Here is a 57671-nt window from a genome sequence, read left to right as displayed (position 1 = left end):
CGTGGTGGCCGTGCTGGTGGGGACCGCCATCGGTCTGCTGTTCGGTGGGCTGATTCCGGAGCGCATGCGGGAGACGACCTTCCGAGCCATCGGGCTTGCGGTCATCGTCATCGGCTTGGGCATGAGCATCGGCGGTCTCACCCAGATGGGCCAAGCCTCGGGCATGCTCGGCCGATACTCGGCACTCGTCTTCGTGGGGTCGCTCGTGATCGGCGCTCTGATCGGCGAAGCATTGCGCATCGAGTACTGGCTGGAGCGCTTCGGCCACCGCCTCCAAGACCTCTCGTATCGCATGCCGTGGCTGGCGCCGACAGCGAAATCCGCCTCAGACGAGCCCGGCGAAAAGGGCCACACGCTGGTCGAGGGCTTTGTCACGGCGTCGCTGCTGTTCTGTGTCGGGGCGATGACGGTGCTCGGTTCCATCCAAGACGGACTGGGCGACCCCTCCACGCTCTACCTGAAGGCGATGCTCGACGGCCTCGCCTCGATCGCGCTCGCATCCACGTTGGGGGCTGGCGTGGGGCTTTCGGTGATCCCCATCCTCATCATCCAGGGCGGAATCGCACTGACCGCTTCGCAGCTGTCCGGAGTGACACCCGAGACCGTAGCCGCAATCGAGGCGGTCGGCGGAGCGCTCATCGCCGCAATCGGACTCGATCTGACGGGCATCAAGCGACTCCCCGTGGGCAACCTTCTTCCGGCGGTATTCGTGGCTATGGCGCTCGCCGTGATCCTATCGTGACCGACCTACCGCCCGCCGACGGCACCCTTCACCTGCGAACAGCGGGGTACTGCGTGCTGTGTGATCGCATCGTCGAGCGGCTTGCGAACGGGACCTGCGCCGCCGGACATCCCGCGGAGGCCATCTCGGGACGTATCGTGCTGACGGGCGAGGAGCCCGTTCCCCAGCTACCGCGATTCAATCTCGCGGCCTTCCTGCTGCCCCCCGTCTGGGGACCCGCCCATGGTCTGTGGGCCGGAGCGATCTTTCTGCCGCTGCTGCTGTTTGCCGACAGCATCCTGCGCTCCACCGGCAGGGGAGCGTTCGCCGTGGGTGGTGCGCTGTTCGTCATCGTGGCGACTCTGGCCATGATGGCGTGGTTCGCCAAGCGGGCAAACGGGCTGGCGTGGCGTCGCGTGAGCGATCGGGTGAGCGTCGCCGAGTACGTTCGTCGTGAGCGCCTCTGGGCCGCGGTCGCCGTGCCGACGGCAGCAGTGCTCCTGGGCGCTGCACTCTACTTCGATCTGGTGATACTTCCGGCACGCACGGGCTGACAGAGCAGGTCTCACGTCGCTCTTGGCCTGCGGCGGCCGCAACTAACTGAACGTGTTGCGACGCGGCTCTCAATTCACCCTTGCGTAGCGTAACAATGTGATGTTATATTCCCATCAAAGGGGGTATGAACCCCTTGACCGGTTCCACCCGCGGCGTAGTCGCCGATGACGGGCAGCCGATTCTCGTTCAAGGAGGTGTGATTCGTGGATTCCGACCTGATCTCGAAGAAGGACCTGCTGGCGCAGACCGGCATCAGCTACGGCCAGCTCTACCGCTGGAAGCGCAAAGGGCTCATCCCCGAGGAATGGTTCGTGAAGAAGTCCACGTTCACCGGTCAGGAGACGTTCTTCCCGCGCGACAAGATGGTGGCTCGCGTCGAGAGGATCCTGTCGATGAAAGACGAGGACATCTCGCTTGACGACATCGCCGACGTGGTGACGCCGGATCTTTCGGGGGTGAGCCTGTCGGCTGAAGAGGCGGTGCAGCACGGCGTGGTCTCTGAGCCAGCGGCGCGCATCTTCGCCGCCGCCCATCCGGACGTGACCGCGCTGCGTTACGGCGAGCTGCTCTCTGCCTTCGTGGTGGACGGGCTGCTCAAGACCGGAGACGTGAGCATCGACGAGGGAGCCATGGTCCTCGCCGCGCTGGAGGAGGGGTTGCCCAGCTTCGAGGGGCGTGAGGCCGATGTGATCGTGGCGCGCAAGATGGGCGTGGCCTTCGTGCTGCTCGTCTCGAGCTCGGCCGAGATGTGCCTTGAGTCGGCGACCAAGGTCGTGGTGAGGATGAATCTACAGGAGAGGACCGAGGCGCTCGGCGCCCGGTTGAAGTGATGAAGGGCCAGGCGAGAGACAATGGCTGAGAACATGGCGGACGCACGAATCAACGGAGACGGTACGGTCGGGGCGGGCACCTACGGCTCGATCGTCCTCAACGGCGCTGGGACCGTGACGGGGGACGTCGCGTGCAACGAGCTGACGGTGAACGGGGTGGGCAAGTGCCAGGGCTCGGTGAAGGCCGACACGATCACGGTCAACGGGGCTGGCACGTTCGACGGGCCGGTTCAGGCCGGTGAGTTCCGGGCGAATGGCTCGGCCGATGTGCACGCAGGTATGGGCGTCCGGCTCCTCAAGGTGGCAGGGACGCTCGCGGTGGACGGCGGCGTGGCCGCCCATGCGGTCGAGTTGAAGGGAGACATGCGCGTGGGCGGCGACCTGGAGAGCGACACGCTCACCGGAGAAGGCCGCTTCGCGATCAACGGCATGCTCAACGCCGGTTCCATCGAACTACGGCTGCACGGGCGTAGTTCGGTCAATGAGATCGGCTGCGAGCGAATGGTCCTGCGCCCACCCGACGGTATCACCGCGATCTTCTCCGCATTCGCGGACCGGCGCCTTGTTGCCACCACGATCGAGGGCGACGAGCTCGAGCTGATCGCGACGACGGCCAAGGTCGTACGCGGAGGGCGCGTCACGCTGGGCGAGGGCTGTGAGGTGGACCTCGTCGAGTACACCGGCTCGCTCACGAAGCTCGCGGGCGCGCAGGTGCGCGAGGAGCGCAAGGTGGAGGCCGCCGGGTAGCCATCGAGTCGCGCTTGCCAATGATAACAGTAGAGTACACACTGTTATCATGATACGGACTCAGATCAGTCTGTCGCGCGAGGACTATGACGCGGCGAAGCGCGAGGCGGCCCGGTTGGGCATCTCGCTCGCCGAGTATTTTCGACGTGCGCTCAAAGCGGTCCTCCCCGTTTCTGACCTGCAGCCGTGGATGGCGTTCGCAGGCATGGTGGACTCGGGCGACCCTGCTGCAAGCGACAGCGTCGACGACGTGGTTTACGCGCATGAGGACTGAGGCCTACGTCGACACCTCCGCGCTGATCGCGTTCGCCGACGCGTCTGACCGCCATCACCGTCGGTTCAAGGACCTGTTCGCCGATCCGCCGGCGCTGCTTACATCGGAGCTGGTCGTGGCCGAAGGACACGGCTGGTTCTTGCGTCGCTTCGACAGAAGTCATGCGATGAGGTTTCTCTCCATGGTCGATGCGATGCCTTTCACCGTCGCAGCGGTGGGGCACGACGAGCGCACGGCGGCTATCACGGTGCTGAGTCGGTTCGGGGACCAGAAGCTGACCCTGGCGGATGCACTCGGCCTGCACCTCATGGAGACACACCGTGTGGGCGAGTGTTGGTCGACCGATTTCCACCTGGGTCTGACTGGTGTGCCGCTGGTTGGCGAAGCCCGCTGAGTGGCCAGCGAACCTAAGCCGTCTCTCGCCAGCCCGCGGGTTTGAATGCGGTCGGGCACACGTCGTTGAGGAAGCACGCGCCGCAGGTGGGGCGCTTCGCGGTGCAGATCGCACGGCCGTGGTTGATGAGGTCGTAGTTGACCCGGTGCCAGTGATCCGGCGGAAACAGCTCCATAAGGTCCCGTTCGACCTTGTCGGTGTCTTTCTCTGTCGACAGGCCGAAGCGGTGGGCAAGCCTGAACACGTGCGTGTCGACGGCGATGCCCTCGACTTTCCCGAACGCCTCTCCCAGCACGATATTGGCGGTCTTTCGCGCGACGCCCGGTAGGGAGGTCAGCCCCTCCATCGTGTCGGGTACTTTGCCGTCGAACTCGGCGACGATGCGTTGGCACGTGGCGATGATGTTCTTCGCCTTCTGGTGGTAGAAGCCGAGTGTCTTCACGTAGCCCTCGACGTCGACCTGGTCGGCGCCAGCGAGGTCGGCCGGGGACGGGTAGCGTTCGAACAGCGCAGGCGTCGCCTTGTTGACGCCAACATCGGTCGTCTGTGCCGACAGAATCACAGCGATGAGCAGCTGATACGGGTTCGCGAACTCGAGCGCGGCGTGGGGGTCTCCGTACTCGGCCTCGAGGCGCTCGGCATACATCGGCGCCAGCCGCTCGCGCTCCAGGCGCGGCAGGTCGGGGATGGGTTCAGCAGTCTGCTTGACGGCGCTCACAGGGCGCTCCTCGGCGTCGGCGACGGGTTTCGCCAAAGAGGATACCCGTCGGCCGGGTCGCTCAGCCTGCCAGCGCGGTCCACGGCACGGCGAAGAGCTTCTCGCCCAGCTGCTGCGTCTCCGTCCCGCCGTACACGACGACTCCGGCAACAGCGTTCGGCGTGTCACGCAGGAACGCGCGCAGACCTGCGGTGTCGCCGAATCCGACGCGCGACGAAACCCTGATCTCGATTCCTAGGCAAGCTCGCCCGCGCTCGACCACGACATCGACCTCGGCGCCCACCACCGTGCGCCAGTAGTACAGCCGAGGCGGTGGTGTCATGAGCTGACAGAGGGCGGCGAGGTGCTGCAGGACGAGTCCTTCGAACACAACGCCCGCTTCACGTGAGCCGCGCAGTGATTCCAGCGTGTAATGGCCGGCGAGAAATGAGGTCAGACCGCTGTCGAACAGGTAGGGCTTCGGCGACTTCACCAGTCGGGTCGTCCGGTTGCCGGAGAATGCGGCGAGTAGGCGTACGGCGCCGGTGGTCTTCATCAGGTCGATGTAGCGGTACGTCGTGGGCTGGGTGACGCCGACGTCTCGAGCCAACTCCGACCGGTTGAGCACGGCCCCTTGGCGCAGGGCGAGCGCCTCCATCACCCGGCGGTAGTCCGGCAGCGAACTGACTTGTGCAATCGCCCGCACGTCCCGCTCGAGGTACGTCGCGACGTAGCCGTCCCACCACGCCGGGACTGATCGCTCGGGAAGTGTCAGGAAGCGCGGCATCATGCCGCGATACGCGAGCGCGTAGAGGTCTGCCGGCTGCCGCATATCGTGGTCGACGGTAGGCGCGTCGCCATCCAGCAGGCGCTCAAGCAGCGTCGGCGCAGGCCGGCCTTCCCATTCGCCCAGGGTCAGAGGGCCGAGTTCGAGGTAGCTTGCGCGTCCCGCGAGGCTCTCGCTCACGTGCTGCATCAGCAACAGGTTCGCCGACCCTGTGAGCACGAAGCGACGACTGGAGTCGCGGTCGACGGCGGCCTTGACTGCGCTCAAGACGCCGGGCGCTTTCTGGACCTCGTCTAAGACGATGGCATCGTGCCCCTCCCACAACGCGTGCGGATCCTCGCGGGCAGCCGCCAGCGCATCGAAATCATCGAGCGTGACCTGATGCCAGTCGCAGAAGGGGGGCTCGCGGCGCAGCAGGGTGGACTTGCCCACCTGGCGCGGTCCGGTGAGGACGACCACAGGGAAATCCTCGGCGCGTGCGCGCACGACGTCGGCTGACCATCGACGGCGATAGCCGACAGGGAACTCTTCTTCAGCGTATGAATGAAAATCATTCATAGCGTGAATAATATTGCACCCCGATTTGCTACGCAAGCGCCTCGATCACCGAAGCGATGAACCGCGCGGTGGCCACGATGATCTCAGGGTTGGCCAGTTCGGGCGTATCGGCAGCGGTATGCGCGACCGTGGCCTCGATGTCGAAGAGCCCCGTCGAGGTGATCGCCATCGCCGGGACACCTCGCATCGCCAGCACCATGTGGTCACTCATCGGCCACTCGGGCCCCTCAACGATGTGCTCCGCGTCTGCCGCGACGGCACGCACCGTAGCTGCCAGCTGGTCGGGGCAACCGTAGAACGAGATCGCGCTCTCGTCGCCGATCCGTGCTGCCGCGTCGATGTTGATCGCAAGGACGACGTCGCCCAGCGAGTCCTCGTGCTTGGCCAGATAGGCCATCTCTCCGTAGGCCGCGAAGTTGTCCTCGCCGTTGAAGGGGACCAGTTCGATGGTGAGCGCCGATCCGCTCTCAGAGAGCAGGTCGGCCAAGGCGAGCAGCACGCAAACCCCCGTCGCGTTGTCCAAGGCACCCGGAGTCCCGTGCCGACTGTCGATGTGAGCGCTCACCAAGACCCGTCCGCCGCCGGTGCCGGCCCTGCTGCACACCAGTTGCTCGCCGGTGGCCGCCACCTGACGGGAGTCGATTTCAAGTGAGACCACCTCGCCATCGTGTGCCACAAGCGGCGCGCCATCGACGTCGGTGAGATACGCCGAGGGCCAGCCGAGATCGGCGTCCTCGAACAGGGGGAACGGGTAGAGCGCGCCGGCCATGGGCGTCCGGTCGGTGGCGGCGATGACGGCGCCGGGACGCGCTCGGTCGATGGCGGCCAGGATCCGGACGTGCGAGTCCATCTGGTAGAAGGGGTAGTGGCGAGGAGTGAGCTGCTCCTCGGCGATGGCGCCATGAAGCAGCAGGATCGAGCCCGGTGCGTCGAGTGCCTCAAGCTCCTCGACACGGGAGCACGTCACGAGCGGCGCTTCGCCGCGGTACGGAGGTGAGTACGGGCCGACGTGGAGCGCCAGGTCTCGCCCGTCCGCCAACCGCAGCGATGCGGAGCCGGACTCCCAGTCGACGCAGTCGAAGGGGAGGCGTTCGACCCCGAACCCTGCTGCCTGTGCTTCGCGCGCGAACAGCTCGTTCGCGGCTGCGACGCCGGGTCCGCCCACGTGGCGGTCGGGATGTGTGCTGCACAGCGCTTCGAGGCGTTCGGCCGCGCGGGCTGAGAGGTCGTGAGCGGTCATTGCGCCTCCAAGATGTCGGTTATCGGGCCGGGGTCGCGATTGCCGATCTTGAGCCGGCTCGTGTCGATGACGCCACCTGCCGTCTCGAGCGCAGAGTAGACGTCGACTCGCCCGCTGGCGGTCAACGTCGAGCCCGCCTGGAAGTTGCCCGCGAGCAACTTCAGGTCGAGGCCCTCGAGCCGCGCGTCGCCGGCGATGCCATATATGACGAGCCGCTCCGCCTCGTACCCGTCTGTCACGAGCGTCCCGCCGGCCACGGTCACTGACTCGAGCGTGTCGGACTCCAGCGTCCACGTGACGCCGCTCATCGCCGCCGGCAGCGCGTCGGACGGGAGCAGACCCGCGAGCAACACGCGGGGGTCGGCATCATCGAATCCACCGAGCTCGGCGAAGTGACCGTCCGTCACGCGGATCATCATCAGGGGCCACCTCGTGAGCGGGACGTCAGCCGTCAGGCGATTGGCGGGACCCGACTTGAGCGTCAGCGTGCCGCCGTTGAGCTGCAGCTCATCGACGCCCGCGAAGTCGCGACTCACCGGAATCGCCGCCGTGTTCGCGAATGCACTCAATGCGAGCGTCGCCAGCACCGATGCGACGATCACGATCAGAAGCCTGCGGAACCCCCCTGCTGCACGCATGGCACCGTCCCCTTTCGGCGGGTCGCACCGCGCTCAACTGTACCAGCGCCGGACCCTGCGAGCCACCTGCGCCGCTCGTCGGATGGCAGTCGGCCGCCCGGCGCCCGGCACCTTGCCGCTCATCAGGATTCCGTCACGATGCCCCCAGATGTTGTGGTAATGTTTCACGCACCACAATATATGGGGGTTCACAGAAGCATCGAGAGGGGCAGTAGTGGCGGAGGAAGTCATCCGTTCGGCACCGTCAGGCGTCATCAAGCGCGAGGGCGAACGCGTTGACTTCGACGCGGAGAAGATTCGCTCGGCGGTCGAGCGGGCCGGCATTGCCTCGGGCGAGTACGACGCAACTGAGGCGCTGCTGCTCACTGCCCAGGCGATCAAGGTCATGAAGCACCGATTCGGCGACCGTGAGCCTGACATCGAGCAGATCCAGGATGTCGTCGAGCAGGTGCTCATCAGCGCGAACCACTTCGCCACCGCGCGTGCCTACATCGTCTATCGCGAGCAGCGCGCTCGTTTCCGCGAGGACAAGAAGACCGTCGTCAACGTCGAGACGAGCGTCAACGAGTATCTCGATCGCGCCGACTGGCGCGTGAACGCCAACGCGAACCAGGGCTACTCGCTGGGCGGGCTGATCTTGAATGTCTCGGGCAAGGTCATCGCCAACTACTGGCTGTCGCACGTGTATCCGTCCGAAGTCGGTCGCGCACATCGCGACGGTGACCTGCACATCCACGATCTGGACATGCTCGCGGGCTACTGCGCCGGCTGGTCGCTGCGCACGCTCATCACCGAGGGCCTCAACGGTGTGCCCGGCAAGGTCGAGTCGGCGCCGCCGAAGCACCTGTCGAGCGCGGTCGGCCAGATCGTGAACTTCCTCGGCACGCTGCAGAACGAATGGGCGGGCGCGCAGGCGTTCAGCTCGTTCGATACCTACCTCGCGCCGTTCATCCGCTTGGACGACCTCAGCTACGACAACGTGCGCCAGTCGATCCAGGAGCTCGTTTACAACCTCAACGTGCCGTCGCGCTGGGGCACCCAGACCCCGTTCACGAACCTGACGTTTGACTGGACGTGCCCCGACGACCTCAAGGACGAGTACCCGGTCATTGGGGGTACGGTCTGCGACTTCACCTACGGCGAGTTGCAGCGCGAGATGGACATGATCAACCGCGCTTACATCGAGGTCATGACCGAAGGCGACGCCAAGGGGCGCGTCTTCACCTTTCCGATTCCCACCTACAACATCACGCCCGACTTTCCCTGGGAGAGCGAGAACGCCGACCTTCTCTTCGAGATGACGGCGAAGTACGGCCTGCCGTACTTCCAGAACTTCCTGAACTCGGAGCTGTCGCCCAACATGGTGCGCTCCATGTGTTGCCGTCTCCAGCTCGATCTGTCAGAGCTGCTCAAGCGCGGCAACGGCCTGTTCGGCAGCGCCGAGCAGACCGGCTCGCTCGGGGTGGTCACGATCAACTGCGCGCGTCTCGGGCACCTCTACGAGGGCGATGCGGCGGCGCTCTACGGAGCGCTCGACCGGCTTCTCGAGCACAGCCGCACCTCGCTCGAGCTCAAGCGCAAGGTCATCCAGCAGCACATCGACAACGGGCTCTTCCCGTACACGAAGCGCTACCTGGGCACCCTGCGCAACCACTTCTCGACCATCGGCGTGAATGGCATCAACGAGATGATCCGCAACTTCACGGGCGACACCGATGACATCACGACCGAAGCCGGCGAGCAGTTCGCGGTGGCTTTCCTCGATCATGTCCGGGAGCGCATCATCGCCTTCCAGGAGGAGACCGGACATCTCTACAACCTCGAGGCCACTCCCGCGGAGGGCACGACCTACCGATTCGCGCGCGAGGACAAGAAGCGGTTCGGGGACGCGATTCTGCAGGCGGGAACGCCCGAGAACCCCTACTACACCAACTCGAGCCAGCTGCCCGCCGGCTTCACGAGCGATCCGTTCGAGGCGCTCAGGCGCCAGGAGCCGCTCCAGCGCAAGTACACCGGCGGCACCGTGCTCCACCTGTACCTCGGCGAGCGCGTGAGCTCGGTCGAGGCATGCAAGAAGCTCGTTCGCCGCTCGCTCGAGGGCTTCCGTCTGCCCTACATCACGGTCTCGCCGACGTTCTCGATCTGCCCGACTCATGGGTATCTCGACGGCGAGCACCGGTTCTGCCCGAAGTGCGACGCCGAGGCGATCGCCAAGAAGCAGGCCGAAGCCTGCTGCGCCTAGTCGAAGGAGACCATCATGGCTGCAGAGAAGACCACACTGACCGAGATCGAGATGCTCAAGATCGCGCTGTCCGACGAGGAGCGCCAGCCCTGCGAGGTCTGGACGCGCGTGATGGGCTATCACCGCCCGGTCGTCTCGTTCAATCAGGGCAAGCAGGGCGAGTACGCGGAGCGCGTCTGCTTCGTCGAGTCTGGTGAGCTCGCCAACTAGCGGGCGCGTGGGCGGCTTCGTGCCGCTGTCCACCGTCGATTGGCCCGGTCAACTCGCGGCAACCGTGTTTCTGCGCGGATGCCCGTGGGCCTGTTCGTACTGCCACAACGCCCACCTGCAGAGCACGGTGGGTGCAGGGGACGATGTGGTGTGGAGCGAGTTTGTGGCCTTCCTCGAGACGCGCGCGGGCCTGCTTGACGCCGTGGTGTTCAGTGGTGGGGAGCCCACGATGACCCACGCGTTGCCCGGGTGGATGACGCAGGTCAAGACGATGGGTTTCGCCGTCGGGCTGCACTCCGGTGGGGCAGACCCGGAGCGTTTCGCCGCGGCGCTCACCCGTGCGGATTGGGTCGGCTTTGACGTGAAGGCCCCCTTCGACGAGTACGCGTTGGTCACCGGCGTCGCCGACTCGGGCACGGGCGCGCTGGCATCGCTGCGGCGACTGGTGGCCAGTGGCACGACCTTTGAAGCTCGCACGACCGTCGCGACGCAGCTTCTGGCTGAGGGCGTGCTCGAGCGGATGGCGGCCGAACTCGAACGCGAGGGCGTGCGCCGCTGGGTACTCCAGACGTGTCGTACTCCGGAAGGGGGAGGGTCGCCCGCTGCGCTGACAACGGTGTTGGATTCCGTCTCGCTCGCAGCCACCTTCGGGAGCCGTTTCGATCTCGTGGTCCGCTGATTCCCGCGCGCCGGCGACGGCGAGGTGTTGGCGATGTGTTGACCGCCGCTCGCCACGGGCATACTCTGACCGTCCCCCGCTGCGGTCGGCGGTGCACTTCGCACCCCGGGCGTTTCGCGGGCTTTCGTGCTGTTCGGCTCAAGCTGGGAGCGCCCGCCTGATGCTCATCGACCACCTCTCGGACGCGTTCTCCTCAGCGGAGTCCGTCGCCAAGATCGCCACCCTTCTGGACGCAGGGGCCGACGCGACACTCGCCGTGCCCGGACTGGTGCGCCCAGCCGTCGTCGCCTCGATGTTCACGCGTCACCCGCGTCCGATGCTCGTGGTTCTGGCCGGCAGCGAGTCGGCGGAGCGCTTCGCGCGTCACACGGCGGCGTTTCTGGGGCGCGAGCACGTGTTGCTCTTCCCCGACCGCTCGGACACGCCGTGGTCGGGTGCGACTCCTGACCACGAAGAGGTGGGCCAGCGTGCCCGTGTACTGCACGCGCTGGACAAGGGACGCGCGGTCGTCGTGGTTGCGGCAGCGCGTTCGCTTCTGCGAGCGGTTGCGCCCCATGGGAGCTGCGTGTATGACCCCCTGACGCTCGTCGCTGGAGGGCAGCTGGACCTCACCGAGACCGCTGAGTCGCTCGCGCGCATGGGCTATGAACGTGTCGAGTCCGCCGACGAGCCGGGTCTGTTCGCGGTCAGGGGGGGCACGCTCGATGTGTTCCCGGCAGGCAGCCAGCATCCGGTGCGCGCCGAGCTCTACGGCGACGAGGTGGATTCACTGAGGCGCTACGTGCCGGGTACCGGCCAGGCAATCGGCGATAGCATCTCGAGCGAGATCTTCCCGTGCCGCGAACTCGTGCTGTCCAAGCGGGGGGCGGAGGCCGCCGAGAATGCCCTGCGCGAGCGAGCTCTCAAGGACCCGCTGATAGCTCATGAGCTCGAGTTGCTGGCCCAGGGCGTGTTCTTCACCGGCGTCGAGCGGTACTTGCCCCTGCTCTACAAGCGCGCTGCGAGTCCCACCGAGTACCTTGGCGTGGATACGTTGGTCGTCGTCGCGGAACCCCGTGCGCTGTTCGACGATACCGTCCGTCGGCGCGAGGAGCTCGAAGTCGCGGCGAAGAGCGTCGGCTATCGCTCGATGGCCCCCAATGTCACGGCGCTCGAGGGTCTCTACCTCGCGCCCGCACAGCTCGATTTCGGCGACAGGCAGAGACTGACGCTGCTCTCGCTCATGCGTGCAGGCAGCGGTGTGGACGGCGATCTCGTCGCCCGAAGGCCGGAGGTCTCCGGCGGGGAGGAGCGCTTCGTCGGCGGCGTCCGCTCGCTGCTTGCTGCAGGCAACCGGGTGTCGGTGGCGATACCGGACCGTCGCACACGCCGTCGGGTGGGCGACCTGCTGGTTGAGTCAGGCGTCGCAGTGGCCGAGCTTCGCGATCGTGCCGCCGATGCTGATGAGGACGGGCAGGCCAAGTCGTGGGTTCCGGGCACGGTGCTGCTGTCGGATGTCGATGTGCCTGCCGGTTTCGTGGTTCCCGACGCCCGCGTGGCAGTCGTGAGTATCGATGATGTCTATCCGCGTTCGATGGCGCGCAGGCGGCGCCGCGAGATCGACCCGACCAAAGTCACCTTCGCCTTCGCCCCGGGTGACTATGTCGTTCACGCCACGCACGGCATCGCGCTCTTCCGCGAGGTGATCCGCCAAGAGGTCCTCGGTGCCGAGCGCGACTACCTGCTGCTGGAGTACGCCAAGGGCGACCGGCTCTTCGTGCCGGTGGACCAGATCGACCGCGTGACCAAGTACGTCGGCCCCGACGGCGCGGCCCCGCGCGTGACGCGACTCAACACCGCCGACTGGAGCCGCGCGACGGGCAAGGCACGCAAAGCGGTTCGCCAGCTTGCCTTTGACCTCGTCGACCTCTATGCCCGCCGCTCCACGGTCACCGGGCACGCCTACGGCGCGGATACGCCGTGGCAGTTCGAGATGGAGGCGATGTTCCCCTACGTGGAGACGCCGGACCAGCTTGCGGCCATCGCTGATGTGAAATCGGACATGGAGTCCGACAAGCCGATGGACCGGTTGATCTGCGGAGATGTCGGCTACGGCAAGACGGAGGTGGCCATTCGCGCTGCCTTCAAGTCGGCCCAGGACGGCAAGCAGGTCATGGTGCTGTGCCCCACCACGATCCTCGCCCAGCAGCACTTCACGAACTTCAGTGAGCGGTTCGCCCCCTTCGGTCTGACGGTTGAAGTCCTGAGCCGCTTTCGCAGTGACGTTCAGCAGAAAGCCGCGCTTGAAGGCTTCGCGGACGGTCGGGTTGACGTGCTCGTGGGAACGCATCGCCTGCTGTCCCGCGACGTCGCGCCCAAGGACCTGGGGCTGATCGTCATCGACGAGGAGCAGCGCTTCGGCGTCGAGCACAAGGAGCACCTCACCAACCTGCGCGAGCAGGTCGACGTGCTCGCGATGAGTGCCACGCCGATTCCGCGCACGCTGCAGATGTCGCTGTCGGGTGTGCGCGACATGAGCGTCATCGACACGCCGCCGCCCAATCGATTCCCGGTGACCGTTCACGTGGGCGAGTGGGACGAGGATGTTGTCTCAGGCGCGATCCGTCGCGAGCTCGAGCGCGGCGGGCAGGTCTACTACGTGTCCAACCGGGTGCGGACCATCGATGACGCCGTCGAGCGCGTGCGCAGGGCTGCCCCGGAGGCACGCATCGCCGTGGCCCACGGACAGCTGTCCGAGAAACAGCTTGAGTCGGTCATGGAGCAGTTTGCGGCCAACGAGGCCGATGTGCTCGTGGCCACCACCATCATCGAGTCGGGCATCGACAACCCGCACTCCAACACGCTCATCATCGAAGACTCGCAGCGGCTTGGTCTTGCGCAGCTCTACCAGCTCAAAGGACGCGTAGGACGTAGTCACGTCAAGGCCTACGCGTTCTTTCTCTTCCCGCGCGAGGGTGGACTCACCGAGCAGGCCGTCGAGCGGCTCATGGCGATCAAGGAGCACGACGATCTGGGTAGCGGCATCAAGATCGCCATGCGCGACTTGGAGATTCGCGGAGCCGGCTCACTCATTGGCGCCGAGCAGCACGGCAACCTTTCAGCCGTCGGCTTCGACCTCTTCGCACAGATGCTCATGGAGGCGGTGTCGGAGGCGCGCGGCGAGCCGATGGTGGCGTTCCCCGACATCCGGGTCGACCTGCCGGTGCCCGCTTTCATCCCCGAGGTGTACCTCGCCGACGTCGACGAGCGCGTCCGCGCCTATCGCCGACTGGCAGGCGCACCCGCGATCGAGGCTGTCGACGCGGTGGCGGCCGAACTCATCGAGGTCCATGGAGCCCTCCCCGAGGTGACGCGCAACCTCGTGGACATCGCTCGGATGAAGGCGATCGCGTCAGACGTCGGTATCACCAGCATCTCTCTTGTGCGCAACCGCATCGTGCTCGCGCCGATCGACCTTGATGACGAGCAGCGTGGTCGGCTGGCGGCCCTGGGAGCGGTCTTCCTCGACCACAAGCATGAGGTCGCGCTTCCGGTTGGCTATGGAGAGTCTGTGACGAGTGCCGCCCTCGGCGCGCTCGGTGCTATATACTCGGCAGCGTCCGAACCCAGTTCTCGGGAGGAATAGACCAGCATGAAGCCGCTTCGAATCGCACTCATACTTGCCTTGGCCGTTGCGCTCATGACCGGCGCCGGATGCTCGGACAAGGAAACCGCCGCCAAGGTCAACGGCGAGAAGATCACCATCGTTGAGCTTGACAAGCAGGTGGAGCAGCTCAAGACCCAGTACCCGGACATGTTCACCGGCGCTGATGGGGAGGGCCGGCTGATCGACTTCAAGCAGCGGCTTCTTGACAACCTGATCAACCAGAAGCTGATCGAGCAGGCCGCCAAGGATAAGAAGATCTCCATCTCCGAGGACGAGATCGCCAAGCAGATCGAGCAGCTCAAGTCCGGTTTCCAGGACGACAAGCAGTTCCAGGACGCCCTCAAGAGCGCCGGGATGACCGAGGAGTCGCTCACGACCCAGATCCGCGAGCAGCTGCTCACCCAGAAGCTCATCGAGTCGCTGTCCAAGGACGCCAAGGTCAGCGAAGTCGACATCAAGTCCTATTACGACAAGAACAAGTCGCAGTTCGAGCAGCAGGCCGCCAAGCGTGCGTCGCACATCCTCTTCAAGCCGGAGGACAAGCAGGAAGCCGAGAGGGTTCTCTCTCAGGTCAGGAGCGGGGGCAACTTCTCGGCGCTTGCCAAGGAGTACTCGGTCGATACCGCGACCGCGACCAATGGCGGCGACCTCGGCTGGCCGACGACTCCGTACGTCCCTGAGTTCGAGGCCGCGCTCAAGAAGCTCGACAAGGGTCAGACGTCGGCACTCGTCAAGACGCCCTACGGATGGCACATCATCCGCGTGACCGAGGAGCGCAGCGCCAGCCAGCAGAAGCTTGAGGACGTGAAGGACCAGATCGAGCAGATCCTCGTCCAGCAGAACCGCGCCGATGCCTACCAGAAGTTCCTGGACGCTCTACGCAAGAAGGCGAAGATCGAGATTCTGCTCGAGGAGCTCAGGACCGTTTCGCCCGCGTCGCAGGAAACCACTGCGAAGTAGCGTGGAGCGGTCGAGCGAGGAGCGCACGGACCGAAGCCGGTTCGAGGAGTTCGTAGAGATCATCGCCAGACTGCGGGCGCCCGACGGGTGTCCGTGGGACCGCGAGCAGACGCACCGTTCGATCGCAAAGAACATGGTGGAAGAGGCCTACGAGGCGGTTCACACCATCGAGAGCGATGACATCGCCGGGCTCCGCGAGGAGCTCGGCGATGTGCTTCTTCAGGTTGTCTTGCAGTCGCAGATCGCCGCCGACGGTGGTGAGTTCACCGTCGCAGACGTGATCGACGGAATCATCGACAAGATCGTCCGGAGACACCCCCACGTATTCGGTGAAGCTCAGGCCACTGCGACTGCTGACGAGGTTCACCGGCGTTGGGATGAGATCAAGCGCGACGAGAAGTCTGTGAAGGGTGCCGGTCTGCTCGACGATGTCCCCACATCGATGCCGGCACTCATGCTCGCCCAGACCATCTCGCGCAAGGCCGTTGCGGCGGGGTTCGAATGGGAGTCCCTCGACGGTGTTATCGACAAACTACACGAAGAGGTTGCCGAGCTCGCCGAGACCACTCCCGGCAGCCCCGAGGCGGCCGATGAGATAGGTGACATACTGTTCACCGTCGTGAACCTGGCGCGCAAGCAGGGAATCGACTCTGAGACCGCGCTGCGTGGAACGTGCGAGAAGTTCCGTCGGCGCTGGGGTGGGATGGAGGGGGCGGCGGCTGCCGAGGGGCGCGAGCTTGCCGATCTGTCCCTTGATGAGCAGGAAGACCTGTGGCGTCAGGCCAAAGAGAGGGAGAGGGACACATGAGCAACATCGTCGACGTGTACGCGCGAGAGATTCTCGATTCGCGCGGCAATCCCACCGTCGAGGTCGAAATCGTGCTCGACGACGGCAGTTTCGGTCGTGCTGCGGTTCCGTCCGGAGCGTCCACGGGTGCGTTCGAGGCGGTCGAACTGCGTGATGGAGACGCCACGCGCTATCTGGGCAAGGGCGTGCGTAACGCGGTCGACAACGTTAACGGGCCCATCGCCGAAGAGATCATCGGGATGGACGCCACCGACCAGCGCGGAATCGACATGCTCATGCTCGAGCTCGACGGTTCAGCGAATAAGGGCACTCTGGGTGCGAACGCGATCCTCGGGGCATCTCTCGCATGCGCGCGCGCTGCGGCTGAGTCGACCGAGCTCACCTTGTACTCCTACATCGGGGGCGCCAACGCTCACGTCTTGCCGGTTCCGATGATGAACATCCTCAACGGCGGAGCGCATGCAGACAACAATGTCGACCTGCAGGAGTTCATGGTCATGCCCGTGGGAGCTCCCACCTTCGCCGAGGGACTGCGTTGGTGTGCCGAGATCTATCACACGCTCAAGGGGGTTCTCAAGGCGCGCGGCCTGAGTACGAGCGTCGGTGACGAGGGCGGCTTCGCGCCGAACCTTGAGAGCAACGAGGCCGCGCTTGCCGTGGTCGTTGAAGCTGTTGAGAAGGCAGGTTACGTTCCCGGCGAGCAGATCATGATCGCGCTCGATCCGGCCATGACGGAGATCTATGACGCGGCGCGCGGCATCTACACGCTTGCCGGTGAGGGTCGCGAGCTCACGAGCGCCGAGATGGTCGACTTCTGGGATGACCTCGTGTCGCGCTACCCCATCATCAGTCTTGAGGACGGCATGGCCGAGGAGGACTGGGACGGGTGGAAGCTGCTGACCGAGCGGCTCGGCAACAAGATCCAGCTTGTCGGCGATGACCTGTTCGTCACCAACACCGAGCGCCTCAAGAAGGGCATCGAGATGGGCGTGGCCAACTCCATTCTCATCAAGGTGAACCAGATCGGCTCGCTCACCGAGACGCTCGACTGTATCGAGATGGCTAAGCAGGCCGGGTACACCTGCGTGATATCGCACCGCTCCGGCGAGACTGAGGACACGACCATCGCCGATCTGGCGGTGGCCACAAACGCGGGACAGATCAAGACCGGTGCTCCGGCGCGCTCTGATCGGGTCGCCAAGTACAATCGGCTCATCCGGATCGAAGAGGAGTTGGCCGAGTCGGGCACGTACCCGGGCCGGGATGCCTTCTACAACGTCAGATAGGGTCGTTCGCGCCGCCAGATGATGCAAGGGTGGGACGAGAAGTGAAGCGTTCGGTCATCGATGAGGAGAACACGCAGTTCGGCGTGCCCATCGAGTCGGCTCTTGCACGCAGGGACCGACTGGCGAACAGCTACGACTTCGTCTTCGGCCACGAGCGGGTCTTCCCCGAGCTCGTCAAGGCGTTGCTCGAGGAGGTTCCGTACTCAGAGACGCTGCTTGAAGTCGGTGCCGCCACCGGCTTGCTGACGCAACCGCTGCTCTCCCGCGCCGATTCGCTCATCGCACTTGAGCCGTCGCCGGGCATGCTGCGCAGGATCCTCATGTCGGAGGTGGCCAACGACCCCCGACTGGGAACCATGCTCGGCATGGTCGAGGACCTCACGGAGCTCGCGGTGTTTGACAACGCGGTAGTGACGTTCACGCCCCGGCGCGGCGTCGGTCTGCTCACGCTGCTCAATCTGCTCGCGAAGCACGTGCGCAAGAGCATCGTGATGCTGCTTGATGACGACGGCTCCATGGACTGGGCTTTCGTGGCGCGATCCGCATCCATCCAGTGTTTCGACGTACGGATTCGCATCGTGACCGACGGCGCGTGCGGGGAGGGCGACCAGAAGCGGGCCGTCATCCTTGTCGCGGGTGTCGAGAAGTGGTGCGAACAATGCGAGATCGACGACGCCTGGGACCTAGAGGCTCGCGTCGTAGAAGTGCCGTACCCGGCGCCGCGAGGTGCTGCGACGAGGCTCGTCAGATACTTCCTCGCCGGCGGAGATCGCGCGATCCAGGTCAAGACCGAGCGCGATGGCGTCGAGCGGCTGTACGGCAATCTGCGCACCGCAACGCACCGAATCGCCCGCGATGAGATCACCGTGCGGCGCACCGACGACGGAGTTCAACTCGTGCGATTGCCCAAGGCGAGCGAGTAGCCCGTCGCTTTGAGGGTAAGGACTTCTGGCAAGGCCCCACCCTCAAGGAGGCGCTGTGCGACGCACGAGGATCGTTGCCACCATCGGTCCGGCCACTGAGTCGCCTGAGCGTCTGCGCGGCCTCATAGTGGCGGGGGTCGATGTGGTTCGGCTCAACGCTGCTCACGCGGGGCCCGGGGAGTTGGCGGCTCATCTGGGCGGCATCAGGGCGGCTGCCGCCGGCGAGGGGCGCGAGGTCGGCGTCCTGCTCGACCTCCCCGGTCCCAAAGTGCGTCTGGGCGCGGTGGCCGCTGGTGTTGAGCTCGAACCCGGCAAGCCGTTTCGTCTGGTCACCGAGGAGTGCGTCGGGGATGCGGCACACGCCTCGGTCAGTCACCGCGGGCTTGCTGATGACGTGGTCGAGGGGGATCGCATACTCATGGATGACGGGCGCCTCGAGCTCGTCGTCAGAAGTACCGGACCGGGGGATGTGCGCACCGAAGTCGTCGTCGGCGGTCCGCTGCTCAGTCACAAGGGCGTGAACGTTCCGAAGGTGACACTGTCCGTCGATGCGCTCACCCGCTACGACACGACGCTGCTGGCGTGGGCGCTCGCCAACGAGATCGACTGGGTGGGACAGTCGTTCGTTCGCGCGGCCGAGGATGTGCTCGCACTGCGTGCGCTCATGACGACCCGGCAGATTCCGATCGTCGCCAAGATCGAGAAGCACGAGGCGACGGAGCGGATCGATTCGATCGTTGAGGTGGCGGATGCCGTGATGGTGGCGAGGGGGGACCTTGGAGTCGAGACGTCTCCCGAGCGCGTTCCCGTGCTCCAGCGTCGGATCGTGAACGCTGCCCGTGCTGCCGGCAAGCCGGTCATCATAGCGACCGAGATGCTCGACTCGATGCGGGAGAGGCCTCGGCCGACACGTGCGGAGGCCAGCGACGTCGCCAACGCGATCTTCGGGCGCGCGGATGCGGTGATGCTCTCCGGTGAGACCGCCGTGGGGGAGTATCCCATCGAGGCGGTGGAGACGATGGCGCGCATCGTGGTGGCGGCGGAAGAGGCGGCCTCGCCACCGCGCCCGCCGCGCTCGACGCGCGTGCGCGACGACGTACAGGCAGCGGTCAGCTCGGCGGTGAGCGATCTGGCGAGCGAGCTGCGCTTGGCGGCGATCGTCACCATCACGCAGTCGGGCGCCACGACGCTTGCCGTGTCCCGGTACCGTCCGGTGACGCCGATCATCGCCGCGGTCCCCTCGGTCGAAGCGGCGCGCCGCCTTGGGTTGGTCTGGGGCGTGAGGACCGTGATCGTTCCGTTCGAGGAGAAGACGGACCCGCTCCTCGACCAGGTGACGGTTGCGGTGTGCGACGCCGGGCTGGTTGAAGCGGGCCAGCGGGTGGCGCTGACCGCAGGGCTCGCGACGAGGTTCCCCGGTGGGACTGACTTCATCCACGTACGAACCGTGTAGTGGCTCCAAGGCCGGGAGACCACGCGTTCGCCGTGCAGGTCGAACGCCTGTTCGCATCCCTTAACCTCAGGTAGACGTAGAGGCGACAGGCTACCCGTGTGGTGCTACCATTCGGTGTGAGCGGTCCAGACCGGGACCGTTCGCACGCTGGCCTTCACACAGGACTTCTCAGGCCTATGGCACCGAGAAACACGCAGCACGGGGCATCAGCGACATCGCGGCGCGCGTCCGGATCGGGCGAACGCGCGCGGGCGTCGGCGCATTCGCGCGCACCCAAGACCTCATTGAAGAAGCACTCGGCCAAGGCTGCCACGTGCGATGCTCCGTCCTCGACCAGGTGGTGGGCTGTCCCGCTCGCCGTCATCGTCATCGTCACCGCCTTCGTCCTCGCGTACTATCCCGTGGCCCAAGTGCAGTACCGCGAGGCTCGTGAGAGGGCGCGGCTGTCGTCGGAGCTGGAGGCGCTGACCGCCCGCAATGAGCGTCTGTCCGGGCAGGTCGCGCGCTTGCAGACCCCCGAGGGGGTGGAGGATTACGCGCGCACTCAGCTCGGCCTTGTGAAACGTGGAGAGCGCGTCGTGGTCGTGCGGGATGCCTCCGGAGTCCCCTTGGTGCCGGCTGAACCCGGTGTCCCTGATGTGGACTCGGGCAACATCGCAAAGCAGCCGGTCGGCCCTTGGACCGATCTGCTCGATCTTGTCTTCGGCTTGAGGTGAGGGCGCTGTGAGCAGGCCGGGTGACGAGGTGACTGTCGCCCTTCAGACAGGACGCGAACCTCGCGATCCGTGGCGCGTCGGCAACCGCTGTGACCACGGGTACCCAAGCGTCATTCTCTCTCCGTCGATGCTGGGCGACGGCACGCGCTTCCCCACGTGGGCATGGCTCACGTGCCCCCACCTCGTGGAGCACGCCCGGGCGGCCGAGTCGGCGGGGGATATCGCCGGCTGGAACGCCCGGCTGTCGTCTGATGCGGCTCTCGCTGCGCGCCTGGCGCTCGTCGAGGACGAGCTCAGAGCGGCGCGCTCCCGTGAGTCCGCGCACGGCGACTGCTGTGGGCAAGACGGCATCGCCGGTCAGCGAGTGTTCGGCCACGTGAAGTGCCTACACGCTCACGCCGCGCTCTATCTCGCGGGTCTTGCAGACCCCGTGGGCGAGGCTGTGGTGGTCGCGGCGGGCGCAACGTGCGCCGACAACCGTTGCGCGAAGCTGCTGGCTGACGCTGGCCGGGACTCAGCATGAGCGCCACGCGCCGTCTGGCCGCCATCGATATCGGTACGGTGACGACGCGACTTCTTGTCGCCGAAGTGACAGGTTGTCACATCGCACAGATCGAGCGCAGCACCGACATCACCCATCTGGGCGAGGGCCTGTTGACGACCGGGTCTTTGTCACCTGAGGCTATGGCGCGTGTCGCTGCGGTGATCGGGCGCTACGCACAGCGTCTCCAGGCCCTCGGGGTCGAGGCGTACCGAGCGGTTGCGACGAGCGCCAGCCGAGATGCGACCAATGCGGCGCACTTTACTCGCATGCTTGCGGAGCACGGGATCGACATCAGTGTCATCTCCGGGCAACGTGAAGCCGACCTCTCGTTCGCCGGCGCCGTGACGGGCCGGCGCGGTGACGGGCTGCTCGTGGTCGACTGCGGCGGCGGCTCGACCGAGCTGGTGCTCGGGTCCTCAAGTGATAGCGGGCCCAGAATCGTCGCCGCTCGATCGGTCGACGTGGGTTCGCGCCGCATGACCGAGAGGTTTTTCCGCGCCGACCCGCCGGACGGGGCGGATCTCGATGCCGCACGGGCGTGGGCGACGCACGAGATGCGCGGTTACTTCGACCGGCTGGACGAGCGGCCACGCTCGATGATCGCGCTGGCGGGCACGGCGACGACGTTGGCCGCGGTGCGCCTCGGTCTGAAGCAGTACGACTCCGCGCTCGTGCACGGGTTCGAGATCACCGGCTCTGACGCCGCCGACCTGCTGGAGCTGTTCGTGGACGTGCCCATTGAAGAGCGACGACTCATTCCGGGGCTCCATCCTGAGCGCGCAGGCGTGATCGTGGCGGGTACGCTCATCCTTGAGACGGTGCTCGCGTTGTCCGGATTGGACCGGTTCATCGTGAGCGAGCAAGACATTCTGTATGGGATACTGTTGGACACCTATCGCGACCTGCAGGAATCGAGTCCGTGAGGCGGCGTATCCGAACTGGCACAGGAGGCGGACTTAAAATCCGCTGACCTCTAGGGGTTTGTGGGTTCGAATCCCACCGCCGCCACCACGAACGTAGAGGCGGCAGACCGAGTACAGAGCAGGCGCGTCCGGGCACGGCGACTCGACAGACAAGACGGCCCTGCACACGGGCCCGCGAACGGGAGGGGGTCTGGATCAGATGGCAGATGATGCTGCAGCACGCCTGTACCAGGCCTTCGTGAACCAAGACCCGGCGGCCGCGATTTCGGTCATCGAGAAGGTGAAGCAGTCGGGCGTGGCCCAGGCCCAGCTGTTCGATCACCTCTTCGCGCCCGCCATGTCGCTCTTGGGCGGTGCGTGGGCCAGTGGTGCGATCGACGAGTACGGCTTCACGCAGGCCGCGGTGATCGCCGAACAGATCACGAGCTTCGTCACGCCGCCGACCACGGCACAGGACACCGGCATCACCATCTTGCTGGGCACGATGCACCGCGATCTTCACGCGATAGATAAGGACGTCACCGGCGCCGCTCTCAAAGAGGCGGGTCACCGGGTCATCGACCTGGGAGAGGACGTCCGACCGGCTGAGTTTCTCGAGCGTGCTGAGGAGACCGGCGCACGAATCGTCATCGTGTTCGCTCAGATGAATGGCACCGCGCTCAGCATCTCTCGGGTGCGCGAGATGTTCACGGCCGGCGGACGCGACGATCTGGTTCTGTTCGTGTCCGGAGGGCCGTTCGCGGCAGACGTCTCGCTTGCCAAGCACGTGGGCGCCAATGGCGTGGTCCGCGGTGCCGAGAGCGCGCTGAAGCTCGTAGCCAAAGTCACGAGTGTGCCGGCGACCGGAGGCGGCCGATGAGTCCCCGGGGACGCCAGGTGCTTCTTGCCGAGGGTCTTGCACGCCAGGGGCACGTCGCTCCGGCGGTCGAGGCGTGTTACGAGGCACTGCGGCTTGACGATGCCGACCCGCTGGTTCACGCACTTCTCTCGGACCTCTTCTTAGCCGGGGACTTCCATGACGAAGCGATCGCGGCGGCGACCAAGGCCATCGAGCTCGATCCGGAGTGTGCTCCTGCGTACCTGTCGCTGGGGCTGGCCTATGACCGGCGCGGTGGCATGTGGGACCAGTCGATCCTCGTGTGGCACGAACTGGCCGAGGTGGCTCCGGAGCTCGTGACCGCCCACGTGCAGCTCGGGGAGGCCTTCGCCGCTGCGGCGTTCGAAGCGGAGGCCATCGAGGCGTGGAAGCAGGCGCTCGAACTCGACGTGCACGAGGCGCGGGCGATGTACAACCTCGCCGTGGCAGCGCTCAAGAAGGAAGGCATGGCGACCGCTCTGCCGGGATTTCGCAAGGCCGGCGAGCTCGACCCGAGCCAGGATGACTTCTTCTTCGCGCTGGCCGGCGTGTACGACGACGGCGCGGCCGCACCGGACCCGATCGACGTACCGCCCGATCGGGACAGTCGGCTCGCGGCAGCGTTCGCACTGGCCTTCGAGGAGGACTTCTTCAGCTCGGTGGACCTGATCCGGCTGATCTTGGATGAGAACGCCGACGACCCCGAGGCCCTCGCACTTGCGGGTTACCTGTATCTGAAGCAGGAGGCGGTGAACGAGGCGATGGCGGTGGCGCTCCGTGCCTTGGCGGTCTCGACGAAGACACCGACCGCGGTCTACGTGCTCGGGGCCGCTTTCGCCAAGCGTCCGGGACTCAACCGAAACGCCGCACGGGTCTTCGGCGCACTGGCCAAGGCGGTGCCGAACCAGCCGATGCCCCATGTCTTGCTCGCCGAGTCTCTCTTAGGGCTCCAGCGCTACGGCCAGGCGAAGCAGGCGTATCTGCGCGCTGTCGAACTGGACCCGACCTTCGTGAGGGCTCGGTTCGGACTAGCCGCTTCACTGCTCACCGAGGGCGAGCACGCGCTCGCGCACCACGAGATCCGCCGTGCCGCCTACTACGACACCCGCCGTCAGGGACTCTTCTGGCAACTGTACGACACCTACGCCGAGGGGAGGGAGTAGCCATGCCGACTCGCAAAGGCGGACCGCGCCAGCCGCGTCAGCGCATCGAGCGCGAAGAGGTTTCGCCTGCATCCATCCCGAGGCGCGCCACTGCGCAGGCCGCCGCCGCGGGCGCACCGGCCAAGGCGCTCCAGCGCAACCCGCTCTTCCCGGTCGGGGTGTCGTTGTACCCCCTTGATGCGGAGACGCAGGGGCCTGACGACTGGTACGAACGCGACCAGACCGAGGATATCGATTCGCTTGCAGAGGCACGCTGTGCACTCGTCCGCGTGTTCGTGAGCTGGCGGGTTCTCGAGCCTCAGGTGGGGCAGTACTCGCTCGAGGCGCTCGGTCGGCTGGCCGACCTCGTCTCCACCGCGCGGGCCAAGAAGATGCAGTCGGTCGTGTGCCTGTTCGCCGACGACCGTCATGCGGAGCTCTCCGACGTGAGTTGGGGCAAGCGTCGGGACCCGCGCACCGATGCGTACCTGCTCCAGCGCGAAGTCGCGCTGGCTCAGAAGGTGGCCAGTCATCTGCAAGGCGAGCCCGGCGTGTTCGCATGGCAGCTGGGCAACGAGGCGTTTCTATCCGGCTTCGAATCCGCTGAGGAGCTCGAGGCGTGGGTCGGCTCACTCAGGGAAGCGATCAGGGAGGTCGATGCCAAGCGCCCGATCGGCCTGGGTGCTGACGCTGAGACACTGCTGCGCTCCTCCGGAGTCGATGCACGGGCAGCGCTGGAACCCTGTGAGTTCGCCGTCTCGCATCTCACCGCAGCGTATCGTGCGTACGCCGCTGAAGGGCCCCTGACAAGCGGGCCGTCAACCTATCTCGACGCCTTTCTTCTCCGTGCGGCACACCGTGGCCGCCCGGTGCTTCTCGATGAGATCGGCACCCTCACGCTCGAGCATTCGGCCACGGAGGAGGCCGCCTACGTGCGCACCGCCCTATGGTCCGGGCTGATGAATCGGGCCGGTGGGGCGATGGTGCGGCGGTACCGCGACATGGACACCGAGCGCAGGGAGCCGTACTTCGTCGATCCGTTCGAGACGCTCGTCGGCATCGCCGACTCGGAGGGTGTTCCCAAACCCGTGTTCACCGAGATCGCCAAGTTCGTCCGGACGGTTGCACGCATCGATCTCAAGACCCACGCGCTGATTGCGGAGCGCACGGCGATCGTGGTGCCTGCTGAGCGCTACGAACCGCTGCCCTCGCTCGCCGGACTGTACGACCCCCGCGCGTGTCTGCATGCGTTCGTGCTTGCCAAGCAGGCGCACGTGCCGGTCGCCGTCATCCGGGAGGACGATGAGTTCGAGGCGTACTCGGTGATCGTCGTGCCGAGCGCGTTCGAGCTGTCGGATCAGGCGTGGGAGCGCGTGAGCTCCTTCGTCCAGGGCGGCGGTACGGTGCTGATGAGCTACGGTGGCGGTGACGCACACACAGCCATCCGCGATCTGTTCGGCGTCGAGTTTCTCGGCGACGCCGGCCCTCGCCCGAGACTGTCGTGCCGCGTGGCGCAGGCCGACCTCCTCGGCGCACTGGAGAGCTTCGACGCGCAGTTCGAAGTGCCCAATCACGCGCTACTCTCGGGAGGCACCGCGACGGTCGTGGCCACCGATGCCAAGGGCAGTCCCCTGCTGACGGTGAACCAGGTCGGGCAGGGAAGGGCGGTCTACATGGCCGTCCCGCTCGAGCGGGCCATCGCCCAAGGCGACGCGTGGGCGACTCCGGAACCGGTGCTGCGCATGGCGCGTGAGGTGTACGGAGCGGTGGCCCGAGCTGCCGGCTGCGGCGCACCTGTTGAGTGCGCGGCTCCCGACGTCGAGGTGGCCTTACTTCAGGGCGAGACCGACGACGTGCTCATCTTGCTCAATCACTCCCCGGCGGAAGTGAGTGCCGGGCTTGTGACCGAGCGGCGAGTGGCGTCCATCGCAGATGTCCGTGGCGGAGCGCCTGTTGCGGTCGGGGGTACCGCCTTTGCGGTTCCCCTCGACGGCAACGCAGCAACGGCTCTGAGGATCACGTACGCGTAGGTCATCTGTCACAGGATTCCTCGCCCTAAGCGGTGTATCCTTCGCGTGAGAACGACGAGAGGGGCAATGGGTTATGGATCAGTTCAGTCCAAGCGGTTCGCGGTTCCTGCTTGAGTCGTGGCTGGACTTGGGGGAGCTCGTCGAGAAGCAGCCTGATCTTCGCCGCCTGCTGTTCGACCCGGTGACGGGGTTGCCCACTACGCCGCTGCTGTTCCCCCGCATCTCCAGCCTGCTTGAGGAGCGTGGCGAGGTCTCGCTGATGGCCATCAGCGTGGTGCGCTACTCGCGCATCGAAGAGATCTACGGTTGGAAGGCGTTTGATGATGTCATGCGCCAGGTGGCCGACGTGCTCGACGAGATAGCGGGAGAGACGCTTCGGGACGCCGACGTGATCGCCGAGCTCATGAACTCCGGCAACTCGTTCGTCATCGTGTTGTCGCCTCCACGGACGATGGCCTGCATAGACCCCGGCTCGCGCATCGAACTCACGCGGCGCGTCGAGGTCCGGATCGGCGAGAAGCTCGCCGAGCGTATCGAGCCGGCACTCTTCGCCAAGTTCGGTTGCTACGTCGGGTCGTCCACCGTCTGTCATGACGAGAACGCTCGACTTGAACGGATGATCTACGAGGCGCTGGAGCTGGCCCTCGAAGACAGCCATTCGCGCGAGATCGCCGATACGGTCGACCGCATCGCGCGGTTGCGTGAGATTCTTGTGCACGGGCGAATTCGGACCCTGGTCCACCCGATATTCGAGCTCGATTCGATGGATGTCATCGGCTATGAGGCTCTGTCGCGCGGGCCCGAGGGCTCGGAGTTCGAGCGGCCGGACAAGTTGTTCACCGTCGCCTACGACGCGGATCTGGTGATGCGACTTGAGCGTGTGTGTCGCAAGAAGGCGCTGGAGATGGCCGGCGCCATGCCGCAGGGCCGGCTGCTGTTCATAAACATCGAACCGGAGGCCGTGGGTGATCCGCAGCTTCGTGACACCGTCACGTCAGACATGCTGGCGCAGGCCAAGGTTGCACCGCAGTCGATCGTGCTTGAGCTGACCGAGCGCGCGGCAATCGCCGATTTCTGCCTGTTCAGGGCGACACTCGACTTCGTGCGAGCGCTGGGTTTCGGCGTCGCCGTCGACGATGCGGGAGCGGGCTATGGTTCGCTTCAGTGTCTTGCCGAGGTGCGGCCCGAGTGGCTCAAGATCGACCTGTCACTGGTGCGTGGATGCGACACCGATCAGGTGCGCGCTTCTCTCATCGAGTCGTTGGTGATGTTTGCTCGAAGCGTCGGCTCGCGCCTGATAGCCGAGGGTATCGAGACCGAGGCCGAACTCGACAAGTTGCGCGAGCTCGGCGTGACCTACGGTCAGGGCTACCTGTTGTGCAGGCCCATGCCCGAGTTCCCGGCCGACGAGGATCTCCCCGCTCGGGCCTTTCGCAGGGTCAGCCAGTGACCGAGGGGGAGCGCATTCGCCTCACTCAGTTGTCGAGCAAGGCGGGTTGAGCAGCGAAATGGGGTCCTGAGGACCTCCAAGCGGTGCTGGACAAGATCGCGCCGGGCACTTCTGAGTCCTTGCTGCTCGGCTTTGAGACGAGCGATGACGCTGCGGTCTACCGGCTGAGCGACGATATGGCCGCCCTGCTCACCGTCGACTTCTTCACGCCCATAGTCGACGACCCGTACGACTTCGGGCGCATCGCCGCGGCGAACGCCCTGTCCGACATCTACGCGATGGGCGGACGGCCCCTGACCGCCCTGAACCTGCTCGCTTTCCCGTGCTCGCTGGGCCCCGACATCGTGGGCGAGGTCGTGCGCGGCGGTGGCGAGAAGGTGCTCGAGGCCGGCGCCGTGACGGTGGGCGGTCATACGATCGACGACAGGGAGCCCAAGTTCGGGCTCTCGGTGTTCGGTGTCGTGCACCCGGATCGCGTCGTGCGCAACAGAGGCGCGCTCCCCGGTGACGATATCGTTGTGACCAAGCCGATAGGGACCGGGCTGTGGGGGACCGCGCTCAAGCAGGGTCTAGCGACCGAGGATGATGCGCGCGCTGTCATCGAATCAATGGCCGAACTCAATCGCGCAGCCTGCGAGGCGATGGTCGAAGTCGGCGTGCATGCCGCGACGGACGTGACCGGTTTCGGGCTCGTCGGCCACCTTCATGAGATGGCTGACGCCTCCACCTGCTCCGTCGAGCTGGAACTCGATGCCGTGCCGCTCTTCGCCGGTGCGCTGGAGTGGGCCAGGGCCGGCGTGGTTCCCGGACGCACCGCAGAGGTCGTGGCGTGGGCCGATGGGTTCACCCGCTGGCACAGCGGCGAGGATCGCGATCTGTGGATGCAGCTGCTGTGCGATCCCCAGACGAGTGGGGGCCTCATGATGGCCGTCGACCCCGAACTCGCGGATCAGTTGATGGCGGCGATTGCGTCACGGGGGGTCGCCGGCGCGCGTATCGGACGCTTCACGGGCGAGGGGCGCGGGGTCATCACCGTACGGTGACCGGTCGTGACGCTTCTGACTACCGGTTCGCGAAGGTGATGCTGAGCTGCAGCACGGTAGCGGTCCCTACCCACGCGAGATACGGCACCAGCGCCAGCGCAGCCACGCGCGAGTGAGGCCATATCAGGACCATCGACCACACGATCGTCACGAGTACGAGCACGATATCGAGCGATGCGAGCGGCAGGTTCCGGAGCCCGAACTGAATCGGTGTGAAGGCGAAGTTGGCTGCCAGGTTCAGGGAGATCGGAAGCAGAACCGCGCGGGGCATGGTCCCGCGAAACACCCTCACGATCACGTAGCCGTAGACGACAAAGATGATCGGATAGAGCAGGGTCCATATGGTGCCTATCACCGCAGGCTGTGGCGTCCACGACGGCTTCGCCAGACTCTCGTACCAGGAGTTCATGAGGTGTAGGTACTCCGATCGCGTGGGGGCGGTCCAAGGGAAGCATACGCTGTATTCCCCTGATATAATCTGCGCCAGTGCCGAAGTCTAAGCAATACTTATAGGAGCGCCCTATGGCAAAGCACATTCTCGTTCTGAGCGACGGCATCGGTTCAGGTGATGAGGAACTGGGACGTCTTCTGATGCGGAATTTCCTGTACGCGGTAGCCCGGAACGCCGAGAAGCCTCAGTCGGTCATGTTGATGCACGGGGCGGTGCGGCTCGCCTGCGAGGACTCTGCCGCTGTCGATCATCTGAGACTCTTGGTCGATGCCGGTGTTGCGGTCCGGGTCTGCGGGACCTGCCTCGACTACCTCGGACTCAAGGACCGCGTCGAGGTCGGCGACGTGGGGAACATGGTGGACTCGGTCGCATCGCTCCTCAGCGATGCCGAGGTGCTGACCATCTCCTGAGCGCGTCCGCTCGGGTAGAATCGCTCACATGGATACCAATGCGCTGCTCCGGCAGCTACCCAAGGTCGATGCCCTGCTTTCGCGCCCCGACGTCGAAGCGCTCGGTGCCACCGTTGCGCGCTCGCTCGTGGTCGAGGCCGCGCGTGCGGTGCTTGACGAGGCGCGTGCGGATATCATCGCTGGTCAGAGCGTCGACATAGCGCCCGACGCGATCGCAGCGCGGTTGATGGAGCGTGCCGCGCAGCAGTCGCGCAGCAGTCTGCACCGGGTCATCAACGCTACCGGCATCGTCGTGCACACCAACCTCGGGCGCTCACCCCTGGCCGAGGAAGCGGTGCAGGCGGTTGCGGACGTAGCGCGCGGGTACTCGACGCTCGAGTATGACGTCGACAGCGGGGCCCGCGGCAGCCGACATGTGCATGTGGAGTCGCTGATCTGCCGTCTTACGGGCGCACAGGCCGCTATGGCGGTCAACAACAATGCTGCGGCCGTCATGATGGCTGTGGCTGCGCTCGCGCGCGGCAAGGAGGCGATCGTGTCTCGCGGTCAGCTCGTTGAGATAGGCGGCTCCTTCCGTGTCCCGGATGTGATGGCTGAGTCCGGAGCGACGATGGTTGAGGTGGGCACGACGAACAAGACCCACCTCAGAGACTACGAGACGGCTCTGACATCGCGGACGGGCCTGCTGCTCAAGGTTCACACGAGCAACTACCGCGTGGTCGGTTTCACTGAAGAGGTGGAGCTTTCCGATCTGGTGACTCTGGGCGCGAAGCATGGCGTGCACGTGATGGAGGATCAGGGCTCAGGCGTGCTGGTGGACCTCAGGCAGTGGGGGCTTCCGCACGAGCCCACGGTGGCTGAGAGCGTCGCGGCGGGCGTCGATGTGGTCACCTGCTCCGGCGACAAACTGCTGGGCGGCCCGCAGGCCGGGATCATCGCCGGCAAGGCCGAGGTGATCGCTCTGCTCAAGAAGCACCCGCTCGCTCGGGCGATGCGGCTTGACAAGATGACACTCGCAGCGCTCGAGACGACGTTGCGCCTCTACCTCGACCCCGACCGGGCGGCCGGGCTCGTTCCCACGCTGAGGATGCTTCGAACTTCGAAGGAAGAAGTCGGGACGAGGGCGGTTCGCATCGCGGGGGAGATCGCCGAGCGGTGCGGCGACGCCTATGTGGCGGGCACGGTGGAGGACGTGAGCCGTGCCGGGGGAGGGGCGCTTCCGATGGCTGACATCCCGACGATATGTGTGTCGATCGTGCCGGCTAAGATGAGCCTGAGCGAACTGGAGCGTGCGCTGCGCACTGTGGAGCCTCACGTGATCGCCCGCATAGCGGACGACCGGCTGCTCCTCGATCCACGCACGTTCACCTCGGCCGAAGAGGCAGAGGTCATCGATGCGTTCGTCCGAATCGCCGGGGCCGTCTCCTCGTGACCGCGCCATCACTGGTGCTCGGCACGGCGGGGCACATCGACCATGGAAAGTCGTCGCTGGTCCAGGCGTTGACGGGCACAGACCCTGACCGGTTGAAAGAAGAGAAGGACCGGGGCATCACCATCGAGCTTGGCTTCGCGCGCCTTGAACTGCCGAGCGGTCGGATGATGGGCGTCGTCGATGTGCCCGGACACGAGAAGTTCGTCCGCCAGATGGTGGCCGGAGCGACCGGCGTCGATGTCGTGATGCTGTGTATCGCTGCTGATGACGGCGTGATGCCTCAGACCCGCGAGCATTTGGCGATTCTCGACCTGCTGGGGGTCGACCGCGGGGTCGTCGCCCTGACCAAGGCCGATCTCGTGGATTCCGACTGGGCCCAGATGGTTGCCGAGGACGTCCGGACCCTTCTCGCGAACACGGCGCTCGCGGGCTCTCCGGTCGTGCCGGTCTCGGCCCGCAGCGGCGAGGGTCTGCCGACGTTGCTCGCCACCCTCGATGAGATCGCGCAGGAGGCCCCGAGCCGCCATGCCGAGCTTCCGCTGCGGCTGCCGGTGGATCGCGTGTTCACGATTGCCGGTGCGGGTACTGTGGTCACGGGCACCATGTGGTCGGGCTCGGCCGCCAAGGACGATCCGGTCGAGGTCTATCCGAGCCGCGGCGAGGCCCGCGTGCGCGGCGTACAGGTGCACGGCGCTGGTGTCGAGCGAGCGGTCGCAGGGCAGCGCGTCGCCATGAACGTCGCCGGAATCGAGCGAAGCGAGATCTCCCGCGGCGATATCATCGCAGCTCCTGGGACACTCACCGTCACCGATCGACTCGATGCACGCTTCACCTACCTGGGCTTCCCGGGCGATGACAAGCCCTTCGAGTCCGGCACGCGCGTCCACGTGCATCACGGCACTCGTGAGGTCCTCGGTCGCGTGCTGCTCGTCGACCACACAGAACTGCGCGCAGGCGAGAGCGGACTCGCCCAGCTGAGGCTCGAAGAGCCGTTGGCCCCGCGCTACGATGACCGCTTCATCGTCCGCAGCTACTCGCCGGTCTACACCATTGGCGGCGGGGTGGTACTCGATGCGCTGCCTCCGCGCCGCACGACGCTCAAGCCCCACGAGCGCGAGCTGCTCGAGGCGCTGCTCGCTCACGACCTCTCGTCGGCCAGCACCGGGCTGCTTACGTCGCGCGCCATGCCGATGACGAGCGCCGAGGTCGCAGCGGCTCTGGGTGTCCCGCGCGCCAAGGTCGCTGACGAGCTCAACAAGGCATCGCTCGAGCGGCTGAAGGTTGGATCCGACACCTACTTCGTGACCGCGTCGGCCCTCGACGGAGCCGTCGGCGCGACCGAGAGGGAGTTGCTCGCCTTCCACGAGGCGGATCCGTTGGCCACGGGCGTCGCGACGGCGGCGCTCCGAGATCGCGTGGACCGTCGCCTGACCGCACGGGTCTTCGATGCCATCCTTGAGGTCGCCGCAGCGCGCGGGGTGGCCACCGTCGATCGGGGGCAGGTGCGGCATCCTCGCGCCGCTGTGTCGGCGCTGGCCCAAGAGGCCGACGCGATGTCGCTGCTCCTGCCGCTCATCGAGGCCGCGGGCGCGGCACCGCCCACGCTCGCCGAGATGCTCGACTCCACCGGCGTGGACCCGGGGGTTGCGCGAAAGGCGCTTGCGCGGCTGGTGAGTGAAGGCCGACTCGTTCGGGTCTCGAGCGACTTCCACTTCTCGCCTGCGGCGATCGCCGCGGTGCGCGCGACGCTTGAGGCCTATTTCGCGTCGCGCTCAGAGGGGGCCACGACAAGCGACCTGCGTGAGGCGCTCGGACTCAGCCGCAAGTACGCGATCCCGCTGCTCGAGTACCTTGATTCGCAAGGCATCACGAAGCGCGAAGGCGATCTCAGGACTCTGCGCCGGGCGTAGTCGGGCTGGTGGCACGGGTGCGACCATCGCACAATCCCGCCGGTGCCCTCTCGCACCAGCCGTTTGACAGCCGCGCCTCTCGGCTCGACAATCCTTCGACGGAGCCGGATGGTCCCTGGTGGGGTCCGCGGTCTTCAAAACCGTCGTGGGGGGTGAAGAGCCTCTCGGGTGTGTTCGATTCGCACACGGCTCCGCCAGAAACACGTCCATGACGCTCTTTGCACGACGTGAGGGCATCAGCATCACTGAAAGGCAGCTTGGATGACATCGCATGTCTCACGCCGCGTGGCCCTCGTCGCTGTGGCCGCACTGGCACTCGTGTCCTCAGGCTGTGCCCAGCTCGAGGCGGCGTTCACCCCGGAGCCCAACATCGTCACGGTCGAGGCGACCGTCGCCGCACCCGGGGCTGTCGTCAACGGCGACCTCGCCACGTGGATGCCCGACGGTACCCCGCTGTGGCCGGGCTCTGACGTTGTCGAATCGCAGGCGACCAAGGAGGCGTATAGCCTCACGTTGTCCACCTCGGATGCGTACGCGGACGTTCTGCCGGGGGTAGCCAAGGGCTTTGAGGACGCCGGGTGGAGCGTGCTGTCAGACGAGGAGGGAGACGAGGGTTCGAGGACCGCGGTTCTCACCGTCTCCAACGACACTCACGAAGGAATCGTGACCCTGACCGAGAATGCGGATGGCACGGTCACGACGACGTACGTGCTCGCGCGCATTCCGTAGGGCCTTGCACTCAGCCGCTCTTCGTCGCTGACAGCGCGGCGAGGGCGCGAGCTCGCGCCGCCGCGTGGTCGACGATAGGCGGCGGGTACGCGTTCGTTCCCGCTTCGGGCACCCAGCGCCCGACGTAGGCCCCGTTCGCGTCGAACCTCGACGCCTGCAGCGAGGGGTTGAAGATGCGGAAGTAGGGCGCCGCATCCGCGCCCGATCCCGCCACCCACTGCCAGTTGAAGACGTTTGATGCGGGATCGAAATCCACGAGGTGGTCCCGAAAGTACGCCTCGCCCGTCTGCCACGGCACGAGGAGATCCTTGACGAGGAACGAGCTGCACACCAGACGCACGCGGTTGTGAATCCAACCGGTTGCCGCCAGCTGCCGCATGCCCGCATCAACCAGCGGGAAGCCGGTCCGTCCCTCGGCCCACGCGGCCAGACCCTCCGGGTCATCGCGCCACGGGAACCGTTCGAACTCCGGGCGCAACGGCAGCCGTACTGAGTCCGGATTGGCGTGCAGGACGTGTGAGGCGAACTCTCGCCACGCCAGTTGACGGACGAATGGCTCGGCATCCTCCCCGTGAGCCGCGACCGCGAAGGCGATCTGGCGCGGCGAGATCTCGCCGAACGCCAGATGGGGTGACAGCTCGCTCGTCCCACGGATGGCGGGCAGGTCTCGTGAGGTCCCGTACGCCGCCAACGCGTCGTCCGCGAACGCCGCCATCCGCGCCTGCGCCCCGTCTTCGCCGGGCGTCCACCAGGCGCATACGTCAGGCGATGGGACCGTCGGCACTCCTGATGTCGGCGGCGTGGAGCGCGGCATCACCGCAGGTGCGGGCAGGACCGCAGGCGCCGGCAACGGTGCCACCGCACGCCATGTCCCGAGCCACGCACGGCAAAACGGGGTGAACACGCGAAAAGGGGCCCCGCCAGCCGTGAGAACGGTGCCGGGCGCAGCGAGCATCTGACCCTCGCTCACGCGCAGCGCGACTCCTTGGGCGGCGAGCGCCTCTGCCACATGACGCTCTTCTATCAGCCCCTCCGGCGTCCAGTCCCGCGTGCAGTGCACCGCCCGCGCCCCACACGAGGCGACCAGCTCGGCAAGCTCGCGGTCAGGATGGCCGCTGCGAATCACCAGTGCCGACCCCCGCGATCGCAGTGAACGATCGAGCGAGTCGAGGGAGTGTGCCAGCCACGCACGAGCCGCTAAGCCGCCCGGGGAGCGCTCTCCGTGCACGTAGACGGGCACCACCACGGCGTCATCCTGCAGCGCAGCAGTGAGCGATTCATTGTCGGCCAGACGTAGGTCGCGGCGGAACCACACGATGCGCACGCGCACATCCGTTCTGCTCGGAAAGGAGCTCTCTCGTCGTCTCCTTGTTCCCCAAGACGCCGGACTCGTCGTCCAGCTGAAGGGTATCAACTGTCCTAAAACCTCCGACGATGACGGGACGCACCGTGCCTGAGATCATCACGAGTAAGGTCGCACTAGGCATCAGTGCCTGCATCTACAACTGCCCGGTCCGCTACAACGGGCACGCATTCGATGCGCTCAAGCTGCTCGGGCGCGAGAAGGCGGACTTCGTCTGGTCGCCTGTTTGCCCCGAGTGCCTCGCGGGCCTTGGCGTTCCCCGGACACCGATTCATCTCACGGGAACCGGCCAGGAAGTCCTCGCTGGCACTGCCCGGGTGAAGGATCGGCGAGGGCACGACCGTACCGAGGAGGTCATCGAGGGGAGCCGCGCGGCGATCGCCTGCCTCGAGCGTGCGGGCGTCGAAGCGTTCATCGCCAAAGAGGCCTCGCCCACGTGCGGACTGTACAAAGCCCGGGTGGGAAAGCGCAGGACTGAGACCAGCGGCGGTTCGGGCGTGTTCGGCGCGCTCCTGCTTGAGAAGGGGTGGTTCCTCATCCCCGACTCGGGACTCTCGAACTCGTTGTCTTGGTGGGACTGGCGTCGCCGTCTACATGCGTGGCTGTGGCTCAGCCGTCGCGCCACGGACAGCCCCCGTGATCTCTACGACGCGTGGCATGTCCTCAAGTTCATCGTGCAAGAGACCGACCGCCCCTTCGCCGATACCGTTGGGCGGAGGTTGGCCGCGCTACCCAAGCATCCGGCCGCCGAGGAGCTGGCGGCGATTCGCGCTGACATCCTCGACGCGCTGCGCCGACCTTCGACAAAACCCCGCATTCGGGCAGCGGCTTGGAAGACCTACGCCCATGCGCGTAAGAAGGGGCGGCTTGCGAGCGTCGATACGCATGGACTGGATATGACGGCGCCCGGAGAGCGCGCTGATGTTGAGCGTGTTGCCGCGGAACTGGTACTCATGGAGCGCGTGAGTTTCGAGAACGACCTGCTCTTCGGTACCTCGCCCGTGGTCCGGCGGGACGCACGGCGGGTGGCCGCGCAGTGACCGGTTGCGCACGACGGCACGGAGTTCGCACGGTGTGCCGATGGTAGGATTGCTTTCGTCCGTCTCCCCGGACAGGGGATGGGCATGCGTTCAACAGAAGGCTCCGATGAGTGGGTAAGGTGGAACGAGTGATGAAGAGAGTGCGCATTCTCCTGATACTGGCTGTCGTCTGTGCGCTGGCGCTGCCGGCGATACCGGCGTCAGCGGCGGTACAGATCGAGTCAGCCGCGTTCACGAGCCCGACTGAGGGCTACATCGGCGGCGGCTACACCACGGCTAGCGGTGCGCGCGTGGGGCTTGTCTCGCGGACTGGTGATGGCGGGGTCACGTGGCGCGCGACCCGTATCCCATCGGCCTGGGTCACGGACCTCGATGTTGCAGGCTCAAGCCTATGGGCGGTTGCGTCCTACTCGCGCTATCTGTGGCGAAGCTCCGACAGTGCCGTCACGTGGGCACGCGGGAGCGCGGCCACACCCCTCGACTCACGCCTCAACGCGACGATGCGACTTGCCAACGGGCGGATCGTCGTCGGAGGATCTCACGCAGCGACCGTGCTGACTGACAACAGGCCCCACGGGCGCGTCGCATTCATCGGGACGACCGACAACAGCGGCGCTACGTGGGACCGCCGCTATGAGGGCCCGCTCTACTTCGGCTCCGCCGACAGCGACCTCGACCCGCCCACTGAGGCCGCGTTCGCCGGGCTCGCAAAGAGTCCCTCCGGCACGACGCTGTGGGCCGCCGGAAACGAGTGGGCTAGGGGCGGCACCAGCCTTACGTACAAGCAGCGCCTCGTCGCCAAAAGCACCGATGGCGGCAGCACGTGGACGCTCGTGCCGAAGCTTCCCTTGCACAGCCCTCAGCGCATCATGACCAGCGTCATCGCGCCCTCGGAGAACACCGTGTTCGTCTTCGGTGAGAACCGTCAGTACCTGCGTACCACCGACGGAGGCGCTTCGTGGAGCGCGCTCCAGTTGCCCGCCCTGGCCGGCGCGCGCGAAGTCAACGTCCGCGCCGCCGACGCGCTCGACGCCAACCACATCGTGGTTGCCGGCGACCTCAAGAAGACCGTCACGGGCCCGCTCACCGGCATGGTGGCCTACACATCTGACGGCGGTACCACGTGGACGTATCACGAGTTCCCCGACGTGCCATCGCTACGCGCAGTCTCGATGGGCTCGGCGACACAGTGGTTCGTCACCGGCGGAAACGAGGTTCTCCTGCGGACCGCTGACGGTGGCGCGACATGGACGGGACAGCGGGGACCGAGTGTTCCGACCGTCACCATGAAATCGCCCGTCGCCAAGTTCACGGTGAAGGCCGCACCTGTCTCCATCTCGGGTACGGCGACCGACGTCGGCGTCGGCGTGACGGGCGTGGATGTGCGCATCAGGCGCGCGGACGCCAAGCACTGGAACGGCGCCTCTTGGGTATCGAGTGAGACGTGGCTTTCGGCCACCACCACCGACAATTGGGGCACGTGGTCGTACGAATGGATGCCTGACGCGGCCACGATAACCTCTCGGATGGCGGTCACGGTCAGCGTGATCGCGCTCGACGGGTGCGGCAACCGCTCAGCCGGCAAGACGGTCGTCTCGGCCGGCAAAGTCAGGGCCGCCGTCGGCACGCCGGGCGGGGTCCCCTCGATAGCTGTGCGCAACCGCACCTACACGGTGTCGGGCACCTTGTCTCCCCGCCACGCAATCGGTTCGCGCCCGATACGCATCGTCGCGCAACGCTGGGAGCGCAAGTCGAACGGCACGTACGCGTGGACCACGCGCAGAAATGTCAGCGGCGCCATAGGCCGCGACTACCGCTACCGGGCACGGATGGCGCTCCCGTACGCGGGTAAGTGGCGCCTGTATGCCTACCATCCGGCGGACACGCTCCACATCACAAGCTACAGCGGCTACCGCTCGGTCACCGTTCGCTGACGCAGCGGCGTCACAGTCGGGTAGCATGGCGTTCATGGACGACGTCACTGTTCCCGCGCGCCTCGAGGCCCGTAACCTGACCGCTTCGCTTCCGGGCGACGGCGGTCCGGTGCGCGTCTTCGCCGGCGTGAGCCTTCATGTCGCAGGCGGTGAGATCGTCGACATCGCCGGTCCAAGTGGCGGCGGCAAGACGACGCTCCTCAGGGCGCTCGCGCGGCTGCTTCCCGACGCGGGCGGCGCTATGCTGCTTGACGGGGAGCCCTCGGCAGCCATCAGCGCACAGCGCTGGCGATCGCTCGTGGCGCTGCTGCCCCAGAAGCCGGCCATCGCGCCCGCCGATCTTGCGACGAACCTGACCCTGCCTTGGCAGCTCAAGGTTGAGCGCGTCAGCCCACGGCCGACCGCATCCGATCTTGAAGAGGCGCTCGCCGAGGTCGGCCTCGATTCGATTCCGCTTGACCGGGACGCCCTGCGGCTGTCGGTTGGTCAGCAGGCACGGGTGGCTCTGCTGCGTGTCCTTCTGACGAAGCCGCTGGTGCTGCTTCTCGACGAGCCCGATGCGGCGCTCGATCCCGAAAGCGCCGATGCCCTCGCCCTCGCGCTCACGCGGGTCGCGGCCACCGGCACCGGGATACTGCGCGTCCGACACCGGACGAGCGACGGGCTTGCCGCGCGCAGACTCGTGCTTGACTCGGGCGTGCTGACCGAGGTGCAGCCGTGAGCGGCGACACCGGCGTCATCGTCATCGGTTGGACCGAGCTCGCGCTGGCCACGCTGTTCATGCTGTTCACCGGCGGCCTGGCCATGGCGCTTCAGCTGGGGCTCACGAAGAGCCTGTGGATAGCCACGTTGCGCACCTACCTGCAGCTGCTCGCCCTGGGCCTTGTTCTCAACTGGGTCTTTGCCGTAGACGAACCCCTGATCGTGTTCGCCATCATTACCGTGATGACCGCGGTGGCCGCGCAGGCTATCGTGAAACGCGCGCCGCAGGCCCCGCGTGGCACCTACCTCAGCGCATGGTTCGCGATGGCGCTCCCCGCCTTCATCATCACCTTCGCGGTCACCGGGCTCATAATCCACGTCGAGCCGTGGTACCTGCCGCGCTACGTGATTCCCATCGCCGGCATGATCATCGGCAACTCGATGAACGGCATCGCGCTGGCCCTTGAGCGCTCGTTTGCCGACATGGACTCCCGCGAGAACGAGATTCTTGCCCTGACCGCCCTCGGTGCCACGCCGTGGGAGGCCGCGCGCGAATCGGTACGTACGGCGCTTCGGGCGGGCATGATTCCCGGTATCAACATGCTCTCGACGGTAGGTATCGTGTTCATCCCCGGGATGATGGCCGGGCAGGTGCTGGCAGGAGCGGACCCGCTTGTCGCGGCTCCCTATCAGATCGTCGTCATGATGATGGTTGCCACCGCCGACGTGCTCGGCTCCACGATCGTGGTGCTGCTCACGTTCCGTCGACGGTTCACACCCGAAGGCATCTTCCTTGAGAAGGGACTCAGGCCGCATGCTCGCTAATCCATGGATTCGACTGACGAACAACTGGCTCCACGACGTCTCGAGCGGCTTGTGGGCGGCGTGCGTGCTGGTGATCTGGGTGCTGCAGCAGCAGAAGGAGGCACTCGGGGCTTCAGCGGGACCGGAGTTCGTGGGTGCCCTGCTCGATGTTCAGTGGATCATCTTCTGGTTGCTTGTTGCCGCGCTGGTGGTCATCGCGCTGACTGGTGGCGTTCGCCTCGCCTACTGGCGAGCGCAGACGCCGCCCGAGGAGATGGGAGCGAAGCGGCCGGCGCTCATCGGCAAGCACATCGTGTTCCTCGTGGTCTACGGTGGCGGCACCGTCTGGGCGTACCTGCTGTTCACGGCAGGTACGTGAGGGGCGGTTGCTCCCGGCTCTGATACCATTACCGCGCTCGACTCCGGGTCGCATGGCGTGTGGGTATCTGTGCGATCCGAGGCGGGAGATGCTCACGGGTTCGCGAGACGACACTCGTGCGCAGGAAGAGTATGGTCGCGTGTGGAACGGAGAGGCATGACGGGGTTCGAACTACATCTGAAGCGCAGCGCGAAGAGCATCGATGCGTATCTCGCCACGTTCTTCATCGACGGGACGCACCCCGACATGGCGCGCTACCTCTACGGCCCGCTGGCCGCCTTCAGCGCGAACGCCGGCAAGCGCCACAGGCCCCTGATCTGTCTGCTCGCCTGTGAAGCGGTCGGCGGAGACCCCGACAAGGCGCGCGCCTCCGCGGCTGCCGTCGAGCACTTTCACACCGCCGCCCTGATCCACGATGACATCGAGGACTCTTCGCTCACCCGGCGCGGCGAGCCGTGTCTGCATGTGCGCGAGGGTGACGGCCTGGCCATCAACGCCGGCGATCTCGCCCTGTCGCTTGTGACGGGCGCCGTAGTCCACGACCCGGCGCTCGATGATGCGACGAAGCTGCGCGTGCTCCAGGAGCTCGTGGACATGACCACGCGCACGATCGAGGGTCAGGCCCTCGATATCGGGTGGGCGCGCGATGGGCGTTTCGACCTCACCATCGACGACTACCTCCTGATGGCCAACCACAAGACCGCCTACTACTCGGGGGCGGTGCCGCTTGCCATCGGTGCCATCGTCGGTGGTGGCTCCCCGACGCAGGTCGAGGCGTTGCGCGCCTTCGGCATGGCGGCCGGCCTCGCGTTCCAGATTCAGGACGACACCCTGAACCTCGTGGGCAAGCGCGAATCGGTGGGCAAGGACTTCCGCAGCGACATCACCGAGGGCAAACGCACCCTCGTAGCCATCCATGCGCTCCAGAACTCACCGGACCGTGACCGATTGCTCGCCATACTGTCAGCGCGCGAGACTGACGAGGGCGTGCTTGAAGAAGCTGTGAGCATCATGCGAGGCGCAGGCTCGGTCGACTACGCGAACGACTACGCGCGGAATCTCGTCCTGGCGGCGCAGCGCGACCTTGATGCGGCGCTGTCGAAGAGCCGGGCGAAAGGGCTGCTGTTGTCGATGGCTGACTTCTTCATCAAGCGGGCCAGCTAGCTAGTACCGCTCGTTACGGGTAGAACCTACGGGTAAGCCCCTGCACCCAAGGAGGACCTCAATGAACGCTGTCCCCGTCACCGACTCGATCCACTGGGTTGGAGCTATCGACTGGAACCTGCGCGATTTCCATGGCTTCGAGACCCCGCGCGGTTCGACCTACAACGCCTACCTCGCGGTCGGGGCCGACAAGGTCGCGCTCGTGGACACGGTCAAGGTACCGTTCGTTCCTGAGTTGCTCCAGAGGGTCGCCAGTGTCGTTGCGCTCGACAAGATCGACTACATCGTGGTCAACCACGTCGAGCCTGATCACAACGGCGGCCTGCGCCTGGTGATGCAGGCGTGTCCCAACGCCAAGGTCGTGGCCAGCGCGGGTGGCGTCCGGGGTGTGGCCGAGTACCACGGCTCTGACCTCCAGCTCACGGCGGTGGGTCCGGACGACTCGCTCGATCTGGGGGGGCTGACGCTGCGGTTCATGCCGATGCCCATGGTGCATTGGCCCGACTCCATGTTCACGTACTGCCCTGAGCAGTTCTGCCTTATGCCCAACGACGCGTTCGGACAGCACCTGGCGTCGTCTTCTCGCTTCGCCGACGAGGTAGGCCTCGCACTGGCTGTCGAGGAACTCATCACCTACTACGCGAACATCCTCATGCCGCTCGGGCCCCAGGTAGCCAAGGCTATCGAGAAGGTCGTGGCGGCCGGCTGGGTGTGCAAGACGATCGCCCCGAGCCACGGAGTGATCTGGCGCGAGCGCGACATCGCGACCCTGCTGGACACGTACGGGCGATGCACCTCGGGCGACACCTACGACAAGCTCGTCGTCGCGTACGGGACGATGTGGGGGTCGACCGACATCCTGGCCCGCGAGATCGCCGACGGTGCGATCGGTGTCGGGTGTGAGGTCAAGTTGTTCGACGTGGCGTCGACACCTTACGCGCACATCACGAGGCACGTCTTCGACGGGCGGGCACTGCTGCTCGGTTCTCCGACGCTGCATCATGGGATGCTCTACCGGCCGGCGGGCTATCTGCAGTACCTTGCCGGCCTGAAGCCCAAGGACAAGGCGGTGGGTGCGTTCGGCTCGTACGGGTGGTCCAGTGGCGCGACGAAGCAGATTGCGGCTCGTTTCGACGAGATGGGGCTTGAGATGCCGTTCGGCGATTTCACCTGCAAGTACGCGCCGTCCGCTGACGAGCTCGCGGGCGCACGCGCCTGGGGGGAGCAGTTCGGACGACTGGTCATCGAGCGCGGCAAGCTCTAGGAGCGCAGCTTCAGGCGTCGCGCCGGGCCGCCCAGTCGGCCAGCACCGAAGCCGCCTCCGCCACCCCGAGCTGGGGCGGGGGAGCGGAAGGATCGAGATCCCTCAGCCGAGCGAAAAGATCGGCCAGTATCGGTGGCCGGATGTTTGATCGCGCGATGTCGTCGGCGTGCGCGAAGACTTCCGCGGGCGTGCCTTCGATGGCGATCTCGCCGCCCGGCTTGAGCACGTAGCAGTAGTCGGCAAGCTCGTGGACGCTGTCGATGTCGTGGGTCGTCATGACCACCGTGACATCCTGCTCAGCTGCCATCCGCCGAATCAGGGCCACCAGCTCCTCGCGTGCCTTCGGGTCGAGACCCTCGAAGGGCTCATCGAGCACGAGCAGCTCCGGCTCCATCACAAGCGCGCCGGCGAGCGCGACCTTGCGCTTCTCGCCGCCCGACAGGTTGTGCGGCACGCGGTCCGCAAGCGCTTCGATTCCGAGCAGCTTCAAAGCTCGGTGCGCGCTTGCCATGACCTCCGCCTCGGGGAGCCCGTACTGGCGCGGGGAGAACGCCACGTCGTCGATGACGGTCGGTGCCAGTATCTGTTCGTCGACGTTCTGGAGCACCACTCCTATGCGGCGCCTGATCGCAGCCCACTCGGTGGCCGGATCTTCCCCGAAGACTCGCACGGATCCTTCGCGGCTCCGGAGCAGACCGAGGATGTGGTAGAGCATCGTCGTCTTGCCGCTTCCGTTCGGACCGAGCAGCACGGTTCGGGCGCCTCGGGCCGCAACGAAGTCGAGCCCGCACAGATGGACACTCGTGCCATCTTCGTAGCTGTGACGGATGCAGCTCACCCGGACGATGTCGTCAGGTGAGACAGCCGGGTGGTCGTGGAGGTGGTCCATCATTCTCCCTTTCGGAGCAGTAGCGTCAGCCCGAGTGCAGCAAGTGCCGGTAGTACGACGATCCACGAGTAGGGGTTGAGCGCGGAGGATTCGACGCGCCATGCGGTGCTTGCTCCAAGCAGCACGACCGAGCCGATCACCAAGGTCACATCGGCCTTGCGGCTCCGGCTGCGAAAGGGCGTGATACGCAGGGCGCCCTCGTAGCCACGGATGCGCATGATGTCGTAGTCGCGTTGTGCGAGGTCGACCGAGTACAGCAGCAGTCCGCCCACGGCGGCCGCTGTCACGCGGATCGAGCGCACGGCGCTCTTGCCGCGGAGTCCCGCCCTGAGCCTGATCGCCCGCAGCAGATTGGAGAACTTCTCGGCAAGGATGAAGATCGCGCGGTACGTCATGAGCAGCGCATCGCCCACGATTCCGGGCATGACGCGCTGGATCGGTGCGAACACCTGGGGGTACGGGGTCGTCAGTACCACGAGAACCGCCGCAAGCGCCGAGGTGACTGCTTTGACAACGATCACGGTGGCGGTCATGAGGTCCGGCGCCGAGGCGAAGGCGAACACGAGCGCAAAGACCGCTGGGTACGCCGCCAGGCCAAGGGCCAGACGCAGTTTGACGCGACCCCACAGCGCCGCAGCCAGCAGGCTGAGGAAGATCGCTGCCAGGACGAGGATGTTCCAGCTCACGAGGGTCGCTGCGAGCACGAGCCCCAGTGCGGCCAGCTTCACGCGCGGACTGGCGGCTCTGAGCGGTCCGGTGCCCGAGGTGGCCGAGCGATCGATCGCGCTCACGTCCACGCTAGTTCACCGTCCCCTCGTCGCCCGGTGGCCTGCCGCCCGAACGGGCCCAGCGACCGCCCCACATGAGGCCTGGTCGCACGCGAGACACGTAGCCGAGCACCCAGGCGGTCAGCAGCCCTTCGAGCACCCACCCGATGGGGCCCAGTGTGTAGACGACGAGGGCGAAGCGTCTGACGGCATCCTCTTCGTGGGAATCGGATGCGAGCGCCTCGTGCTCGGCCTCGTGTTCGTGCTCGGCTTCGTGCCCCGCCTCCTCGTGCTCGCCCTCGGCTGCGTGCTCACCCTCGTGCCCCGTATCCTCGCCCCCGTGGTCCTCACCCTCGTGCTCGTGGCCGCCGGCGAACAGGCCCAAAGTGAACACGCCTTCGGCGAACGGGTTCTCAAACCTCAGCGTAGAGGGGTCGAGCGCTCCGGATTCGCGCGCCGATGCCCCGACTCCGCCCAGGGCGACGATGCCCACGAGCATGGTGGTGGTTGCAGCCAAGGCCAGAACCGTCGCGACGAAGGCGACCGGCCGCACGCGTGCGCGGCCGAAGATAGCTATCAGTCCCCGGAACAGCGCCCAGCCCAGCAGCATCTCGGCGGCGATCACCACCGTGTTCAGCCCGAGAACCGTCACGCCGCCGTGGCCCAGCAGGGCCAAGACGACTTCGACGATGAATGCCGCGATGATGCTCAGCACAGGTCCAAGCAGGACTCCACCGATGACGGTGAGGTTCACGTGATAGGCGATCGGGATGATCTCGCTCGACATCGCCACGAGCATCAAAGCGGACACAACGGCCAGCAAGGGCACACGCCGCCTGATGTCCGCACGCTCGGCGATGACCCCTGCGGCAACGACCGCAACGATCGCCACCAGCCAGCCCAGTCCCCACAGCCACAGGGGCAGCACGCCATCGGGGATGTGCAGGTGCGACATCGCTACGACCCCTGTCTCGCCGTGCACTGGGGGCACAGCCCGTACATCGTCACTTCATGACGCGTGATGACGAAGCCCGACTCGGCAGCGCTTCTCAGGGTGCTATCGAGGGGGCACGCGGTGTGGGCGACGTGTCCGCATGAGTCACAGACGATGTGGTGATGGTGTGACGGAGCCGTGCAGCGGGCGAACAGCGCATGACCGTCTCGCTCGCCGACGCGTGCGACAAAGCCGCTGGCCTCCATCGCCGACACGGCCCGATAGACCGTGGCGGTCGCTCCTGAGGCGGAATCGACGTGACGTACCCGAGTTGCCAACTCGTCAACCGTGAAGGCGCCCTGAAACCCGACGACGGCGCTCGCGATGGTGCGGCGCGGCGCTGTCACCCGCCGACCGGCGTAGGCGGTGCGCACTAGGCTGCGACTGGAATCGTGCGGCACGGGATGCGGGTCTCCCTAGGCTCGTAATGAGAATCATTCTCATGAGACTGACGCTCTGCACGCTACCACAGCGCCGGCACGACGGGAATGCTCGTCGTCCAAGCGTCCATCGGAAAGATGCGATATCGTGGAAAGGGTCCGACCCTGCGTGGAGGGCCACATGAACGTTCAGCAGCTCAAGACCTTCATCACCGTCGTGGAGCACGGTTCGTTCTCTGAGGCCGCTCGCGCCTTGGGCGTCTCGCAGCCGGCCGTGACCATGCAGGTGCAGTCGCTGGAGAGCGACGTGGGTGCCACCCTGCTCGACCGTCGCTACCGCCGCGTCGACCTCACTGAGGCCGGTCGAACCCTGCTGCCGCATGCGCGGCACGTCTTGGAGCAGATTGGCGCGGCGCGCGACGAGATCGATGCGCTGTCAGGGGTCATATCGGGTCGGCTTGTCATCGCCGCGAGCACGACGCCGGGCGTCTACATCATCCCGCGCCTCCTTGGCGCGTTCGTCACCACACACCCCGAGGTGGGCGTCACCATCATGGTCCACGACACGGCCGAAGTAATCGAAGCGGTCGAGTCCGGGCATGCCGACATCGGCATCACCGGCGCGACGGTCCGTGGAGCGCGCGTCGCGTTCGAAGAAGTCGGTGCCGACGAACTGGTCCTGATCTGTGCACCGGACAGTCCGCTCGCGCAACGCAAGAATCTGCCTCTGGCCGAGCTCGCGGACGAGCCGTGGGTGTTGCGCGAGTCCGGCTCGGGAACGCGGCAGGTGGCGGAGCGGCTCGCGACAGACCACGGGCTCGACCCTGATGAGCTGAGAGTCGTGGTCGAGCTTGGCACCGGCGAGGCGATCGTCTCGGCGGTTGAGGGCGGACTCGGCATCTCCATACTGAGCCGGCACGTGGCCGCCAAGGCGCTTGCGCTCGGTACGATATGCGAAGTGGACGCGCTGGGTCTCCCGGCGACGCGGCCCTTGCATCTGGTACTGCCTCGACGCTCGCCATCACGCGCCGCTGAGGCGTTCCACGAGTACCTTCAGGAAGCGTTCGCCCGACAGTGACGACCGCAGGCGACCTTCGTCGTGCCTGCTGACGGCCGTCGGCATGATGCGCGGACGCGTGGCGGCGTATAGTGGTGTTCTTCGCCTCGGCCGGCAATACCGGGGCGGGTAAGCAGACGAGATTGGGTAAGGGTATCGACGTGACGTCGAACGAGAACACACGCCTTCCCGTGACCGCGGCCGTTCTGGCCGGCGGCCGAAGCATGCGCATGGGCGTGGACAAGACCCTGCTCTCCTTCGACGGCCGGACTCTGGTAGCGCGAGTCTGCGATGCGGTGGGCGAGGTGTGCGAAGCCACCGTCGTGGTGACGAACCGCCCCGAATCGATACTCGATGTGGGTTTGCCCGCCGACGTGGTCATCCTGCGCGACGAAGTGGCCTACCAAGGGCCGCTGGGCGGTCTGGTCACGGCGATGGACAACGCTGACACCGAGTGGGTCCTAGCCGTGGCTGCCGACATGCCCCACCTCGAGCCCGACCTGATCCGGGCACTGTGGGAGGCGCGCGACGCCGGCGACGTCGTTGTGCCGGTCTCCGAGAAGGGTCCGGAGCCGTTGCTCGCGCTGTACCGTGTGCCGGCATGCGCTCAGCCTGCACGGGATGTGCTGGCGACGGGTCGTCGTCGACTCGTCGCGCTGTTCCCCCAGGTCACGGTGGTGGAGGTGCCGCTGGAGGCACTGCGCGCGGCCGACCCGGACCTGCGCTCGCTCGTCAACGTGAACACGCCGGCGGACCTCGCAGAGGCGCGCGAAGCAATCGAGCCGCATGGCGGCTTCGTCCAGCATGTCCGCTGCGAACTCACGCCGACCCGCGCGATGCCCAGCGAGCGGCCCATCACCATCCACTTGAACGACATCGAAGTGGCCACCACGCAAGCGACGCCGCGCGATCTCGAGGAGCTCGCGGTCGGCTTCCTCATCGCCGAAGGACTGCTCACCGATCGCGAAGCGCTTCTGAGCATCGACGCGGATGCCAAGCGCGGGCTTGTGTGGGTCACGAGCGAAGAAGAGGTGCCGGACGACCTCGCCAGCCGCACGCGCTACATCACGAGCGGTTGTGGCAAGGGCGTCACGTTCGCCTCGCTCGGACACACCCGGGGCCTGGATCCGGTCGTCTCGACGCTTGCCGTCACGGCCGACGAGGTCTACGGGCTTGTCGGCGAGATGGCCAAGGCGGCTGACGCCTACCGCGACACCGGGGGCACTCACGCATGCGGCCTCGCCAGGCTTGGGGTGCTCGAGTACGTTCGGGAAGACGTGGGTCGCCACAACGCCTTGGACAAGCTGCTGGGACGTGCATGGCTTGACCGGGTGCCCCTGGGCGACGCGGTGCTCATCTCGACGGGGCGCATCTCCTACGAGATGTCGGTCAAGGCAGCCAAGGCCCGTGTGCCCATCGTGGTCTCACGTAGCGCGGTGACCGATCTGGCCGCAGAGGTCGCCGACTCGCTCAACATCACGTTGGCGGGGTACGCACGCGGCGGCCGTCTTGCCGTCTACACGCATCCCGAGCGTATCCTCGACGAGTGTGCAGGAGGTGGCCAATGACCGATACCATGACCGTGGAGCAGGCCCGCAAGCTCGTCTTCGAGCGCGTCGTGCTCATGCCTGTCGAGCGCGTCAGCCTACTCGACGCTGTGGGCCGAGTGCTTGCCGTCGAAGCCGTGAGCGATGTCGACGTCGCGCCGTTCGACAACTCCGCTATGGACGGCTTCGCGCTCCGCGCTGCCGATACCGTCGGGGCGGCCGAGCACAGCCCGGTGCTTCTCGACGTGGTGGCACACATCGCTGCAGGCGATGATGTCGCGGGGATCGAGGTGGGTCCGGGACAGGCGGCGCGCATCATGACCGGCGCGTCGATGCCCCAGGGCGCGGACGCGGTCGTCATGGTCGAGCTCACTCACCCCGAGCGTGGCGATGGCGGCATCGCCTCCGTCGTCGCCTTCTTGCACCAGGCCGCTGCCGGCGATCACGTCCGCTATCGCGGCGAGGAGGTCCGAGCAGGCGATGTCGTGCTTGAGGCGGGCCAGGTCCTCGGCCCGGCCGCCATCGGGCTCTTGGCATCTACAGGGCACGCGGAGGTAGCCGTGTACCGCAGGCCCCGGGTCGCCGTGGTCTCGACCGGCTCAGAGCTCGTCGAAGTGGCCGAGAAGCCCGGCCCGGGGAAGATCCGCAACTCCAACAGCTACTCGATCGCTGCCCAAGTGCTCGCGGCCGGTGCCGTACCGATCCGGTATCCGATCGTCCCTGACGAGGTGCAGGCCACCCGCGCCGCATTCGAGCAAGCGGCCGACGAGTGCGACTTCATCGTCACGAGCGGGGGTGTGTCGGTGGGCGACTTCGACTACGTCAAGCCCGTGCTCCAAGAACTCGGCGACCTCACGTTCTGCAAGGTCAAGATGCGTCCGGGAAACCCGCAGACGCTCGGTGCGATTCGGGGGGTGCCGTTCTTCGGTCTTCCCGGTAATCCGACATCGACCTACGTCGGTTTCGAGGTCTTCGTGCGCCCGGCACTGCGCGCCATGCAGGGCCTCACTGCGCTCGACCGTCCGGTCACCGATGCGCTGCTGGCCCACGACGTCAAGAAGAAGCAGGACCGACGCTACTACCTGCGCGGGCGCGTCGAGCGTGATCCGTCGGGGGGCTACACCGCCTCGCTATCGGGCAGCCAGTCCTCCGCGCTCCTGAGCGCCGCGCACCGCGGCAACTGCTTCGTCGTTCTACCTGAAGGTGAAGGTTTCTTCGCTGCGGGCACGCCGGTGGCGTGCATGCGGCTCGACATCGAGGAGGGCACGCCATGAGCGAAAACGGTCCCAAGGAACTCGACCCGCGCTGGGTCGACCAGGTCACCGATGAGATCAAGGCCGCGGTCGCGGACAAGGCGGTCGACGGGAAGGTCACCTGCCCGGTGCTGCGCAAGTACGCCGAGGACGCAGGCATCCCGTACAAAGTCGCCGGAGCTGCGGCCGATCTGCAGGGGATCAAGGTCCACAACTGCGACTTGGGATGCTTCTAGCGTGACGCCGCTGCGTGACATCCCGGTCGTTTCGATCGTCGGAAAGGGCGACTCGGGGAAGACCACCTTCCTCGAGAAGCTGATACGTGAGCTCGTGACCCGTGGCTATGGTGTCGCGACGGTGAAGCATCACGTGCACGACTACGACATCGACACGCCCGGCAAAGACTCCTGGCGGCACGCGCGCGCGGGCGCGGTCACCACCATGGTCTCCAGCCCCGCGAAGTTCAGCATGGTCACCGCGGTCGAGCGTGAGCTGACGTTGCCCGAGCTGGCGCGCTTGGCAGCCGATTCCGGGTGCGACATCTTGCTCACCGAGGGCTACAAGCGAGAGGGCGTGAACCGCATCGAGGTGTCCAGGCGGGCCCGCTCCGAAGAGCTCGTCTGCGCGGCGGGCGAGGCGCTCGCCTTGGTCACCGACAACGCCGAGGTAGCTTCGGGCCGGGCGTCGGTCTTCGCCCTCGACGACGCGGACGGGGTCGCAGACCTCATCGTCGCGCGGTTCCTGACCCCGCCGGGCGCAGAAGGCTTGGAGGTGGACAAGCATGGCGACTGACTCTCATGGCCGCCGGATCGACTATCTGCGCGTCAGCCTCACCGACCGATGCAACCTCAGATGCCGCTACTGTATGCCCGAAGCGGGCGTCGTGTGGAAGCCTCACAGCGAGATCCTCACGTACGAGGAGATCGTGCGGTTCGCTCGCATCGCCGTTGAGCAGGGCATCAGCAAGATCAGGCTCACCGGGGGCGAGCCGCTCGTTCGCGGTGGCGTCGTCGATTTCGTCGAGCAACTGATGGCGCTGCCCGGGATTGAGTCGGTGGCGATGACCACGAACGGCACGCTGCTGCCGCGTTTCGCAGACCAGCTCTTCGCCGCCGGGCTGCGTCGCGTCAATATCAGCCTCGACTCGCTCGACCCCTCGGTGTTCGCCGAGATCACCCGAGGTGGCCGACTGGACGAGGTGCTGGAGGGGATAGACGCGGCGTTTCGGGCCGGATTCGATCCCGTCAAGCTCAACGTCGTCGTCGTTCGCTCGCTCAACCAAGACCTGTGCGAGTTCGCCCGCTTGACCTTTGACAAGCCCCTGCACGTGCGCTTCATCGAGTACATGCCGGTTGGGGATGCCGAAGAGGGCAGCGGATGCAGCACCGAAACCACCGATGGGTGGACGCGGGCAGACTCGGTGCCCAGCGAAGAGGTGCTCGACATGCTTGCCCGCGAGGGCCGCGCCGCGGGGCTCGGCGAGCTCGAGCCGATAGCGCGCGACGGTGCGCCCGGCGGATGGGGGCCGGCGCAGTACTTCCGGTTCCCGGGAGCGCAGGGTACCGTCGGTGTCATCTCGCCGCTGTCACATCACTTCTGCGCCGAGTGCAACCGCCTGCGGCTGACCGCCGACGGTCGCTTGCGGCCTTGTTTGTTCTCCGACCATGAGCTCGACGTGCGGACGGCTCTGCGGACGGGCGACGATGAGGCCGTTCGCGAACTCGTCTTAGCTGCACTGCGCGACAAGCCCGAGAGCCACGATATGCGCGTCGGTACCGCGCGCGGTATGTCACAGATAGGAGGATGACCCCATGGGCGATGACCTGCGGCTCACCCATCTTGACGAGAGCGGCAATGCGCACATGGTCGACGTCGCCGGCAAGCCAGTCACGCACCGTCGTGCTGTGGCGAGCGGTTATGTCGAGATGGCGCCCGCCACCTCCCGGCTGATAGCCGAGGGGTCTGCGGCAAAGGGCGACGTCCTGGCGGTGGCGCGGGTTGCCGGCATCATGGCGGCGAAGCGCACAAGCGAGTTGATTCCGCTGTGTCATCCGATCGCACTCACGCACGTTGCTGTCGATCTGAGCGTGGTCTCTTCCGGTCGCCACGGAGTCGCCATCACTGCGACCGCCGAGACCGACGGCCCGACCGGCGTGGAGATGGAGGCGCTCACCGCGGTCTCAGTCGCGGCTCTGACCGTGTATGACATGTGCAAGGCCGTGGACAGGGGAATGACCATCCAAGAAGTGCGGCTTGAGCTCAAAGAGGGCGGCAAGTCAGGCACCTGGACGCGCGAGGAGGTACCAAAGTGATGGCGCCTGAGAGCAGTGCACCCGAGAGAGTCGGCACGGTCGTGTCGATCAACCTCTCTGAGAAGAAGACCATGCGCAAGACGCGTTTCGAGCGCGGCACCCTCGTGCTCGATCGCGGCTTCGAGGACGACGCACATGCAGGCGACTGGCACCGACAGGTGTCGTTGCTCGCGATCGAATCGATAGAGGAGATGCAGGCCAAGGGGCTCGACGTCGGGCCGGGCGACTTCGCAGAGAACATCACCACCAGCGGCGTCGACGTCATGACGCTGCCGGTAGGCTCGGTGATCACGATCGGCGATGCCGTCGTGCTCGAGGTCAGTCAGATCGGCAAGGTCTGCCACAACAAGTGCGCCATCTACTATCAGGCGGGTGACTGCGTGATGCCGCGCGAGGGCATCTTCGCTGTGGTACGCGTGCCGGGAGAGATCGTGGCGGGAGACCGCATAGAAGTGGTAGAACTCGGTGATGGCAGGTGCGATCGTTCGCCGGAGGACTCGCTCGAGACCTCCGAGCAGGTCCGCGCCTCAAACGAGTGCAACAAGCTCGCGAAGGACCGGATCGAGGGGGGCACGGGTGCCTGAGCTCAGAGTCGGCGTACTGACCAGTTCCGATACTCGTTCAAGCGGCGAGGCGGAGGACACGGCCGGCAAGGCCCTCATCGAACTCGTCGAGGCGCGCGGGTGGCTCGTCGTGGCCTACCACGTCTGTCCCGACGACGTGGAGTGCCTCTCGTCGTCTCTCATGGAGATGGCCGACCGTGAGGAGGCCGATGTCGTGATCACCTGCGGTGGCACCGGAATCGGCCCGCGCGATGTGACGCCGGAAGCCACGCGCGCGATCGCCGATCGCGAAGTGCCCGGCATCGCGGAGTTCGTGCGCGCCGAATCGCTTCGTGTGACACCGCGAGCCATGCTCTCTCGGGGTGTCGCGGCGCAGAGAGGCCGGACCCTCATCGTCAACATGCCGGGCTCGGAGAAGGCCGCGCGCGAGACATTCGGCTTCGTGGCCGATCAACTGGAGCACGCGGTCGACATGATGGCCGGCGGGGGGCACCCGTAGCCGATGGCCCCCTCGCCTGAACTTCCGGCCACCGTCTACTTGGATCACGGCGCAACGTCCTGGCCCAAGCCGCCGGAGGTCGCCGAGGCGCTTTCTCGCGCGGTGACCGAGTTCGGAGGCAATCCCGGTCGCGGCGCGTATCGCCTCGCCGTGGAGACGAGCCGAGCCCTCCACACGGCGCGCACCGAGATCGCACGATTCGTAGGCGTCGCGGACTCCAAGAACCTTCTCTTCCAGCCCGGATGCACCCAGGCGATGAACCTGGTGTTGTACGGCCTGCTGTCACCGGGCGACCGCGTCGTCGTCTGCTCCATGGAGCACAACGCCGTGGCCCGGCCGCTGAACGTGCTGGCACAACGCGGTGTGCGCGTGGTCATCGTGGATGCTGACGAGGTCGGCGTTGTCGATCCCGATGCGGTCGACGCGGCGGTGCGAGCGGAGCCGACTCAAGCGGTGGTCTGCCAGCATGCCGGCAACGTGAGCGGTGCTGTTCAGCCGGTTGCCGACCTGTCCGATATCGCGCACGAGCACGGAGCGCTCATGCTCGTCGACGGCGCGCAGGCAGGGGGCCACCTCGACGTCGACCTCGGAGCTCTTGGCGTCGACGCGTGGGCGTGCTCGGGGCACAAGGGGCTTCTCGGGCCCCAGGGCATCGGCCTGCTGTATCTGGCTCCGACCTGCGAGCCGTCCGAGCTGGTCGCAGGGGGTACCGGCGCCGGAGGGAGCGAGGAGCCGATGCAGCCGCGCGTGAGGCCCGACCGTTATGAGGCCGGTACGCCGAACACGCCGGGTATCGTGGGCCTGCACGCGGCGGTGCGCTGGCTTCGCGTCCACGGTGCGCAGCTGCGGGTTGAGGAGGCTCGTCTGATTCGCCGCTTGCACGAAGGGGTGCTTGACCTCGGCGGGTTCAGAGTCCTCGGGCCTGGACCGGGTGAACCACGCGTTCCGATCATCGCCGTCACGCACGACAGTGTGCACGCGGACAAGTTCGCGTTCGCTCTCGATCGCCGATTTGGCATCGCCACGCGCGCGGGGCTTCACTGCGCACCGTGGGCACACCGCACGATGGGGACGCTTGACACAGGAGCGCTTCGGCTCGGCGTGGGGTTCGGCACGACCGATGAGAACGTGGAGGTTGCGATCGAAGCTCTCCGCACGCTGGCGAAGGAGCTCGCGTGAGCACGGCGTCGCCGCGTCACTTCCGCGTGCTCACGTTCGCGTCGACACACGACGCCCTGAGTGCCGAGGCGTTGCTGGATGATCTGGGTTTCGACGTGGTGCCCGTGCCCGCGCCGCCCTCGCTCTCTGCCAACTGCGGAATCGCGTTGAGGGTGGAGCTGTCAGATGCGGATCGCGCCAGCGTCTATTTGGAACGTGCAGGAATCGAGGTCGAGCGAGCCACGGACTTCGAGGACTTCTGAGCGAATGTACGGTCCCTCGCGTTGACGCGCATACCCGCGGACACCTATCCTTGCGTAACTGCTGTTACAAAGCGTTCGTGGCGTGGTGTCCGGACAGCACCGCGACGGACTCGACCACGGTCGGGTGCGGGGCTTGGTCGCACGTAGGGTCTTTCAAAGGGATTGGGGTTACCGTGTTGAGCTTGCTGCAACTCAATGTGTGGCTGGATGCGATCTTCACTAATCTGTATCCAATCATCGTGCTCGCTCTCATGGGGCATTTCATCGGCAACATCCTCACCGGTCGTGCAAAGCGCCGGTTTGGGCGCGAGTGGGCGTGGCCGCACCACGACAGCCATCCGCCGCTCCTGCCGAAGTTCCTGCACTTCACGCATGTCGCGTGCATGTTCATCCTGGGCGCCACGGGCCTCATGATTCGCTTCAATCCGATTTCGCGCGAGACGATGCAGTGGCTCCACTACATCGCCATGATCATCGTCACCATCAACCTCATCTGGCGCCTGTGGTACGCCTTCTCGTCGCGTCAGCGGGACTACCGTGAGTTCGCGATCACCCAGCAAGACATCGTCACGGCGCCCAAGGTCATCCTGTACTACATCTTCGTGAAGCCTTCGAAGCCGCACCTTGGCAAGTACAACGTCATGCAGAAGGGCACCTACACGATCTTCGTGCCACTCTTGATCATCCAGGCGATCACCGGATTCATGCTATGGCGCCTCCAGATACCGATCGCGGACATGAGCTTGCAGGAGCTCTTCGCTGGTCTCATCGGTGCCACCGGCATCTGGTGGACACGCACCATCCACTACGTCATCAACTGGCTCTTCATCATCCTCACAACCATCCATGTCTATCTGTCAGTCACCGAGGACTTCCCGGCGTTCCTCGACTTCTTCGGCTTGGGCGGCTTTGACAAGCGCAGCGCCGCGAAGCACGGTGGTGGGCACGGTGACGATCACGGTGACGATCACGGACATGCGCACGAGCCGGCAACGGCCTACGCATCGGCAGAACACGGGTAGAGAGGTCGTTGGGTGGCACGCCTCCGTACGGGCATAGCGAGCGTTCTGATATTTCTCGCGGTCATCAGTCTTCCGGTGCTGGCGTACGCCGTAACGGCGGCCACGACGGCCACGGCGCCTGAGGGCAGCAAGGCGTACGAGACAGCCGAGAAGATGGTCACTCCGTCTGCGGTCGAGCCGACGAAGACCGCTTCGGCCTCGGCCAAGCCGTCCGCGCCCGTCACGCAGACTTACGATCTGGACTTCACCTTGCCGACCTACGGCAAGTCGGGCTGCCTCGTGTGTCACGGGGATCCGAACCTGGCCAAGATCGGTGTCGAGACGACTTCATCCGTCTACATCGACGTCGAGGTACTCAACGCGTCCGCGCACCAGACCGGAGAGACGCCCTGCACGGGCTGCCATCTCGATTTCGCCTACACTGCGCCGCACAAACAGACCGAGGGCGATTGGGAGATGGCTGCGCGGCTCGCCTGCAAGAACTGCCACAAGGACGCGTTCTCCGCGTACGCCAACGGTATCCACTCCCCGGCGGGTAAGCCGGGTCAGGCTGCGACGCAGACCGCCGCGGCGAGAGAGGCCGAGGGCAAGCCGGAGTTCGTGCCGCTGTGCGGCGACTGTCACGGCGGTCACATGATTCCCTCGATGGATGACACCGCGGCCATGTCGGCGCTGCACCTTTCGGGTGGCCAGATGTGCGGAAGCTGCCACGTCGAGGCGAGCGAATCCTACGATGACTACTATCACGGTGCTGCCTACAAGCGCGGTTCCATGGACGCTCCTTCGTGCTGGGATTGCCACGGCTACCACGAGATCCTCGCCGTCGATGATCGTCGTTCGCCGGTACACGAGAGCCGACTTGCTGAGACGTGCGGTCAGACCGGATGCCACGAGAACGTCGACGAGCAGTTCCTCGAGTACGCACCGCTCACCCATGGTCAGGCGACGTTCAAAGAAGAGGTTGCGATCACTCAGATGAGGAGCCGGATCTTCGAGACCATCAAGCGGGCTTGGCAGGATATTACGGGCAGCGAGTAGAAGTGAGACGGGTCTTACGTTACGCGGGGCGCGGTCCCGCGGGAAGAAAGGGAAAGAACATGGAGTTTCGGTCTCGAGTGCGCCCCGGCAGGCTGCTCGTCGCGATGATCGCAGGCTTGGTGTTCGCTGCGACGATGGGGGCGGGCGCTGCATTCGCGGCCGAGGTGCCCAAGGAGGAGGAGCAGTCCTTCGAGCAACTCTTCCTCGAACTCCAAGATACGCCCGTCTACAAGGACGCCTGCACCAAGACGTGTCACGCCAACCTTGCGAAGACCGACAACTACGCTGCAGCCATCATCTTCAAGCATGGCTACCACCAGCTGGTTCCCTGCTCGTCATGCCATCCTCGCTTCCCGCATCGCGCGGACGCCAAGATCGAGCGTCCGACCATGCAGGGGTGCTTCGAGTGCCACGGACTGCGCCATGGGCCGATGGGGGAGATCGCCACGGGCGCGTGCGAAGACTGCCACGTGACCGCGAAGGAGCGTTTGCGCCCCGCCTTCCACACGTACGACTGGGCGGGCGCACCGCACGTCGAGCCGGCGAATGAGGAGTTCAATACCCGCTGCGCCATGTGTCACACCCCGGAGACCTGCACGGACTGTCATGAAGACGACGACATCGAGTGGGAGCCGGCTTCGTGGGCCTATGACGCTGGCGATGGATGCCTCGCGTGTCACGGCAGCGCGACGCTTAACAAGCAGTCCGGTCTGGGGATGAAGTCATACGCCGTATCCGGCCTGACAGACAGCGCCCACACCGACCTCACCTGCCAGCAGTGTCACCCTGACTACCGCTACGACGACGCGCCCCAGAGTCCGCTGTGGACCATCAACGCAGGCAACGCCTGTAAGGAGTGCCACCGTACCGCTGAGGACGGCAAGTGGAAGGCGACGGTCGAGGAGTACGAGAGGTCGACTCACGCCGAAGCGATCGCCGACGGCAACTACGACTCGGCGACCTGCGCGTCGTGCCATGGTGGCCACTTCATCTACCGACTCGACACGGAGGCGGCGCGCTCGCGCATGCATCTGTCCGCATACCGGGTGTGCGCCCGCTGCAAGCAGCACGGCGATCAGTACGATACGTACGACGACTACTACCACGGCAAGGCGTACAAAGCGGGTAACCCGAGCGCACCTTCGTGCTGGGATTGTCACGGCGATCATGACATCCAGCCCTCGACGGACAAGACCTCTCTGGTATCGCCGGAGAACGTCGGCCCCACCTGCGGGCAAGAGGGGTGCCACAGCGGTAGCGACGAGCAGTTCGGCGAGGTCGCCAGTGAGCTCATCCACTCGAAGGTGAAGGCGCAAGAAGAGAACCCGCTTCTGAATCTGATCGCCAGGATCACGGGACAGTGATCTCGAACCGAAGGAGGCGTGCGGCCAGCGAGTGAAGGCCCGCACCAACATCAGCATTCTTACAGGGGGGGTGGCTGCGATTATCGTCGCAGCCGCCCTTCTGTTCACCGTCGCGCCTTCGTACTCGGGGGCCGCTGACGGCGAGTCGGTCATCGAGACCGCCGAGCCGGTCGAAAAGGCCTCCTGCGCTCCTTGCCACCTCGACTTGGGCGATGTCGACGTCCCCGGACTGGTGTTCGGCCACGGCAACCACCTGCTCATCTCCTGCGACGCGTGCCACTCGCGTATGCCGCACCGCGGTGACAACAACACCGAGCGCGTCCCCATGGAGGTCTGTTTCGCCTGCCACGGCATCAACCACGGCAATCAGGGCGAACTGGCCACAAGCGAGTGCGAGGACTGTCACACCCCCTCGTTTCAGTTGCGCCCGAAGTCCCACTCCGCCGACTGGGCCAAGACGCCGCACGCCGAGGCCTCGGCCTCCTCGGGTGTGAACTCGTGCATGATGTGCCACGACGCCGGGCCGGACTGCGATGCGTGCCACGCCAAGGAGGCGCCCGACGTCGCCAAGATGCCGCCCGTCTATCACACGGTGGTCACCCCGTTGCCCAAGGGCCCCAACGTCCAGATC

General features: G+C 66.0%; 59 protein-coding genes and 2 tRNA genes (1 of these 61 running past the window's edge). 51 read left to right on the top strand and 10 right to left on the bottom strand.

Annotated features, from left to right (window positions below; genetic code table 11):
* From U1E26_03055 to U1E26_03030, 6 genes are all read left to right on the top strand, one after another.
* On the top strand, nt 1–742 hold the 3' portion of the coding sequence (locus U1E26_03055; GenBank protein MDZ4168622.1) for a DUF554 domain-containing protein. It extends 26 nt beyond the left edge of the window; the window shows 742 of its 768 coding nt (coding positions 27–768); its start codon lies beyond the left edge, outside the window; it ends in the stop codon at nt 740–742.
* Nucleotides 739–1275, top strand: coding sequence for a viscotoxin-A3 (locus U1E26_03050; GenBank protein MDZ4168621.1), 537 nt, complete (start codon nt 739–741; stop codon nt 1273–1275). The genes U1E26_03055 and U1E26_03050 overlap by 4 nt, the downstream gene beginning before the upstream one ends.
* 204 nt (nt 1276–1479) lie before the next feature.
* Complete coding sequence (locus U1E26_03045; protein MDZ4168620.1) at nt 1480–2106, top strand: YhbD family protein; 627 nt, start codon at nt 1480–1482, stop codon at nt 2104–2106.
* A gap of 21 nt (nt 2107–2127) precedes the next feature.
* Nucleotides 2128–2853 (top strand): polymer-forming cytoskeletal protein, encoded by a 726-nt coding sequence (locus U1E26_03040; GenBank protein MDZ4168619.1) that lies wholly within the window; start codon nt 2128–2130, stop codon nt 2851–2853.
* Between the two features lie 49 nt (nt 2854–2902).
* Complete coding sequence (locus tag U1E26_03035) at nt 2903–3127, top strand: CopG family transcriptional regulator (protein ID MDZ4168618.1); 225 nt, start codon at nt 2903–2905, stop codon at nt 3125–3127.
* A complete protein-coding gene (locus U1E26_03030; protein ID MDZ4168617.1) occupies nt 3117–3521 on the top strand; it encodes a PIN domain-containing protein in 405 nt (134 codons plus the stop codon). Before U1E26_03035 ends, U1E26_03030 begins: the two co-directional genes overlap by 11 nt.
* Before the next feature lie 13 nt (nt 3522–3534).
* On the opposite strand, the gene nth is transcribed toward U1E26_03030, so the two are convergent.
* The 4 genes from nth to U1E26_03010 all read right to left on the bottom strand — a co-directional run bounded on the left by nth (nt 3535) and on the right by U1E26_03010 (nt 7441).
* Complete coding sequence (nth, locus tag U1E26_03025) at nt 3535–4239, bottom strand: endonuclease III (GenBank protein ID MDZ4168616.1); 705 nt, start codon at nt 4237–4239, stop codon at nt 3535–3537.
* Between the two features lie 61 nt (nt 4240–4300).
* On the bottom strand, nt 4301–5464 hold the full coding sequence (locus tag U1E26_03020; protein MDZ4168615.1) for an ATP-binding protein: 1164 nt from the start codon (nt 5462–5464) through the stop codon (nt 4301–4303).
* A gap of 127 nt (nt 5465–5591) precedes the next feature.
* Entirely contained in the window at nt 5592–6803 is a 1212-nt protein-coding gene (locus U1E26_03015) for a M28 family peptidase (GenBank protein MDZ4168614.1), read from the bottom strand.
* Nucleotides 6800–7441 (bottom strand): hypothetical protein, encoded by a 642-nt coding sequence (locus U1E26_03010; protein ID MDZ4168613.1) that lies wholly within the window; start codon nt 7439–7441, stop codon nt 6800–6802. Before U1E26_03010 ends, U1E26_03015 begins: the two co-directional genes overlap by 4 nt.
* A gap of 214 nt (nt 7442–7655) precedes the next feature.
* Here U1E26_03010 and U1E26_03005 point away from each other — a divergent pair, with 214 nt between their 5' ends.
* The 18 genes from U1E26_03005 (at nt 7656) to selD (ending at nt 28352) form a co-directional block, all read left to right on the top strand.
* Nucleotides 7656–9683, top strand: a complete 2028-nt coding sequence (locus tag U1E26_03005; protein ID MDZ4168612.1) for a ribonucleoside triphosphate reductase — start codon at nt 7656–7658, stop codon at nt 9681–9683.
* Nucleotides 9684–9698: 15 nt separating this feature from the next.
* A complete protein-coding gene (gene nrdD, locus U1E26_03000) occupies nt 9699–9893 on the top strand; it encodes an anaerobic ribonucleoside-triphosphate reductase (protein ID MDZ4168611.1) in 195 nt (64 codons plus the stop codon).
* Complete coding sequence (locus tag U1E26_02995; GenBank protein MDZ4168610.1) at nt 9877–10572, top strand: anaerobic ribonucleoside-triphosphate reductase activating protein; 696 nt, start codon at nt 9877–9879, stop codon at nt 10570–10572. Before nrdD ends, U1E26_02995 begins: the two co-directional genes overlap by 17 nt.
* A 160-nt stretch (nt 10573–10732) precedes the next feature.
* Entirely contained in the window at nt 10733–14197 is a 3465-nt protein-coding gene (mfd, locus tag U1E26_02990) for a transcription-repair coupling factor (protein ID MDZ4168609.1), read from the top strand.
* 6 nt (nt 14198–14203) lie between these two features.
* A complete protein-coding gene (locus U1E26_02985) occupies nt 14204–15178 on the top strand; it encodes a SurA N-terminal domain-containing protein (protein ID MDZ4168608.1) in 975 nt (324 codons plus the stop codon).
* A gap of 1 nt (nt 15179) precedes the next feature.
* Nucleotides 15180–15986, top strand: coding sequence for a nucleoside triphosphate pyrophosphohydrolase (gene mazG, locus U1E26_02980; GenBank protein MDZ4168607.1), 807 nt, complete (start codon nt 15180–15182; stop codon nt 15984–15986).
* Nucleotides 15983–17272: a phosphopyruvate hydratase gene (gene eno, locus U1E26_02975; protein MDZ4168606.1), complete on the top strand. Its 1290-nt coding sequence runs from the start codon at nt 15983–15985 to the stop codon at nt 17270–17272. Before mazG ends, eno begins: the two co-directional genes overlap by 4 nt.
* Before the next feature lie 41 nt (nt 17273–17313).
* Nucleotides 17314–18195: a hypothetical protein gene (locus U1E26_02970; GenBank protein MDZ4168605.1), complete on the top strand. Its 882-nt coding sequence runs from the start codon at nt 17314–17316 to the stop codon at nt 18193–18195.
* A gap of 55 nt (nt 18196–18250) precedes the next feature.
* Nucleotides 18251–19648 carry a pyruvate kinase gene (pyk, locus tag U1E26_02965; protein MDZ4168604.1) on the top strand — a complete coding sequence of 466 codons (1398 nt, stop codon included), beginning with the start codon at nt 18251–18253 and terminating at the stop codon, nt 19646–19648.
* A gap of 176 nt (nt 19649–19824) precedes the next feature.
* Nucleotides 19825–20364, top strand: coding sequence for a septum formation initiator family protein (locus U1E26_02960; GenBank protein ID MDZ4168603.1), 540 nt, complete (start codon nt 19825–19827; stop codon nt 20362–20364).
* A 7-nt stretch (nt 20365–20371) separates the two neighbouring features.
* Nucleotides 20372–20887 carry a DUF501 domain-containing protein gene (locus tag U1E26_02955; GenBank protein ID MDZ4168602.1) on the top strand — a complete coding sequence of 172 codons (516 nt, stop codon included), beginning with the start codon at nt 20372–20374 and terminating at the stop codon, nt 20885–20887.
* Nucleotides 20884–21831, top strand: a complete 948-nt coding sequence (locus U1E26_02950; GenBank protein ID MDZ4168601.1) for a Ppx/GppA phosphatase family protein — start codon at nt 20884–20886, stop codon at nt 21829–21831. The genes U1E26_02955 and U1E26_02950 overlap by 4 nt, the downstream gene beginning before the upstream one ends.
* Nucleotides 21832–21919: transfer RNA gene (locus U1E26_02945), tRNA-Leu, on the top strand.
* A gap of 111 nt (nt 21920–22030) precedes the next feature.
* Complete coding sequence (locus tag U1E26_02940; protein MDZ4168600.1) at nt 22031–22690, top strand: cobalamin-dependent protein; 660 nt, start codon at nt 22031–22033, stop codon at nt 22688–22690.
* Nucleotides 22687–23850 carry a tetratricopeptide repeat protein gene (locus U1E26_02935; protein MDZ4168599.1) on the top strand — a complete coding sequence of 388 codons (1164 nt, stop codon included), beginning with the start codon at nt 22687–22689 and terminating at the stop codon, nt 23848–23850. The genes U1E26_02940 and U1E26_02935 overlap by 4 nt, the downstream gene beginning before the upstream one ends.
* Nucleotides 23851–23852: 2 nt before the next feature.
* The gene (locus U1E26_02930) at nt 23853–25859 is read left to right on the top strand and encodes a beta-galactosidase trimerization domain-containing protein (GenBank protein MDZ4168598.1); all 2007 of its coding nucleotides are present in this window, start codon (nt 23853–23855) and stop codon (nt 25857–25859) included.
* 73 nt (nt 25860–25932) lie between these two features.
* Nucleotides 25933–27309, top strand: coding sequence for a GGDEF domain-containing phosphodiesterase (locus U1E26_02925; GenBank protein ID MDZ4168597.1), 1377 nt, complete (start codon nt 25933–25935; stop codon nt 27307–27309).
* Nucleotides 27310–27323: 14 nt separating this feature from the next.
* The gene (gene selD, locus U1E26_02920; GenBank protein ID MDZ4168596.1) at nt 27324–28352 is read left to right on the top strand and encodes a selenide, water dikinase SelD; all 1029 of its coding nucleotides are present in this window, start codon (nt 27324–27326) and stop codon (nt 28350–28352) included.
* 19 nt (nt 28353–28371) lie between these two features.
* Here selD and U1E26_02915 read toward each other — a convergent pair whose 3' ends face one another.
* Complete coding sequence (locus tag U1E26_02915) at nt 28372–28761, bottom strand: TspO/MBR family protein (protein ID MDZ4168595.1); 390 nt, start codon at nt 28759–28761, stop codon at nt 28372–28374.
* A gap of 113 nt (nt 28762–28874) precedes the next feature.
* On the opposite strand from U1E26_02915, the gene yedF reads away from it, so the two are divergent.
* From yedF to U1E26_02890, 5 genes are all read left to right on the top strand, one after another.
* Nucleotides 28875–29213 (top strand): sulfurtransferase-like selenium metabolism protein YedF, encoded by a 339-nt coding sequence (gene yedF, locus U1E26_02910; protein ID MDZ4168594.1) that lies wholly within the window; start codon nt 28875–28877, stop codon nt 29211–29213.
* Between the two features lie 28 nt (nt 29214–29241).
* Complete coding sequence (gene selA, locus U1E26_02905; protein MDZ4168593.1) at nt 29242–30645, top strand: L-seryl-tRNA(Sec) selenium transferase; 1404 nt, start codon at nt 29242–29244, stop codon at nt 30643–30645.
* Nucleotides 30642–32555, top strand: coding sequence for a selenocysteine-specific translation elongation factor (gene selB / locus U1E26_02900; GenBank protein ID MDZ4168592.1), 1914 nt, complete (start codon nt 30642–30644; stop codon nt 32553–32555). The genes selA and selB overlap by 4 nt, the downstream gene beginning before the upstream one ends.
* Before the next feature lie 100 nt (nt 32556–32655).
* Nucleotides 32656–32752 (top strand) — tRNA-Sec (locus U1E26_02895).
* A 64-nt stretch (nt 32753–32816) separates the two neighbouring features.
* Entirely contained in the window at nt 32817–33284 is a 468-nt protein-coding gene (locus U1E26_02890; GenBank protein MDZ4168591.1) for a hypothetical protein, read from the top strand.
* Nucleotides 33285–33294: 10 nt separating this feature from the next.
* On the opposite strand, the gene U1E26_02885 is transcribed toward U1E26_02890, so the two are convergent.
* Nucleotides 33295–34614, bottom strand: coding sequence for a deoxyribodipyrimidine photo-lyase (locus tag U1E26_02885; protein ID MDZ4168590.1), 1320 nt, complete (start codon nt 34612–34614; stop codon nt 33295–33297).
* Between the two features lie 119 nt (nt 34615–34733).
* Between U1E26_02885 and U1E26_02880 the strand changes: the two genes are divergently transcribed.
* The 7 genes from U1E26_02880 (at nt 34734) to U1E26_02850 (ending at nt 41934) form a co-directional block, all read left to right on the top strand.
* The gene (locus tag U1E26_02880; GenBank protein MDZ4168589.1) at nt 34734–35687 is read left to right on the top strand and encodes a DUF523 domain-containing protein; all 954 of its coding nucleotides are present in this window, start codon (nt 34734–34736) and stop codon (nt 35685–35687) included.
* A 131-nt stretch (nt 35688–35818) separates the two neighbouring features.
* Nucleotides 35819–37621, top strand: coding sequence for an Ig-like domain-containing protein (locus U1E26_02875; GenBank protein ID MDZ4168588.1), 1803 nt, complete (start codon nt 35819–35821; stop codon nt 37619–37621).
* Nucleotides 37622–37655: 34 nt separating this feature from the next.
* Nucleotides 37656–38342: an ATP-binding cassette domain-containing protein gene (locus U1E26_02870; protein MDZ4168587.1), complete on the top strand. Its 687-nt coding sequence runs from the start codon at nt 37656–37658 to the stop codon at nt 38340–38342.
* Nucleotides 38339–39148, top strand: a complete 810-nt coding sequence (gene fetB / locus U1E26_02865; GenBank protein ID MDZ4168586.1) for an iron export ABC transporter permease subunit FetB — start codon at nt 38339–38341, stop codon at nt 39146–39148. Before U1E26_02870 ends, fetB begins: the two co-directional genes overlap by 4 nt.
* Nucleotides 39138–39506 (top strand): hypothetical protein, encoded by a 369-nt coding sequence (locus U1E26_02860; protein MDZ4168585.1) that lies wholly within the window; start codon nt 39138–39140, stop codon nt 39504–39506. The genes fetB and U1E26_02860 overlap by 11 nt, the downstream gene beginning before the upstream one ends.
* A gap of 156 nt (nt 39507–39662) precedes the next feature.
* Entirely contained in the window at nt 39663–40670 is a 1008-nt protein-coding gene (locus U1E26_02855; GenBank protein ID MDZ4168584.1) for a polyprenyl synthetase family protein, read from the top strand.
* A 61-nt stretch (nt 40671–40731) separates the two neighbouring features.
* A complete protein-coding gene (locus U1E26_02850) occupies nt 40732–41934 on the top strand; it encodes an FprA family A-type flavoprotein (protein ID MDZ4168583.1) in 1203 nt (400 codons plus the stop codon).
* A 10-nt stretch (nt 41935–41944) separates the two neighbouring features.
* Here U1E26_02850 and U1E26_02845 read toward each other — a convergent pair whose 3' ends face one another.
* From U1E26_02845 to U1E26_02830, 4 genes are read right to left on the bottom strand one after another with little or no spacing between them, the layout of a single operon-like run.
* Complete coding sequence (locus tag U1E26_02845) at nt 41945–42823, bottom strand: ABC transporter ATP-binding protein (protein MDZ4168582.1); 879 nt, start codon at nt 42821–42823, stop codon at nt 41945–41947.
* Nucleotides 42823–43620, bottom strand: a complete 798-nt coding sequence (locus U1E26_02840; GenBank protein MDZ4168581.1) for an energy-coupling factor transporter transmembrane component T — start codon at nt 43618–43620, stop codon at nt 42823–42825. Before U1E26_02840 ends, U1E26_02845 begins: the two co-directional genes overlap by 1 nt.
* A gap of 1 nt (nt 43621) precedes the next feature.
* Nucleotides 43622–44545, bottom strand: coding sequence for an energy-coupling factor ABC transporter permease (locus U1E26_02835; GenBank protein MDZ4168580.1), 924 nt, complete (start codon nt 44543–44545; stop codon nt 43622–43624).
* 2 nt (nt 44546–44547) lie between these two features.
* Nucleotides 44548–44985, bottom strand: coding sequence for a transcriptional repressor (locus U1E26_02830; GenBank protein ID MDZ4168579.1), 438 nt, complete (start codon nt 44983–44985; stop codon nt 44548–44550).
* Between the two features lie 160 nt (nt 44986–45145).
* Between U1E26_02830 and U1E26_02825 the strand changes: the two genes are divergently transcribed.
* The 15 genes from U1E26_02825 to U1E26_02755 all read left to right on the top strand — a co-directional run.
* On the top strand, nt 45146–46042 hold the full coding sequence (locus tag U1E26_02825) for a selenium metabolism-associated LysR family transcriptional regulator (GenBank protein MDZ4168578.1): 897 nt from the start codon (nt 45146–45148) through the stop codon (nt 46040–46042).
* Between the two features lie 140 nt (nt 46043–46182).
* Nucleotides 46183–47589 carry a formate dehydrogenase accessory sulfurtransferase FdhD gene (gene fdhD / locus U1E26_02820; GenBank protein MDZ4168577.1) on the top strand — a complete coding sequence of 469 codons (1407 nt, stop codon included), beginning with the start codon at nt 46183–46185 and terminating at the stop codon, nt 47587–47589.
* Nucleotides 47586–48842, top strand: coding sequence for a gephyrin-like molybdotransferase Glp (gene glp, locus U1E26_02815; GenBank protein MDZ4168576.1), 1257 nt, complete (start codon nt 47586–47588; stop codon nt 48840–48842). The genes fdhD and glp overlap by 4 nt, the downstream gene beginning before the upstream one ends.
* Nucleotides 48839–49057, top strand: a complete 219-nt coding sequence (locus tag U1E26_02810; protein MDZ4168575.1) for a hypothetical protein — start codon at nt 48839–48841, stop codon at nt 49055–49057. The genes glp and U1E26_02810 overlap by 4 nt, the downstream gene beginning before the upstream one ends.
* Nucleotide 49058: 1 nt before the next feature.
* Complete coding sequence (gene mobB / locus U1E26_02805) at nt 49059–49613, top strand: molybdopterin-guanine dinucleotide biosynthesis protein B (GenBank protein MDZ4168574.1); 555 nt, start codon at nt 49059–49061, stop codon at nt 49611–49613.
* Nucleotides 49603–50628, top strand: coding sequence for a GTP 3',8-cyclase MoaA (gene moaA, locus U1E26_02800; GenBank protein ID MDZ4168573.1), 1026 nt, complete (start codon nt 49603–49605; stop codon nt 50626–50628). The genes mobB and moaA overlap by 11 nt, the downstream gene beginning before the upstream one ends.
* A gap of 4 nt (nt 50629–50632) precedes the next feature.
* On the top strand, nt 50633–51133 hold the full coding sequence (gene moaC, locus U1E26_02795; GenBank protein ID MDZ4168572.1) for a cyclic pyranopterin monophosphate synthase MoaC: 501 nt from the start codon (nt 50633–50635) through the stop codon (nt 51131–51133).
* A complete protein-coding gene (locus U1E26_02790; GenBank protein ID MDZ4168571.1) occupies nt 51133–51717 on the top strand; it encodes an MOSC domain-containing protein in 585 nt (194 codons plus the stop codon). The genes moaC and U1E26_02790 overlap by 1 nt, the downstream gene beginning before the upstream one ends.
* A complete protein-coding gene (locus tag U1E26_02785) occupies nt 51710–52195 on the top strand; it encodes a MogA/MoaB family molybdenum cofactor biosynthesis protein (GenBank protein ID MDZ4168570.1) in 486 nt (161 codons plus the stop codon). Before U1E26_02790 ends, U1E26_02785 begins: the two co-directional genes overlap by 8 nt.
* 3 nt (nt 52196–52198) lie before the next feature.
* Nucleotides 52199–53374: an aminotransferase class V-fold PLP-dependent enzyme gene (locus tag U1E26_02780; protein ID MDZ4168569.1), complete on the top strand. Its 1176-nt coding sequence runs from the start codon at nt 52199–52201 to the stop codon at nt 53372–53374.
* Nucleotides 53371–53616: a DUF3343 domain-containing protein gene (locus tag U1E26_02775; GenBank protein ID MDZ4168568.1), complete on the top strand. Its 246-nt coding sequence runs from the start codon at nt 53371–53373 to the stop codon at nt 53614–53616. Before U1E26_02780 ends, U1E26_02775 begins: the two co-directional genes overlap by 4 nt.
* A 173-nt stretch (nt 53617–53789) precedes the next feature.
* Nucleotides 53790–54638, top strand: coding sequence for a cytochrome b/b6 domain-containing protein (locus U1E26_02770; GenBank protein ID MDZ4168567.1), 849 nt, complete (start codon nt 53790–53792; stop codon nt 54636–54638).
* Nucleotides 54639–54650: 12 nt separating this feature from the next.
* Entirely contained in the window at nt 54651–55676 is a 1026-nt protein-coding gene (locus U1E26_02765; protein MDZ4168566.1) for a multiheme c-type cytochrome, read from the top strand.
* A gap of 59 nt (nt 55677–55735) precedes the next feature.
* The gene (locus tag U1E26_02760; GenBank protein MDZ4168565.1) at nt 55736–57040 is read left to right on the top strand and encodes a hypothetical protein; all 1305 of its coding nucleotides are present in this window, start codon (nt 55736–55738) and stop codon (nt 57038–57040) included.
* A gap of 31 nt (nt 57041–57071) precedes the next feature.
* On the top strand, nt 57072–57671 hold a 600-nt coding region (locus tag U1E26_02755; protein MDZ4168564.1), incomplete at its 3' end, for a hypothetical protein.

Source organism: Coriobacteriia bacterium, from assembly GCA_034370385.1.
GTDB lineage: Bacteria > Actinomycetota > Coriobacteriia > Anaerosomatales > PHET01 > JAXMKZ01.
Note: the sequence above shows the minus strand (reverse complement) of the source record. Positions and strands in the feature narration are given on the sequence as shown.

Coding starts and splice junctions, on each gene's coding strand:
- U1E26_03040 (MDZ4168619.1), top strand. CDS start 2,128: ATGGCTGAGAACATGGCGGACGCACGAATCAACGGAGACGGTACGGTC.
- U1E26_03035 (MDZ4168618.1), top strand. CDS start 2,903: ATGATACGGACTCAGATCAGTCTGTCGCGCGAGGACTATGACGCGGCG.
- U1E26_03030 (MDZ4168617.1), top strand. CDS start 3,117: ATGAGGACTGAGGCCTACGTCGACACCTCCGCGCTGATCGCGTTCGCC.
- U1E26_03015 (MDZ4168614.1), bottom strand. CDS start 6,803: ATGACCGCTCACGACCTCTCAGCCCGCGCGGCCGAACGCCTCGAAGCG.
- U1E26_03010 (MDZ4168613.1), bottom strand. CDS start 7,441: ATGCGTGCAGCAGGGGGGTTCCGCAGGCTTCTGATCGTGATCGTCGCA.
- nrdD (MDZ4168611.1), top strand. CDS start 9,699: ATGGCTGCAGAGAAGACCACACTGACCGAGATCGAGATGCTCAAGATC.
- mfd (MDZ4168609.1), top strand. CDS start 10,733: ATGCTCATCGACCACCTCTCGGACGCGTTCTCCTCAGCGGAGTCCGTC.
- U1E26_02985 (MDZ4168608.1), top strand. CDS start 14,204: ATGAAGCCGCTTCGAATCGCACTCATACTTGCCTTGGCCGTTGCGCTC.
- eno (MDZ4168606.1), top strand. CDS start 15,983: ATGAGCAACATCGTCGACGTGTACGCGCGAGAGATTCTCGATTCGCGC.
- U1E26_02960 (MDZ4168603.1), top strand. CDS start 19,825: ATGGCACCGAGAAACACGCAGCACGGGGCATCAGCGACATCGCGGCGC.
- U1E26_02950 (MDZ4168601.1), top strand. CDS start 20,884: ATGAGCGCCACGCGCCGTCTGGCCGCCATCGATATCGGTACGGTGACG.
- U1E26_02940 (MDZ4168600.1), top strand. CDS start 22,031: ATGGCAGATGATGCTGCAGCACGCCTGTACCAGGCCTTCGTGAACCAA.
- U1E26_02935 (MDZ4168599.1), top strand. CDS start 22,687: ATGAGTCCCCGGGGACGCCAGGTGCTTCTTGCCGAGGGTCTTGCACGC.
- U1E26_02930 (MDZ4168598.1), top strand. CDS start 23,853: ATGCCGACTCGCAAAGGCGGACCGCGCCAGCCGCGTCAGCGCATCGAG.
- U1E26_02925 (MDZ4168597.1), top strand. CDS start 25,933: ATGGATCAGTTCAGTCCAAGCGGTTCGCGGTTCCTGCTTGAGTCGTGG.
- U1E26_02915 (MDZ4168595.1), bottom strand. CDS start 28,761: ATGAACTCCTGGTACGAGAGTCTGGCGAAGCCGTCGTGGACGCCACAG.
- yedF (MDZ4168594.1), top strand. CDS start 28,875: ATGGCAAAGCACATTCTCGTTCTGAGCGACGGCATCGGTTCAGGTGAT.
- selA (MDZ4168593.1), top strand. CDS start 29,242: ATGGATACCAATGCGCTGCTCCGGCAGCTACCCAAGGTCGATGCCCTG.
- U1E26_02890 (MDZ4168591.1), top strand. CDS start 32,817: ATGACATCGCATGTCTCACGCCGCGTGGCCCTCGTCGCTGTGGCCGCA.
- U1E26_02875 (MDZ4168588.1), top strand. CDS start 35,819: ATGAAGAGAGTGCGCATTCTCCTGATACTGGCTGTCGTCTGTGCGCTG.
- U1E26_02870 (MDZ4168587.1), top strand. CDS start 37,656: ATGGACGACGTCACTGTTCCCGCGCGCCTCGAGGCCCGTAACCTGACC.
- U1E26_02860 (MDZ4168585.1), top strand. CDS start 39,138: ATGCTCGCTAATCCATGGATTCGACTGACGAACAACTGGCTCCACGAC.
- U1E26_02855 (MDZ4168584.1), top strand. CDS start 39,663: ATGACGGGGTTCGAACTACATCTGAAGCGCAGCGCGAAGAGCATCGAT.
- U1E26_02850 (MDZ4168583.1), top strand. CDS start 40,732: ATGAACGCTGTCCCCGTCACCGACTCGATCCACTGGGTTGGAGCTATC.
- U1E26_02845 (MDZ4168582.1), bottom strand. CDS start 42,823: ATGGACCACCTCCACGACCACCCGGCTGTCTCACCTGACGACATCGTC.
- U1E26_02835 (MDZ4168580.1), bottom strand. CDS start 44,545: ATGTCGCACCTGCACATCCCCGATGGCGTGCTGCCCCTGTGGCTGTGG.
- U1E26_02825 (MDZ4168578.1), top strand. CDS start 45,146: ATGAACGTTCAGCAGCTCAAGACCTTCATCACCGTCGTGGAGCACGGT.
- glp (MDZ4168576.1), top strand. CDS start 47,586: ATGACCGATACCATGACCGTGGAGCAGGCCCGCAAGCTCGTCTTCGAG.
- U1E26_02810 (MDZ4168575.1), top strand. CDS start 48,839: ATGAGCGAAAACGGTCCCAAGGAACTCGACCCGCGCTGGGTCGACCAG.
- moaA (MDZ4168573.1), top strand. CDS start 49,603: ATGGCGACTGACTCTCATGGCCGCCGGATCGACTATCTGCGCGTCAGC.
- moaC (MDZ4168572.1), top strand. CDS start 50,633: ATGGGCGATGACCTGCGGCTCACCCATCTTGACGAGAGCGGCAATGCG.
- U1E26_02790 (MDZ4168571.1), top strand. CDS start 51,133: ATGGCGCCTGAGAGCAGTGCACCCGAGAGAGTCGGCACGGTCGTGTCG.
- U1E26_02780 (MDZ4168569.1), top strand. CDS start 52,199: ATGGCCCCCTCGCCTGAACTTCCGGCCACCGTCTACTTGGATCACGGC.
- U1E26_02760 (MDZ4168565.1), top strand. CDS start 55,736: ATGGAGTTTCGGTCTCGAGTGCGCCCCGGCAGGCTGCTCGTCGCGATG.